General features: G+C 74.5%; 43 protein-coding genes and 1 riboswitch (2 of these 44 cut by a window edge). Of the genes, 28 read left to right on the plus strand and 15 right to left on the minus strand.

Going from position 1 to position 57,671, the window contains the following annotated elements:
- From ACFVXH_RS03635 to ACFVXH_RS03650, 4 genes are all read left to right on the plus strand, one after another.
- A protein-coding gene (locus tag ACFVXH_RS03635) for an ABC transporter substrate-binding protein (RefSeq protein ID WP_375876308.1) crosses the window boundary here: on the plus strand, positions 1-760 show its 3' portion. It extends 998 nt beyond the left edge of the window; 760 of the gene's 1,758 nt are visible here — the last part of the coding sequence; its start codon lies off the left edge, out of view; its stop codon occupies positions 758-760.
- A gap of 173 nt (positions 761-933) precedes the next feature.
- Complete coding sequence (locus ACFVXH_RS03640) at positions 934-1,926, plus strand: ABC transporter permease (protein ID WP_049649815.1); 993 nt, start codon at positions 934-936, stop codon at positions 1,924-1,926.
- 14 nt (positions 1,927-1,940) lie between these two features.
- Positions 1,941-3,656, plus strand: coding sequence for a dipeptide ABC transporter ATP-binding protein (locus ACFVXH_RS03645; RefSeq protein ID WP_387819963.1), 1,716 nt, complete (start codon positions 1,941-1,943; stop codon positions 3,654-3,656).
- Positions 3,657-3,792: 136 nt separating this feature from the next.
- On the plus strand, positions 3,793-4,356 hold the full coding sequence (locus ACFVXH_RS03650; protein WP_049649817.1) for an EF-hand domain-containing protein: 564 nt from the start codon (positions 3,793-3,795) through the stop codon (positions 4,354-4,356).
- An 87-nt stretch (positions 4,357-4,443) separates the two neighbouring features.
- Here the strand turns inward: ACFVXH_RS03650 and ACFVXH_RS03655 are convergent, their stop codons facing one another.
- Positions 4,444-5,580, minus strand: a complete 1,137-nt coding sequence (locus tag ACFVXH_RS03655) for an EamA family transporter (RefSeq protein WP_387819965.1) — start codon at positions 5,578-5,580, stop codon at positions 4,444-4,446.
- Between the two features lie 132 nt (positions 5,581-5,712).
- Between ACFVXH_RS03655 and ACFVXH_RS03660 the strand changes: the two genes are divergently transcribed.
- From ACFVXH_RS03660 to ACFVXH_RS03685, 6 genes are all read left to right on the plus strand, one after another.
- The gene (locus tag ACFVXH_RS03660) at positions 5,713-6,156 is read left to right on the plus strand and encodes a gamma-glutamylcyclotransferase family protein (protein ID WP_079272471.1); all 444 of its coding nucleotides are present in this window, start codon (positions 5,713-5,715) and stop codon (positions 6,154-6,156) included.
- 61 nt (positions 6,157-6,217) lie between these two features.
- Positions 6,218-7,504 (plus strand): precorrin-6y C5,15-methyltransferase (decarboxylating) subunit CbiE, encoded by a 1,287-nt coding sequence (cbiE, locus tag ACFVXH_RS03665; RefSeq protein WP_387819967.1) that lies wholly within the window; start codon positions 6,218-6,220, stop codon positions 7,502-7,504.
- Complete coding sequence (cobM, locus tag ACFVXH_RS03670) at positions 7,501-8,262, plus strand: precorrin-4 C(11)-methyltransferase (protein ID WP_387819969.1); 762 nt, start codon at positions 7,501-7,503, stop codon at positions 8,260-8,262. Before cbiE ends, cobM begins: the two co-directional genes overlap by 4 nt.
- A complete protein-coding gene (locus ACFVXH_RS03675) occupies positions 8,262-8,999 on the plus strand; it encodes a cobalt-precorrin-6A reductase (RefSeq protein WP_074004353.1) in 738 nt (245 codons plus the stop codon). The genes cobM and ACFVXH_RS03675 overlap by 1 nt, the downstream gene beginning before the upstream one ends.
- A gap of 51 nt (positions 9,000-9,050) precedes the next feature.
- Positions 9,051-9,554 carry a DinB family protein gene (locus ACFVXH_RS03680; protein ID WP_375873490.1) on the plus strand — a complete coding sequence of 168 codons (504 nt, stop codon included), beginning with the start codon at positions 9,051-9,053 and terminating at the stop codon, positions 9,552-9,554.
- 44 nt (positions 9,555-9,598) lie between these two features.
- Entirely contained in the window at positions 9,599-10,105 is a 507-nt protein-coding gene (locus tag ACFVXH_RS03685) for a protein phosphatase (RefSeq protein WP_387819971.1), read from the plus strand.
- Positions 10,106-10,130: 25 nt separating this feature from the next.
- Here the strand turns inward: ACFVXH_RS03685 and ACFVXH_RS03690 are convergent, their stop codons facing one another.
- Together ACFVXH_RS03690 and ACFVXH_RS03695 are read right to left on the minus strand one after the other, a co-directional pair.
- Complete coding sequence (locus ACFVXH_RS03690) at positions 10,131-11,660, minus strand: UDP-N-acetylglucosamine 1-carboxyvinyltransferase (protein ID WP_049649821.1); 1,530 nt, start codon at positions 11,658-11,660, stop codon at positions 10,131-10,133.
- Positions 11,661-11,807: 147 nt separating this feature from the next.
- Positions 11,808-13,028, minus strand: coding sequence for a cobalt-precorrin-5B (C(1))-methyltransferase (locus tag ACFVXH_RS03695; RefSeq protein ID WP_387819973.1), 1,221 nt, complete (start codon positions 13,026-13,028; stop codon positions 11,808-11,810).
- 334 nt (positions 13,029-13,362) lie between these two features.
- Between ACFVXH_RS03695 and ACFVXH_RS03700 the strand changes: the two genes are divergently transcribed.
- Positions 13,363-15,102 carry a TIGR03767 family metallophosphoesterase gene (locus ACFVXH_RS03700; protein ID WP_387819975.1) on the plus strand — a complete coding sequence of 580 codons (1,740 nt, stop codon included), beginning with the start codon at positions 13,363-13,365 and terminating at the stop codon, positions 15,100-15,102.
- A 98-nt stretch (positions 15,103-15,200) separates the two neighbouring features.
- On the opposite strand, the gene ACFVXH_RS03705 is transcribed toward ACFVXH_RS03700, so the two are convergent.
- From ACFVXH_RS03705 to ACFVXH_RS03715, 3 genes are read right to left on the minus strand one after another with little or no spacing between them, the layout of a single operon-like run.
- Positions 15,201-16,718: a precorrin-2 C(20)-methyltransferase gene (locus ACFVXH_RS03705; protein ID WP_387819977.1), complete on the minus strand. Its 1,518-nt coding sequence runs from the start codon at positions 16,716-16,718 to the stop codon at positions 15,201-15,203.
- Positions 16,715-17,341, minus strand: coding sequence for a precorrin-8X methylmutase (locus ACFVXH_RS03710; RefSeq protein WP_049649824.1), 627 nt, complete (start codon positions 17,339-17,341; stop codon positions 16,715-16,717). Before ACFVXH_RS03710 ends, ACFVXH_RS03705 begins: the two co-directional genes overlap by 4 nt.
- The gene (locus ACFVXH_RS03715; protein WP_387819978.1) at positions 17,338-18,705 is read right to left on the minus strand and encodes a hypothetical protein; all 1,368 of its coding nucleotides are present in this window, start codon (positions 18,703-18,705) and stop codon (positions 17,338-17,340) included. The genes ACFVXH_RS03710 and ACFVXH_RS03715 overlap by 4 nt, the downstream gene beginning before the upstream one ends.
- Before the next feature lie 213 nt (positions 18,706-18,918).
- A riboswitch (cobalamin riboswitch) is annotated at positions 18,919-19,004 on the plus strand.
- A gap of 47 nt (positions 19,005-19,051) precedes the next feature.
- Here ACFVXH_RS03715 and ACFVXH_RS03720 point away from each other — a divergent pair.
- From ACFVXH_RS03720 to lnt, 3 genes are all read left to right on the plus strand, one after another.
- Complete coding sequence (locus ACFVXH_RS03720) at positions 19,052-19,291, plus strand: hypothetical protein (protein ID WP_387819980.1); 240 nt, start codon at positions 19,052-19,054, stop codon at positions 19,289-19,291.
- The gene (cobN, locus tag ACFVXH_RS03725; protein ID WP_387819982.1) at positions 19,288-22,911 is read left to right on the plus strand and encodes a cobaltochelatase subunit CobN; all 3,624 of its coding nucleotides are present in this window, start codon (positions 19,288-19,290) and stop codon (positions 22,909-22,911) included. The genes ACFVXH_RS03720 and cobN overlap by 4 nt, the downstream gene beginning before the upstream one ends.
- 221 nt (positions 22,912-23,132) lie before the next feature.
- On the plus strand, positions 23,133-24,731 hold the full coding sequence (lnt, locus tag ACFVXH_RS03730) for an apolipoprotein N-acyltransferase (protein WP_387819984.1): 1,599 nt from the start codon (positions 23,133-23,135) through the stop codon (positions 24,729-24,731).
- Here lnt and ACFVXH_RS03735 read toward each other — a convergent pair.
- From ACFVXH_RS03735 to gdhA, 3 genes are all read right to left on the minus strand, one after another.
- Complete coding sequence (locus ACFVXH_RS03735; protein ID WP_375873484.1) at positions 24,707-25,471, minus strand: VOC family protein; 765 nt, start codon at positions 25,469-25,471, stop codon at positions 24,707-24,709. The genes lnt and ACFVXH_RS03735 overlap by 25 nt on opposite strands.
- A gap of 246 nt (positions 25,472-25,717) precedes the next feature.
- Positions 25,718-26,593, minus strand: coding sequence for a GyrI-like domain-containing protein (locus ACFVXH_RS03740; protein ID WP_387819986.1), 876 nt, complete (start codon positions 26,591-26,593; stop codon positions 25,718-25,720).
- A gap of 164 nt (positions 26,594-26,757) precedes the next feature.
- Positions 26,758-28,152: an NADP-specific glutamate dehydrogenase gene (gdhA, locus tag ACFVXH_RS03745; protein WP_049659022.1), complete on the minus strand. Its 1,395-nt coding sequence runs from the start codon at positions 28,150-28,152 to the stop codon at positions 26,758-26,760.
- Positions 28,153-28,483: 331 nt separating this feature from the next.
- Here gdhA and ribA point away from each other — a divergent pair, with 331 nt between their 5' ends.
- Positions 28,484-29,113: a GTP cyclohydrolase II gene (gene ribA, locus ACFVXH_RS03750; protein WP_049659023.1), complete on the plus strand. Its 630-nt coding sequence runs from the start codon at positions 28,484-28,486 to the stop codon at positions 29,111-29,113.
- 123 nt (positions 29,114-29,236) lie between these two features.
- On the opposite strand, the gene ACFVXH_RS03755 is transcribed toward ribA, so the two are convergent.
- The 3 genes from ACFVXH_RS03755 to ACFVXH_RS03765 all read right to left on the minus strand — a co-directional run bounded on the left by ACFVXH_RS03755 (position 29,237) and on the right by ACFVXH_RS03765 (position 36,209).
- Entirely contained in the window at positions 29,237-32,827 is a 3,591-nt protein-coding gene (locus ACFVXH_RS03755) for a hypothetical protein (RefSeq protein WP_387819989.1), read from the minus strand.
- Between the two features lie 318 nt (positions 32,828-33,145).
- On the minus strand, positions 33,146-35,263 hold the full coding sequence (locus tag ACFVXH_RS03760) for a bifunctional diguanylate cyclase/phosphodiesterase (protein ID WP_079272470.1): 2,118 nt from the start codon (positions 35,261-35,263) through the stop codon (positions 33,146-33,148).
- A 139-nt stretch (positions 35,264-35,402) separates the two neighbouring features.
- Positions 35,403-36,209: an SAM-dependent methyltransferase gene (locus ACFVXH_RS03765; RefSeq protein WP_074004343.1), complete on the minus strand. Its 807-nt coding sequence runs from the start codon at positions 36,207-36,209 to the stop codon at positions 35,403-35,405.
- A 248-nt stretch (positions 36,210-36,457) separates the two neighbouring features.
- Between ACFVXH_RS03765 and ACFVXH_RS03770 the strand changes: the two genes are divergently transcribed.
- The 7 genes from ACFVXH_RS03770 to ACFVXH_RS03800 all read left to right on the plus strand — a co-directional run bounded on the left by ACFVXH_RS03770 (position 36,458) and on the right by ACFVXH_RS03800 (position 44,547).
- The gene (locus ACFVXH_RS03770) at positions 36,458-36,958 is read left to right on the plus strand and encodes an SRPBCC family protein (RefSeq protein ID WP_387819991.1); all 501 of its coding nucleotides are present in this window, start codon (positions 36,458-36,460) and stop codon (positions 36,956-36,958) included.
- Positions 36,959-37,008: 50 nt separating this feature from the next.
- Positions 37,009-38,256: an aminotransferase class I/II-fold pyridoxal phosphate-dependent enzyme gene (locus ACFVXH_RS03775; RefSeq protein ID WP_387819993.1), complete on the plus strand. Its 1,248-nt coding sequence runs from the start codon at positions 37,009-37,011 to the stop codon at positions 38,254-38,256.
- 273 nt (positions 38,257-38,529) lie between these two features.
- The gene (egtA, locus tag ACFVXH_RS03780) at positions 38,530-39,810 is read left to right on the plus strand and encodes an ergothioneine biosynthesis glutamate--cysteine ligase EgtA (protein WP_241853032.1); all 1,281 of its coding nucleotides are present in this window, start codon (positions 38,530-38,532) and stop codon (positions 39,808-39,810) included.
- Positions 39,807-41,213 carry an ergothioneine biosynthesis protein EgtB gene (egtB, locus tag ACFVXH_RS03785; RefSeq protein WP_387819996.1) on the plus strand — a complete coding sequence of 469 codons (1,407 nt, stop codon included), beginning with the start codon at positions 39,807-39,809 and terminating at the stop codon, positions 41,211-41,213. The genes egtA and egtB overlap by 4 nt, the downstream gene beginning before the upstream one ends.
- Positions 41,213-41,962: an ergothioneine biosynthesis protein EgtC gene (egtC, locus tag ACFVXH_RS03790; protein WP_387819998.1), complete on the plus strand. Its 750-nt coding sequence runs from the start codon at positions 41,213-41,215 to the stop codon at positions 41,960-41,962. Before egtB ends, egtC begins: the two co-directional genes overlap by 1 nt.
- A gap of 44 nt (positions 41,963-42,006) precedes the next feature.
- Positions 42,007-42,978, plus strand: a complete 972-nt coding sequence (gene egtD, locus ACFVXH_RS03795; protein WP_074004338.1) for an L-histidine N(alpha)-methyltransferase — start codon at positions 42,007-42,009, stop codon at positions 42,976-42,978.
- A 141-nt stretch (positions 42,979-43,119) separates the two neighbouring features.
- On the plus strand, positions 43,120-44,547 hold the full coding sequence (locus tag ACFVXH_RS03800; RefSeq protein ID WP_117492743.1) for a sugar porter family MFS transporter: 1,428 nt from the start codon (positions 43,120-43,122) through the stop codon (positions 44,545-44,547).
- Positions 44,548-44,654: 107 nt separating this feature from the next.
- Here ACFVXH_RS03800 and ACFVXH_RS03805 read toward each other — a convergent pair whose 3' ends face one another.
- Positions 44,655-45,326 carry a TetR/AcrR family transcriptional regulator gene (locus ACFVXH_RS03805; RefSeq protein WP_387820000.1) on the minus strand — a complete coding sequence of 224 codons (672 nt, stop codon included), beginning with the start codon at positions 45,324-45,326 and terminating at the stop codon, positions 44,655-44,657.
- 173 nt (positions 45,327-45,499) lie between these two features.
- On the opposite strand from ACFVXH_RS03805, the gene ACFVXH_RS03810 reads away from it, so the two are divergent.
- The 4 genes from ACFVXH_RS03810 to ACFVXH_RS03825 all read left to right on the plus strand — a co-directional run bounded on the left by ACFVXH_RS03810 (position 45,500) and on the right by ACFVXH_RS03825 (position 50,434).
- The gene (locus tag ACFVXH_RS03810; RefSeq protein WP_117492588.1) at positions 45,500-46,663 is read left to right on the plus strand and encodes an acyl-CoA dehydrogenase family protein; all 1,164 of its coding nucleotides are present in this window, start codon (positions 45,500-45,502) and stop codon (positions 46,661-46,663) included.
- Between the two features lie 71 nt (positions 46,664-46,734).
- Entirely contained in the window at positions 46,735-47,934 is a 1,200-nt protein-coding gene (locus ACFVXH_RS03815; RefSeq protein ID WP_387820002.1) for a thiolase family protein, read from the plus strand.
- A 161-nt stretch (positions 47,935-48,095) separates the two neighbouring features.
- The gene (gene fabG, locus ACFVXH_RS03820) at positions 48,096-48,854 is read left to right on the plus strand and encodes a 3-oxoacyl-ACP reductase FabG (RefSeq protein WP_049655523.1); all 759 of its coding nucleotides are present in this window, start codon (positions 48,096-48,098) and stop codon (positions 48,852-48,854) included.
- A 209-nt stretch (positions 48,855-49,063) separates the two neighbouring features.
- On the plus strand, positions 49,064-50,434 hold the full coding sequence (locus ACFVXH_RS03825) for a S8 family serine peptidase (RefSeq protein ID WP_049655521.1): 1,371 nt from the start codon (positions 49,064-49,066) through the stop codon (positions 50,432-50,434).
- A 127-nt stretch (positions 50,435-50,561) separates the two neighbouring features.
- On the opposite strand, the gene ACFVXH_RS03830 is transcribed toward ACFVXH_RS03825, so the two are convergent.
- A complete protein-coding gene (locus ACFVXH_RS03830; RefSeq protein WP_387820005.1) occupies positions 50,562-52,853 on the minus strand; it encodes a hypothetical protein in 2,292 nt (763 codons plus the stop codon).
- A 172-nt stretch (positions 52,854-53,025) separates the two neighbouring features.
- Between ACFVXH_RS03830 and ACFVXH_RS03835 the strand changes: the two genes are divergently transcribed.
- A complete protein-coding gene (locus ACFVXH_RS03835; RefSeq protein ID WP_387820007.1) occupies positions 53,026-53,574 on the plus strand; it encodes an HAD domain-containing protein in 549 nt (182 codons plus the stop codon).
- A 15-nt stretch (positions 53,575-53,589) separates the two neighbouring features.
- A complete protein-coding gene (locus ACFVXH_RS03840) occupies positions 53,590-53,892 on the plus strand; it encodes a hypothetical protein (RefSeq protein WP_063780422.1) in 303 nt (100 codons plus the stop codon).
- Positions 53,893-53,955: 63 nt separating this feature from the next.
- Here the strand turns inward: ACFVXH_RS03840 and ACFVXH_RS03845 are convergent, their stop codons facing one another.
- Positions 53,956-57,671: the 3' portion of a LysM peptidoglycan-binding domain-containing protein gene (locus tag ACFVXH_RS03845; RefSeq protein WP_387820009.1), read on the minus strand. Its footprint extends 340 nt past the window's final position; the window shows 3,716 of its 4,056 coding nt (coding positions 341-4,056); the start codon falls outside the window, past its right edge; the stop codon is at positions 53,956-53,958.

Here is a 57,671-nt window from a genome sequence, read left to right on the forward strand (position 1 = left end):
GGTGGTCTCCGGCCGGCAGGGCGCCTTCGTCACCCAGCTGATGATCAACAACCAGCGGGTGTCGGACGTCGAGGTCCGCAAGGCGCTGCACCTGGCCTACCCGCGCCAGCAGGCCCGCCAGGTCCAGGGCGGCGCCCGGACCGGCGAACTGGCCACCACGCTCAGCTCGCCCGCGCTGATCGACTGGCAGAAGTACGACCTCTACCCGGTCAAGCCCGAGGGCGACCCGGAGGCCGCCAAGGCCCAGCTCGCCAAGGCCAAGCAGGCGCCCGGCAGCCTGACCTACGCGTACCGGAACACCCCGACCGGGCAGCGCGTCGCCCAGGTGCTGGTCGAGGGCTTCGGCAAGGCGGGCATCACCGTCGTGCCCAAGCCGATCGACCCCAAGGCCTTCCTGGACGAGGTGCACCGCGACGGCGCCCCGTACGACCTGTTCGAGGAGACCAGCTCGGTCGACTGGCCGACCCCGTCCACCCTGATCCCGTTCTCCTTCGACGGCCGGGCCGGCAGCGACATCAACTCCGCGCTCTACCGCAACCCGGAGGTCGACAAGGAGATCGACCGGATCAACCAGATCGGCGAGCCGCGCGCCAAGGCCAAGGAGCTGTACGCGCTGGAGCAGACCGTGATGAAGGACGTGCCGGTGCTGCCGTTCGCCTACCCGACGGTCAACCAGCTGCGCGGCAGCAACGTCGGCGGGGCGTTCATCCACCCGATCTACGGGACCGTCTCGCTGGCCTGGCTGTACCTGAAGTCCTGAGCCGACCGGGGCCCGCTCCCGCCGCCCGTGCGCGGTGGCGGGGGCGGGCCCCGGTTCCGCCTCCGGTTCCGGCCCCCGGTCCTGTCTCTTTGGCTCCGGCCCCCGGTTCCGCCTCAGCCCCACACGTGTCCGTTTCGCACGCCTCCCCCCGTCACGTCGACCCCGGATCGGCCATGCTCTCCTTCGTCCTGCGGCGGACCGCCCAGGCCCTCGCGGTCCTGGTCGCGGTCTCCGCCGCCGCCTTCGCCCTCTTCTACGCCGCGCCCGCCGACCCGGCCCGCGCCGCCTGCGGCCCGCGCTGCGACAGCGGGCAGGTCGCGGCGGTGCGCCAGAGCATGGGCCTGGACCAGCCGCTGCTCACCCAGTACACCGACTACCTGGCCGGGGTCGTCGCCGGGCGGGACATCGGCGACGTGGACGGCTCGACCATCCACTGCGACGCCCCCTGCCTCGGCTACTCCTACCGGCTGCACCAGCCGGTCAGCGAGGCCCTCGCCGACCACCTGCCGGTCACCCTCTCGCTGACCGCCGGGGCGCTCGCCGTCCTGCTGGTGTTCGGCCTCGGCACCGGCTTCGTCTCCGCGCTGCGGCACGGTCGGCGGACCGACCGGCTGCTGTCCGGCTTCACCCTGGTCGGCGCCAGCCTGCAGATCTACTTCCTCGGGTACGTCGCGCAGTGGCTGCTGGTCTACTCCACCGGGCTGCTGCCGCTGCCCTCCTACACCCCGCCGGCCGACGACCTGGCCGCCTGGGCGGGCGGGATGCTGCTCCCCTGGTTCGTCCTCGGCTTCGTCAACTCCGCGGTGTTCGCCCGGCTTTCGCGCTCGCAGCTGCTGGAGACGATGAACGAGGAGTACGTCCGCACGGCCCGCGGCAAGGGCCTGGGACGACTGCGCGCCCACCTCAAGTACACCTCGCGCGGCGCCGCCGGACCGCTGGTGCAGCTGATCGGGCTGGAGGCCGGGGTGCTGCTCGGCGGAGCCGTGATCACCGAGACGGTGTTCGGGCTGAACGGGGTCGGGCGATTCGCCGCCGAGGCCGTCGCCGGGCAGGACCTGCCCGCCGTGGTCGGCGCGGTGCTGCTGGCCGCCTGCTTCATGGTGCTGTTCGTCGCGCTGGCCGACCTCGCGGTCGCCTGGCTCGACCCGCGTGTCCGGCTGAACTGATGGGGAGCCCTTCGATGAATTCCACTGTTCCGGGGGCCGGCGTGCGGACGGCAGAGGTGGAGAGCACGGCGGCGGAGACCGTCGAGCCGGTGCTGAGCGTCCGCGATCTGACCGTCTCCTTCGCCGACCCGCGCGGCGGTGCGCCGGTGACCGCCGTCCAGGGCCTCTCCTTCGACCTCGCCCCGGGTGAAGTCCTGGGCCTGGTCGGCGAGTCGGGCTCCGGCAAGTCGACCGTCGGGCTCGCCGTCCTCGGCCTGCACGACCCGCGCACCACGACCGTCACCGGCTCGATCCGGCTCGACGGGCAGGAGGTCGTCGGCACCGGGGAGTCCGCGCTGCGCGGGGTGCGGGGCGGAAGGGCGGCGCTGGTCTTCCAGGACGCGCTCACCTCGCTCAGCCCCTTCCACGGCGTGGGCGCCCAGCTCGCCGAGATGTACCGGCTGCACCACCCGGGCACGGGCCGGGCCGAGGCGGGCCGGCGGGCGGCCGAGATGCTCGACCGGGTCGGCATCCCGACGGCCCGGACGCGCGACTACCCGCACCAGTTCTCCGGCGGCATGCGCCAGCGCGTGATGATCGCGATGGCGCTGATGAACGACCCCCGGCTGCTCATCGCGGACGAGCCGACCACCGCCCTGGACGCCCGCGTCCAGCGGCAGGTCCTCGACCTGCTCGGCGAGTTGCAGCGCGAGCACGGGACGGCGGTGCTGCTGGTCAGCCACGACCTGGGCGTGGTCGCCGGGACGACGGACCGCACGCTGGTGCTGCGCGGCGGGGTCGAGGTCGAGTCCGCGCCGACCGCCGAACTGCTGGCCGCACCGCGCGAGCCGTACACCCGGGCGCTGGTGGGCGCGGCGCTCCGGCTGGACTCGGTGCCGGGCACCGCCCTGCCGACGGTCGACGAGCCGGCCCCGTCGCGGACGTTCCGGCCGCGGACCGTCGAGCGCCCCGAGCGGTGGCTGGTCGAGGTGGACGACCTGTCCGTGCGCTTCCCCGGACGCCGGCGCTTCCCCGGCCAGCGGGCCGAACCGGTCCGGGCGGTCGACGGCGTCGGCCTGCGGATCGCGCCCGGCGAGACGCTCGGGCTGGTCGGCGAGTCCGGCTCCGGCAAGTCCACCACCTCACGGGTCCTGGCCGGGCTGCAACGCCCCACCGGCGGCAGGGTGCTGTACGACGGCCAGGACGTCACCCGGCCGGACCGGGAGCTGCGGAAACGGCTCAGCCGGGAGATCCAGCTGGTCTTCCAGGACCCGTACGCCTCGCTCAACCCGCGCCGGACCGTCGCCCAGACCCTGGACACCCCGCTGCGCCTGCACACCCCGCTGGACCGGGCCGAACGGCGGGAGCGCTCCGCCGAGTTGCTGGAGCAGGTCGGCCTGGAGGCCCGGCACCTGGACCGCTACCCGCACGAGTTCTCCGGCGGGCAGCGCCAGCGGATCGGCATCGCCCGCGCGCTGGCCCCGCAGCCGCGCCTGATCATCGCCGACGAGCCGGTCTCCGCGCTCGACGTGTCCGTGCAGGCCCAGGTGCTCAACCTGCTGATGGAGCTGCGCGAACGGCTCGGTGTCGCCTTCCTGTTCGTCTCCCACGACCTCGCGGTGGTCCGGCACTTCTGCGACCGGGTGGCGGTGATGCACCGGGGACGGCTGGTCGAGTCCACCGACCGGGACCAGCTGTTCGCGGCGCCGCACACCGAGTACACGAGGGAACTGCTGGCGGCGGTGCACTGAGGTGACCGATGATCACCGAGGCCCGGCGGGTGAAGCAGCAGGTCGTTCGGCTGCGCCGGTCCGGTTCGAGGCGCTAGCGTGCAGGCGATGTGACGTAGGAGACCCGGGCAAGGAATCACCAATCGAGGGGGCACTTTTGTCGGACGACCTGCTCATCGCAAAGATCAATCACGGCTTCGATCACCTCGACGCCGACGGCGACGGGCTGCTCACCGAGCGGGACCACGTCCTGATGGGCCTCTCGGTGGCCCGCTCGCTCGGCCACCAGGAGGGCTCCGAGGCGGAGGCCGTGATAGTCCGGGCCTACCTGACGACCTGGCACGACCTGCACCTCGCCCGGCTGCCCGCCGGCACCGAGGCGATCACCCGGCAGCAGTTCGTCGCCTCGACCGGCTCGCTCGCCGACGACCCGGAGGCCGCCCAGGAGATCCTCGGCGCGCTCGCCGGGGCCTTCCTCTCCGTCGCCGACGCCGACCGCAGCGGGACGGTGGACGCCGGCGAGTTCTTCGTCTTCCAGCGCGGCCACTTCGCCGGCCTGTCCCGCGACGACGCCGACGAGGCCTTCCGCCACCTCGACACCGACGGCGACGGCGTGCTCTCCGCGGCCGAGTTCACCAACGCGATCGTCGAGTTCTGGACCAGCCGAGACCCGGACGCGCCCGGCAACTGGTGGACGGGCAAGCCGCCGTACGCCTTCTGAGCCGTACGTCCTCGGTGGTCCGCCCCCGCGAGCCGGAAGCGCGGGGGCGGACCACCGAGGACGTCTTCGAACGTGCGGACGTCGTGCTCAGCTACGGGCGGACGGCCCCTTCACCGACCTGGACGGATCGACCGGATCGGCCGTTTCCGCCGGACGGGCTCGGCTCCCGGCGCTCGATGAGCGGCCCGGACGCCGGCTGACGCTCACCACCAGGCAGACGCCCGCCACCACGATCGCGCCGCCCGCGAGGGTCGGGCCGGTCAGCGGCTCGGCCAGGATCAGCCAGCCCAGCAGCACCGCGACCACCGGGTTCACGTACGCGTACGTGGCCACCAGGGTCAGCGGGGCGGAGCGCAGCAGCCAGGCGTACGCGGTGAAGGCGAGCAGCGAGCCGAACACCACCAGGTAGGCGAGGGCCAGCCAGGACCGGCCGGAGACCGCCCCGAGGTCCACTCCGTGCTGCTCGCCGCGGCCCACTCCGACCAGCAGGTCGCCGAGGCCGCCGGCCAGCATCTGGTAGGCGCTCGCGGCGAGCACGTTGCCGGGCATCGGGATCTTCTTGCTCACGAAGGAGCCGGTCGCCCAGAGCAGGGTGGCGCCGATGATCAGGATCACGCCGCCCGGCTCGATCGACCCGCCGATCGCGGGGGCCGACAGGACGCCGAGGCCGACCAGTCCGAGCAGCACCCCGGCCAGCTCGGCCGGTTTCGGGCGATCGCCGCCGAACGCCGTCAGCACCACCATCCACAGCGGGACCGCGGCCACCAGCAGGGCCGCCAGGCCGGAGGGGACGGAGGTCTCGCCCAGGACCACCAGCCCGTTGCCGCCGGTCAGCAGCAGCAGCCCGACCAGGACGGAGGAGGCCAGCTGGCGCCGGGTCACCTTCAGACCGGCCGGGCCCTGGCGCACCAGGAGGTAGCCGGCCAGCAGCAGGCCTGCGGTGAGGAAGCGGGCGCTGGCGGAGAGGAAGGAGGGCATCGTCTCGACCGCGACCCGGATCGCCAGGTAGGTCGATCCCCAGACGATGTAGACCACGAGGAGGGCCAGCCAGACCGCGCCTCCGAGGCGGGGGACGGGGCTCGCCCCGGCCTTGGCTCCGGTCTCGGTCCTGGCTTCGGTCTTGGCTTCGGTCTTGGCTTCGGCTCCGGCCTTGGTGGTGGCGGGGGTGTCGGGGGCTGAGCCGGGGGTCGCGGCCGGTTGGGAGGGTGAAGCGGGCGGTGTCATGTGTGTCCCCCTTGGACGGTACTGGCCGAACATCCGACATGACAGCGCATGGACGGCCCGGTGCGCCAGTCGGTATCAGGAATCGGACCGCGGGACGTACCGTGAACGCTCCCCAGCGAGGAGGTCGAACCCGTGTCCGCATCCGAGGAGGCCCTGCCGTTCTTCGTGTACGGCACCCTGCGCAGCGGCGGCCGCAATCATGCCGTCCACCTGGCCGGGCGCTGCGCCGACGTCCGCCCGGCCGTGCTGGAGGGCGCCGCACTGCACGAGGGCCCCGGCTTCCCGTACGCGGTGCCGGACCCGGCGCCCGGGCGTCGGATCGTGGGTGAGCTCGTCACCGTACGCCCTGGCGCGTACGCCGGAGCCCTGGAGGCCCTGGACCGGCTGGAGGAGTGCCGGGCCGACGGGACCGGGCTGTACGTCCGGCGGCGGATGACGGTGCGGACCGCGACGGGCGAGCCGCGGGCGGCCTGGGTCTACCTCGCCGGGCCGAGGGCCGAGGCGCGCTTGCGGGAGCGGCCGGCGCTGATCGAGTCGGGGGACTGGGGAGCGGGTGGGGGACAGACCGCCAGGTAGGCTGCCCCGGCCAGTCAGATTTCCCACTCATTGGCCCATTCGAACGACGAGGAGCCACCCGGTGCCCGAGCTGCCACCCCCGATCACCGTCGTCGGGATCGGGGCCGACGGCTGGCCCGGCCTCGCCGTCGGCTCACGGGCCGTGCTGCGGGAGGCCGAGGTCGTCGTCGGCGGCCCCCGCCAGCTGGACCTGCTCCCCCGCGACGAGGTCGCCGCCGAGCGCGTCCCCTGGCCGTCCCCGCTGCGCCCCGCCGTCCCCGGGCTGCTCGCCGCCCACGCCGGCCGCCGCACCGCCGTCCTGGCCAGCGGCGACCCGATGTTCTACGGCATCGGCCGCACCCTCGCCGAGACCGTCGGCGCCGAGCGCCTGCGCGTCCTGCCGCACCCCTCCTCCGTCTCCTACGCCTGCGCCCGGCTCGGCTGGCCGCTGGAGGCCACCGAGGTCGTCAGCCTGGTCGGCCGACCGCTGGACACCCTCTCGCTCGCCCTCCACCCCGGCCGCCGCCTGCTGGTGCTCAGCGCCGACTCCGCCGCCCCGGCCGCCGTCGCCGGACTGCTCACCGCCCGCGGCTACGGCACCGCCCGCCTGCGGGTCCTCGAACAGCTCGGCGCCCCGGCCGAACGCCACCTGGACGGCCCCGCCGACGGCTGGCCGCACCCGCCCGGCGACCCGCTGAACGTCATCGCCGTCGACCTCGGCGACGGCCCCCGCACCTCCCTCGTCCCCGGCCTGCCCGACGCCGCGTACGAGAGCGACGGCCAGCTCACCAAGCGCCACGTCCGCGCCGCGACCCTCGCCACGCTCGCCCCCTCCCCCGGCGAACTGCTCTGGGACGTCGGCGGCGGCTCCGGCTCGATCGCCATCGAGTGGCTGCGCGCCCACCGCGACTGCCGGGCCGTCAGCGTCGAACGCGACCCGGTGCGGGCCGAGCGGATCACCCGCAACGCCGCCGCACTCGGCGTGCCCCGGCTCCGGGTGGCGACCGGACCCGCCCCCGCCGCGCTCGCCGGACTCCCCTCCCCCGACGCCGTGTTCATCGGCGGCGGCCTCACCGCGCCCGGCCTGCTGGAGAGTTGCTGGGCCGCGCTGCGCCCCGGCGGCCGGATCGTCGCCAACACCGTGACGCTGGAGTCCGAGGCGCTGCTCACCGAGTGGTACCGGCGCCACGGCGGGGAGCTCGTCAAGCTCGCCGTCGCCCACGCCGTCCCCGTGGGCGGCTTCACCGGCTGGCGGCAGGCCATGCCGGTCACCCAGTGGTCCGCCGTCAAGCCCGACGCCCGTGCCGCCGAGGCCCGCGCCGCCGAAGCCCGCACGTCCGACAACCCCCTTCAGGAGAACGCCTCGTGACCGTCCACTTCATCGGAGCCGGCCCGGGCGCCGCCGACCTGATCACCCTGCGCGGCCAGCGCATCCTGGCCCGCGCCGAGGTCTGCCTGTACGCGGGCAGCCTCGTCCCGCGCGAACTGCTGGACGAGTGCCCGCCCGGCGCCCGGCTGATCGACACCGCGCAGCTCAACCTGGACCAGATCACCGCCGAGCTGGTCGCCGCGCACGAGGCCGGCCAGGACGTGGCCCGGCTGCACTCCGGCGACCCGTCCGTCTTCTCCGCCGTCGCCGAGCAGATGCGCCGCCTGGACGCGGCCGGCGTGCCCTACGAGGTGGTCCCCGGCGTGCCCGCCTTCGCCGCCGCCGCGGCCGCGCTGAAGCGGGAGCTGACCGTCCCGACCGTCGGCCAGACCGTCATCCTCACCCGGATCGCCAAGCGCGCCACCCCGATGCCCGAGGGCGAGGACCTCGCCACCCTCGGCCGCAGCGGCGCCCTGCTGGTGCTGCACCTGGCCGCCGGGTACGTGGACGACGTGGTCGAGCAGCTGCTCCCGCACTACGGCGCCGACTGCCCGGTCGCCGTCGTCGCGATGGCCAGCCGCCCCGACGAGCTGGTGCTGCGCGGCACCGTCGGCGACATCGCCGAGCAGGTCAAGACCGCGGGCGTGGTCCGCACCGCCGTCATCATCGTCGGCCGCACCCTGGCCGCCGAGCAGTTCCGCGACAGCCACCTCTACTCGGCGGACCGCGAGCGCCCGCACGAGCCCTGCGGGGCGTGATGCGACACGTCCTGGTCCTCGGCGGGACCACCGAGGGGCGGACGCTGGCCGCCGAACTCGCCCCCACCGCCCTCCGGGTCACCAGCTCGCTGGCCGGCCGGGTCGCCCGACCCCGGCTGCCCGCCGGGGAGGTGCGGATCGGCGGCTTCGGCGGACCGGAGGGCCTGGCCGACTGGCTGCGCACGGAACGCGTGGACGCGGTGGTGGACGCCACCCACCCGTTCGCCGCCGGCATCTCGCACAACGCCGCCCTCGCGGCCGCCGCCACCGGCGTCCCCCTGCTGGTGCTGCGCCGCCCCGGCTTCACCCGCGTCGACGGGGACCACTGGCTCCCCGCCCCCTCGCTCGCCGCGGCCGCCGAACTGCTGCCCCGACGCGGGGAACGGGTCTTCCTCACCATCGGCCGGCAGGGCGTCGCCGCCTTCGCCCACCTCGACGGCGTCCACTTCCTCGCCCGCTCGGTGGACCCGCCCGAGCCCCCGCTGCCGCCTTCGTTCGAAGTCCTGCTGGACCGCGGCCCGTTCACGATCGAGGGCGAGGAGGCGCTGCTACGCAGGCACGACATCGACGTCCTGGTCACCAAGGACAGCGGCGGCGCCGCGACCGCCCCCAAACTGACCGCCGCCCGCGGACTGGGCCTGCCCGTCATCATCGTGGAGCGCCCGCCCGTACCGGAAGGCGTCCCCGTCGCACCCGACGTCCCGGGCGCACTGCGCTGGCTGGAGCACCTGGGCTAGGAGCGGGGAAATTGGGCGGCGGGCCCGTCGGATGGCGGGCAGGATGGCCCGATGACCGATGATCAGCGCACGCAGACCCCCCGCACCGCCGACGAACGCGCCACACTGGCAGGCTTCCTGGACTACCAGCGCGACACCCTCGCGATGAAGTGCGAGGGCCTCACCACGGAGCAGCTCCGCGCCCGCGTGCTGGAGCCGTCCGGGCTCTCCCTGCTCGGGCTGGTCCGCCACCTCGCCGAGGTGGAGCGCAGCTGGTTCCGCAACGTCCTCAACAAGGAGGACGCGCGCGGCTTCTGGGCGCACCCCGACGGCTCCTTCGCCGAGTTCGACGCCGAGACCGCCGACCCCGACGAGGCCTTCGCGATCTGGCGCCGCGAGTGCGACCACGCCAGGGAACTCGTGGCCGCCGCGGAGTCGTTGGACGTCCTGGGCCACTACGGCGAGGAGGTCTTCTCGCTGCGCTGGATCCTCACCCACATGATCGAGGAGTACGCCCGCCACAACGGCCACGCCGACCTCCTCCGCGAACACCTCGACGGCACCACCGGCGAGTAGCACGAGCGGATTCACCAGCCGGACCGGCCGAGAGGGAGCAGGCAGTGCGGACCCGCCAGAAGGAACGTGGGACGCCCGGGCCGTCCGAGCCCTGGAACGAGATCGTTCCCGGGCTCTGGATGGGCGGGCACTACTTCACCCCGCCCGGCGGCGAGCTGGAACCCGCCATCGTACGGACCGAGTTCGACCTGGTGGTCAGCCTGTTCACGCGCCCCGGGCACGGCCCGGCACCGGGGGTGGAGCACGTCGTCCGGGAGATGCCCGACGCCCCGCTCGCCCCCGGTCAGCTGCTCGCCGTCGAGGAGGCGGCCGAGCTCACCGCGGCCGCCGTCCGCCGGGGCCGTCGGACGCTGGTGCGCTGCCACTCCGGGTACAACCGCTCGGGCCTGGTGGTGGCACAGGCCCTGATCGGCCTCGGCCACGAGTGCGGCGAGGCGGTCCGACTGATCCGGGAACGGCGCTCGCCCTGGGCACTGGACAACCCGGTGTTCGTGGAGTACCTGAACACCGGGTTGGAGGTTTCCGTGCTGCTGGCCGGGCTCAACGGGTGAGGCCGGCCAGCGGTGTGACGGTCGGTCAGATGTCGCGGAAGGTCTCGATCCGGGCGCCGATGGAGTTGAGGCGCTCGGCGAGGTCCTCGTAGCCGCGGTTGATGACGTAGACGTTGCGCAGGACGGAGGTGCCCTGGGCGGCGAGCATGGCGAGCAGGATGACCACGGCGGGGCGCAGGGCCGGCGGGCACATCATCTCGGCGGCGCGCCAGCGGGTGGGGCCCTGGACCAGTACGCGGTGCGGGTCGAGGAGCTTGACGTCGGCGCCGAGGCGGGTCAGCTCGGTCAGGTAGATCGCGCGGTTGTCGTACACCCAGTCGTGGATCATCGTGGTGCCGTGCGCGGCCGCGGCGATGGCGGCGAAGAACGGCACGTTGTCGATGTTGATGCCGGGGAACGGCATCGGGTGGATGGTGTCGATCGGCGCGGTGAGCTTGGAGGGGCGCACGGTGAGGTCGACCAGTCGGGTCTGACCGTTGTGGGCCCGGTACTCGGGGGTGCGGTCGTAGTCGAGGCCCATGCCCTCCAGCACCGCGAGCTCGATCTCCAGGAACTCGATCGGCACCCGGCGGATGGTCAGCTCGGAGGAGGTGACGACGGCGGCGGCCAGCAGGCTCATCGCCTCCACCGGGTCCTCGGCCGGGGTGTAGTCGACGTCGCAGGTGATCTCCGGGACGCCGTGCACGGTGAGGGTGGTGGTGCCGATGCCCTCGATCCGCACGCCCAGCTTCTCCAGGAAGAAGCAGAGGTCCTGGACCATGTAGTTGGGCGAGGCGTTGCGGATGACACTGACGCCGTCGTGCCGGGCGGCGGCCAGCAGGGCGTTCTCGGTGACGGTGTCCCCGCGCTCGGTCAGGACGATCGGGCGGTCCTGCGGGGTGCCCGGCTCGACCGAGGCGTGGTAGGCGCCGCCGGTGGTGGCGACCTCCAGGCCGAAGCGGCGCAGCGCGGTCAGGTGCGGCTGCACGGTGCGGGTGCCGAGGTCGCAGCCGCCGGCGTACGGGATGGCGAAGCGCTGGGCGCGGTGCATCAGCGGGCCGAGGAACATCAGCACGCTGCGGGTGCGGCGGGCCGCCTCGACGTCCATCGCCGCGAGGTCGAGCTCGGCGGGCGGGGTGAGTTCGAGGTCGCGGCCCTCGTTGATCCAGCGGCTCTTGACGCCGATGCTGGTGAGCACCTCGAGGATGCGGTAGACCTCTTCGATCCGGGCGACGCTGCGGATCGTGGTGCGGCCGGTGGTCAGCAGCGAGGCGCAGAGGATCGCCACGCAGGCGTTCTTGCTGCTGCGGACGTCGATCGCGCCGGAGAGCCGGGTGCCGCCGGCGACGCGCAGGTGCATCGGGCCGGAGTAGCCGAGGGAGACGATCTCGCTGTCGAGGGCTTCGCCGATGCGGGCGATCATCTCAAGGCTGACGTTCTGCTTGCCCTGTTCGATGCGGTTGACCGCGCTCTGGCTGGTTCCGAGGGCTTCGCCGAGCTGCGCCTGGGACCAGCCGCGGTGCTGGCGCGCGGTACGGATGAGGGTGCCGATGCGGGTGAGGTAGTCGCCTGTCACTCGCCAGACGATATCTCATGGTTGAGATGGCGACAGAACCGGGGGGCCGCCCTACTGCTCCGTTTGTCCGATTCTTGCCCTGTTTGGGCGTCAGTTCTTCACGTCACCGGGCGATGTTGTCGCGCCGTCGTGACACCCGTGACATTGTCACGGCCCGAGCGGCTCCGCCCGGCCGACGACGGTGCCCGCGCGGTCGATGCAGATGACGTCCACCGCGACCGGCGAGCCCACCAGCACGCCGAGCGCCGTCGCCCGGGCCGCCTCGGCGACCAGGTCCCCGAGCGGCACCCCGGCCGCACGGCACAACTGCACGGCCTCCAGCGCGGTGTTGGCGCCCGCGACCGCCTCGGCCAGCGCCTCGTCCGCGCCGCCCCGGCGGGCCAGTCCGGCCAGGTAGCCCTTGTCCACCTGGGAGCGCGCCGAGTGCAGGTCGAGGTGGCCGACCGCGAGCTTGGACAGCTTGGCGAAGCCGCCCGCGATGGTCAGCCGGGGCACCGGGTGGCGCTTGAGGTACTTGAGCACCGCACCGGCGAAGTCGCCCATGTCCAGCAGCGCGTCCTCGGGCAGCCCGTGCTCCGCGACCGCGACCTTCTCCGAGGTCGAGCCGGTGCAGCCGGCCACGTGGGTGCGCCCCGCCGCGCGGGCCACGTCCACGCCGCGGCGGATCGAGTCGATCCAGGCCGAGCAGGAGTAGGGGACGACCACCCCGGTCGTACCGAGGATGGACAGGCCGCCGAGGATGCCGAGCCGGGGGTTCCAGGTGGAGCGGGCGATCTCCTCGCCGTGGTCGACCGCGATCTCGACCACCACGTCCCCGCTGCCGCCGTGCGCGGCGGCCACCTCGGCGACGGCGTCCCGGATCATCTGCCGGGGCACCGGGTTGATCGCGGGTTCGCCGACGGGCAGCGGCAGGCCGGCCTTGGTGACCGTCCCCACCCCGGGGCCGGCCCGGAACACCACCCCGGTACCGGGCTCGCCGGACCGTACGGTCGAGCGGATCAGCGCGCCGTGGGTGACGTCGGGGTCGTCGCCCGCGTCCTTGACCACCCCGGCCATGGCGGCGGTGCGCCCGCCGGGGCCGGTCGGCTGCTCGGCTGCGGTCGGCTCCTCAGTACCGGTCGGCTGCTCGGCGACGGTCAGCTGCTCGGCCGCGAGGGCGAAGGCGGGCTGCTGCCCCTTGGGGAGGGTGATGACCACCGGGTCCGGGAACTCGCCGGTGAGCAGCGCGGTGTACGCGGCCCTGGTGGCGGCGGTGGCGCAGGCGCCCGTCGTCCAGCCGGGCCGCAGGCCGCTGCTCTTCAGCTGGCCGGCCCGGCCGCCCGCTCCGGCGCCGACCCCGGCTCCCGCCTCGGATCCCGCTGCGGCCACCTGCGCCCCGTTTCCGACGGCGCCCGCGCCGTCCTGCTCCGCTCCGGCGGCCGCACCGGACGCCGTCGCCGATTTTCCCCCACCGGCCCTGGTGGGGCCCGACCGGGGTGGCGGCGGCCGCGCCTCGCCCCGCTCGATGGAACCCCTCGTGCACGAGTTGCGGAGGGTCGCGCCGTCCCGCGTTCCCGAAGAGTTCTCCGCACGGGCCTCGCCCGCCGCGGCTACCAGTGAGTAATCTGGCGGTCCGCCAGAAGCGGGTTCATGACAGACGTGGGCCCGGCCGGGGTCGACTGCCCCGCCGGGCCACCAGCATGTGGGGGTTTTTGTGGCAGGGATGAGTCGGCGTACGTTCCTCACCGGTACGTCGGTGGCCGCCGCCTGGTCGGCCTTGTCGTTGGGCGGCGCGCAGTTCGCCTCGGCCGCGGCGCGCGACCAGGCCCTGGCGACGACGGCCGCACGGGCGGTCAGGGTCACCGGGACCACGCTGGAGCAGGTGGCCACGCCGGTCGGCACCGGCGGCTACAAGCGGCTGACGGCCGGGCCGGGCTGGCCGCTGGTGGTGCGCGGCGACCTGGCGTCGGCGACCACCGGACGGGACGACCGCCGGACCGGGCTGGCCAGCTTCGTCCAGTTCAGCGACCTGCACCTGGTGGACACCGAGTCCCCGGTGCGCTTCGAGTACCTGGCCAAGCTCAACGGCAGCGCGTACCGGCCGCAGGAGGCCCTGAACGCCCGCGGTGTCTCGGCCCTCGTCGAGCGGGTCAACTCGCTCGCCGGCGGCCCCTACACCGGGATGCCGTTCAGCATGGTGATGGCCACCGGTGACAACACCGACAACCACGAGCTCGCCGAACTCGACTGGTACCTCAAGGTCATGGGCGGTGGACGGCTGGCCCAGAACACCGGTGACCTCAGCCGCTACGAGGGTGTGCAGAACTCCGGCAACGCCGCCTACTGGAACCCCGAACTCTCCTACAACGACGGCTACAAGGCGAAGGGCTTCCCGCAGATAGCCGGCTTCCTGTCCGCCGCCGGCCGCCCCTTCGACGCGCCGGGCCTGCGCACGCCCTGGTACACCACGGTCGGCAACCACGACGACAGCATCGAGGGCTCACTGCCGGACCTCGGACTGCTGAACGACCTGTACACCGGCCAGTACAAGCTGGAGGGCTGCGACGACGCCACGGCCGCCCAGCTGACGGACTCGCTGCGCCGCGACCCGGCGGGCGCCGTGCTGCTGCTGGCGAAGCTGATCGCCAGTGGCGACCTGGTCCGCAAGGTCACCCCGGACGAGCGCCGCCGGCCGTTCACGCTCAAGGAGTTCGCCAAGGCCCACCTGAACCCGGCGGTCACCGGCGCCGGCCCGTACGGGCACGGCTTCACCTCGGACATGGCGAACAGCGGCAAGCTCTACTACACCTTCCGCATCTCGGAGAAGGTGGTCGGCATCAGCCTGGACACCACCAACCAGGCCGGGTTCGCCGACGGTTCGCTGGGCACCGCGCAACTGCGCTGGCTGGAGCAGCAGTTGCAGGCGCACAGCGGGCACTGGTACGACGCCGACGGGCGCAAGGTGACCGGCGGGAGCACGGACGAGCTGATCCTGCTCTTCAGCCACCACACCAGCGGCACGATGGGCAACCTGCTGCCGGACCCGCGCAACATCTTCGAGGGACGGCACGACGGCAACGAGCTGGTGGCGCTGCTCCAGCGCTACCCGAACGTGGTCGCGTGGGTGAACGGGCACACCCACATGAACAAGATCACGCCGCACGGCCACGCGGTGCCGGAGCGGGCGTTCTGGGAGATCAACACCGCCTCGCACATCGACTACCCGCAGCACGGGCGGATCATCGAGATCGCGGACAACGGGGACGGCACGCTCTCGCTGTTCACCACGCTGATCGAGTCCTCCGCGCCGTACGAGACGGACTTCGGCGGCACCTCGGACGCCAACCTCGCGGCGCTCTACCGCGAGCTGTCGTACAACGACCCGAACGGCCGCCCGGCGGCGCTGCTGGGCGCGGGCGGGGACCACAACACGGAGCTGCTGATCACCAAGCCGACCCGGTAGCGATCCGGCAGCCGGAGAACAGGGAACGGATACCAGCGAACAGAGAACAGATGACAGCGAACAGATGATGAAATCTGTTCGCTGTCATCTGTCACCCGTCACTCCTCCGGGTACCGCCGCGGCGTCCAGACGACCTCCACGCCGCCGCCCCGCTCGACCGCCCGGGTCTGCGAGGAGCCGATCAGCAGGATGGTCCGCATGTCGACCAGCGCCGGGTCCAGCTCGCCCAGTCGGACGATCCGCACCCGCTCGGTCGGGCCGCCGACGTCGCGGGCCATCACCACCGGGGTCTCCGGCGCCCGGTACTCCAGCAGCAGGTCCCGGGCGAGCCCGACCTGGGTGGTCCGGGACTTCGAGCCCGGGTTGTACAGCGCGAGCACCAGGTCCGCCTCGGCCGCGGCCCGCAGCCGCTTCGCCACCACGTCCCACGGCTTGAGCCGGTCCGAGAGCGACACCGTCGCGTAGTCGTGCCCGAGCGGGGCGCCGGCCCGGGAGGCGGCCGCGTGGGCGGCGGTCATCCCGGGAAGCACCCGCACCGGGACGTCCCGGTAGGCCTCCTCGCAGGCGACCTCCAGCACGGCGGTGGCCATCGCGAACACCCCCGGGTCACCCGAGGACACCACCGCGACGCGGTGCCCGCGCCGGGCGAGCTCCAGGGCGAACTCGGCGCGCTCCGACTCCACCTTGTTGTCCGAGCCGTGCCGCCGCTGCCCCGGCCGCTCCGGCACCCGGTCCAGGTAGGTGGTGTAGCCGACCAGGTCGGTGGCCTCGGAGAGCGCGCCGCGCGCCTCGGCGGTCAGCCAGAGCGGCCCGGCCGGCCCGGTGCCGACCACGGTCACGCTGCCGACGCCGTCCGACAGCCGGACCTCCGGCTCCAGCGGCGCGACCTTGCTCGGCAGCACCGCGACCGAGAAGTACGGCACCGTGTCGCCGTCGACCTCGGCGAGCGGCGCGATCCGCTCCCCCGCCATGAAGGCCCGCTCCACGTACTGCGCGTCCGCCAGCCGCCCGGCCCGCTCCAGGGCCCGGCGGACGGTCGGGAAGGTGCGCCCCAGCTTCATGATCACGGCCGAGTCGGCGGCCGCGATCCGCGCCGTCAGCTCCTCCTCGGGCAGCGTGCCGGGGATGACGGTGAGCGTCTCCTCGGCCTCGGTCAGCGGCTGCCCGAGCCGGGCCGCGGCCGCGCTGAGCGAGGTCACGCCCGGCACCACCTCGGTCGGGTAGCGGTGCGCGAGCCGCTTGTGCATGTGCTGGTAGGAGCCGTAGAAGAGCGGGTCGCCCTCGGCGAGGACGACCACGTCGCGCCCGGCGTCCAGGTGGGCGGCCAGCCGGGCGGCGGCCTCCTCGTAGAAGTCGTCCAACGCGCCGCGGTAGCCGCCCGGGTGGTCGGTGGTCTCGACGGTGAGCGGGTAGACCAGCTTCTCCTCGATCTGACTGTCCGTCAGATACCGTTCGGCGATCGACCGTGCGATGGACCGGCCGTGCCGGGCGCTGTGGTAGGCCACCACGTCGGCCTTGCCGATGAGTTCGGCGGCGCGGACGGTCACCAGCGACGGGTCGCCCGGGCCGAGCCCGACGCCGTACAGCCGACCCGTGGTGCTCTGACGGTCCGTCACTCTTCTTCGCTCGCAATCGCGTTGATGGCGGCGGCGGCCATCGCACTGCCGCCGCGCCGACCGCGCACCACCAGGTGCTCCAGGCCGGACGGGTGCTCGGCCAGCGCCTGCTTGGACTCGGCGGCGCCGATGAAGCCGACCGGGACGCCGATCACCGCGGCCGGTCGCGGTGCGCCCGCCTCGATCATCTCCAGCAGCCGGAACAGCGAGGTCGGGGCGTTGCCGACGGCGACCACCGCGCCCTCCAGCCGGGGCAGCCACAGCTCCATGGCCGCGGCGCTGCGGGTGTTGCCCATCGTGCGGGCGAGTTCGGGCACCGAGGGGTCGGTGAGGGTGCAGATCACCTCGTTGTCGGCCGGCAGCCGCCGACGGGTGACGCCGCTCGCGACCATGTTGACGTCGCAGAGGATGGGCGCACCCGCGTGCAGCGCGGCGCGCGCGGAGGCGACCACACCGGGCGAGTACACCAGGTCCTCGACCAGGTCGACCATCCCGCAGGCGTGGATCATCCGCACCGCGACCTGGGAGACGTCCGCCGGGAGGGCGGCCAGATCGGCCTCCGCGCGGATGGTGGCAAAGGACTGGCGGTAGATGGACGCGCCGTCCTTCTCGTACTCGATCACTTCGTGGTCCTCCTGGCCTCGGCGACCGCCTCGGCCATCTCCTCGTTCGTCACAACGGCGTTCGTCACAACGGCGTTCATCTCATGGGCCTTCGCCGCATCGGGCTCCGGCACGTCGGCGTTCGCCCCGTTCACCGTCACCCGGTAGCCGCGCCCCGTGGCGAGCACGTCCACCCACCGCCCGGCCGGATGGCCGCAGCGCCGTTCACAGCCCGACCAGTGGACGGGCAGCAGACCATCGGGGCCGGCACCGGTCCTCACGACGGCACCGGCCCTCACCGTGGCACCAGTCCTCACGGCGGCACCGGAGTCCAGCGCCCGGGCCGCGTCCGTACGAACGTCGGCCAGCGACTTGGCGCAGCCCGGCAGCCCGGTGCAGGCGGTGGCCCGCTCCCAGGCCGAGCCGGGCTCGGTGCGGAAGCCGGCCGCGGCGAGCCCGGGCAGCCGGTCGGCCGGGGCACCGGGCAGCACCGCCCCGCGCCAGGGGGTCAGCCGCAGCTCACCGGCCGAGGCGGCGACCAGCGTCCGCCACTGCCCGGCGCTCGCCCGGCCGAACCGCAGCCCCACCGAGAGCCCGCCGGGCAGCGCGCCGACGGCCGGCGCGGTGCCGGCGAAGGCGGGCAGCGGCACCGTGCCGGCCGGCAGCAGTTCGGGGACCTCGCGCAGGTGCCAGGCCTTGCGCCCGTGCGTCCGCAGCGCCGCCAGGAAGGAGCGGGCCGCGTCCAGCACGGCCGTGACCTCCCGCCCGGCCTCGACCGGGTGTCCGCGTCCGTCGCGTCCGAGGCGCAGCAGCCGGGTGCCGTCCGGGCCTGCGACCAATGTCACATCGGCGTCGAGCGCGGCGACGTCGCCCCGCCCGTCGTCCAGTGCGAACAGGAACTTGCCGGACAGCCCGGCCGCCCAGTCGGCGGCGCACAGCCGCGCGTCCAACTCCCGTACCCAGGACTGCACATCGGCGTTGCCGACGGCTCCCTCGGCGGCGGTGTCCAGTCCGGCCGTCGGCGAGGCGACGATGTTGCGGACCCGCTCGTGGGTGTCCGAGGGCAGCAGCCCGACGGCGCGCAGCCGGTCGGCGAGCTCGGCCGCGCAGTGCGGGGCCAGGCCGCGCAGCTGGACGTTGCCGCGCGAGGTGGTCTCCAACTCGCCGTCGCCGAGGGCCTCGGCGGCCTCGGCCAGCGCGATGGCCTGACGGTCCGTCAGCAGGCCGCCGGGCAGGCGGATCCGGGCGAGGGCGCCGTCGTCGGCCGTATGCAGACGAAGTGCTCCGGGACAGGCGTCCGCACGCCCCCGGTCGGGCACCTCCCGGTCGGGTCCTGCGGCGCCCGGCGCGGTGGCGTCGGGTGTCGGTGGCATGGCGGCGAGCATACAGATGATCCGATCGCTTGCCTCCGTCCGCTGCATCACACCCCGGCCCCGCCCCCGCCGCACCTGCCGGACATCCGAGCCCCCGTCCGCCGGACATCCGAGCCCCGTCGGCCGGACGTCCGAAAGCTCACCCTCCCCCAGGTCAGCAGCACCCCGTACGATGCTGGCGGGCGGTCCCTCACGGACCGTCCGCACGCCAGCGACGGCGCAGGGGAGGAAACCGGTGCGAACCCGGTGCGGTCCCGCCACTGTGACCGCGGTTCACCGGTAGACCGGTCGGCCGCGGAAGCCAGGAACTCCTGCCGTCCTCCACCGGCCCGGGGCGCGGACCCCGAGGAAGGCAGAAATGTTCCAGCGCTGTCGCATGCCCGCGCCCGCGTCCCCGGCCGCCACCGCGGCTGTCCCGACCGCCGTCATGCCCATTCCGGCCGCCGCCACGACCACCCCGGTCGACCGTGCGACCGCCCCGGCCCGCGCCGCGACCACCCCGGTCGACCGCGCGGCCGTCCCTGCCACCCCAGCGGCCGCCCCGGCCCAGATCCCGGCCACCCCGGCCACCGACGAGGCCGGGAGGGCCTTCACATGATCCTGCTGCTGTCGACGTCCGACACCGACCTGCTCAGCGCCCGCGCCTCCGAGGGGCCGGTGCGCTACCGCCTCGGCAACCCGGCCCGGCTCACCCCCGAGGACCTGCCCGCGCTGCTGGAGGGCACCGAGCTCGTCGTGGTCCGCCTGCTCGGCGGGCGCCGCGCCTGGCAGGAGGGCCTGGACGCGCTGCTGGCCGGCCCCCGCCCGGTGGTGGTGCTGACGGGCGAGCAGGCCCCCGACGCCCAGCTGATGGAGCTGTCCACCGTCCCGGCCGGCATCGCCGCCGAGGCGCACGCCTACCTGGCCCACGGCGGCGCCGCCAACCTGGCCGAGCTGGGCGCCTTCCTCTCCGACACCGTGCTGCTGACCGGCCACGGCTTCGCCCCGCCCGCCTCCGCCCCGGCCTGGGGCCCGCTGGAGCGCGAGGCCCGTACGTCCGAGGGTCCGACGGTGGCGGTGCTCTACTACCGCGCCCACCACATGAGCGGCAACACCGCCTTCGTGGAGACGCTCTGCCGGGCCGTCGAGGACCAGGGCGCCCGGGCCAGGGCCTACTACTGCGCCTCGCTGCGCGGCGCCGAGCCCGAGCTGCTGGCCGCGCTCGGCGAGGCGGACGCGATCGTCACCACCGTGCTCGCCGCCGGCGGCACCCGCCCGGCCGACGCCCAGGCCGGCGGGGACGAGGAGGCCTGGGACGCGGGCGCGCTGGCCGCGCTCGACCGCCCGATCCTCCAGGCGCTCTGCCTCACCTGGTCGCGCGCCCAGTGGGAGGCCAGCGACGACGGCCTGTCCCCGCTGGACACCGCCACCCAGATCGCCGTCCCGGAGTTCGACGGCCGCCTGATCACCGTCCCGTTCTCCTTCAAGGAGCTGGACGAGGACGGCCTGACCGTCTACGCCGCCGACCCGGAGCGCGCCGCCCGCGTCGCCGGCACCGCCGTCAAGCACGCCCGGCTGCGGCACGTCCCGGCCGCCGAGCGCCGCCTCGCCCTGGTGCTGTCCGCGTACCCGACCAAGCACGCCCGGGTCGGCAACGCCGTCGGCCTGGACACCCCGGCCAGCGCGGTGCGGCTGCTGGAGCGGCTGCGCGCGGAGGGCATGGACCTCGGGGACGACCTCCCCGCGTTCGACGACGGCGAGGGCGGCCACGAGGGCGACCCGCTGATCCACGCCCTGATCGCGGCCGGCGGCTACGACCAGGACTGGCTCACCGAGGAGCAGCTGGCCCGCAACCCGGTCCGCATCCCCGCCGCCGACTACCGCCGCTGGTACGCCACCCTCCCGCAGGGCCTGCGCGAGCAGGTCGAGGAGCACTGGGGCCCGGCCCCCGGCGAGCTGTACGTCGACCGCTCGCAGAACCCGGACGGCGACATCGTGCTGGCCGCGATCCGCTCCGGGAACCTGCTCGTGCTGATCCAGCCGCCGCGCGGCTTCGGCGAGAACCCGGTCGCCATCTACCACGACCCCGACCTGCCGCCGAGCCACCACTACCTGGCCGCCTACCGCTGGATCCAGGCCGCCCAGGAGGACGGCGGCTTCGGCGCCCACGCGGTGATCCACCTCGGCAAGCACGGCAACCTGGAGTGGCTGCCGGGCAAGACCGCCGCGCTGTCCGCGGAGTGCGGCCCGGACGCCGTCATCGGCGACCTGCCGCTGGTCTACCCCTTCCTGGTCAACGACCCGGGCGAGGGCACCCAGGCCAAGCGCCGCGCCCACGCCACGCTCGTCGACCACCTCGTCCCGCCGATGGCCCGCGCCGACTCCTACGGCGACATCGCGCGCCTGGAGCAGCTGCTGGACGAGCACTCCAACATCGCCGCGATGGACCCGGCCAAGCTGCCGGCGATCCGCGCCCAGATCTGGACCCTGATCCAGGCCGCCCGGCTCGACCACGACCTCGGCCTGGACGAGCGCCCCGAGGACGACGGCTTCGACGACTTCCTGCTGCACGTCGACGGCTGGCTCTGCGAGGTCAAGGACGCCCAGATCCGCGACGGTCTGCACGTCCTCGGCCAGGCGCCGACCGGCACCGACCGGGTCAACATCGTGCTCGCCATCCTGCGCGCCCGGCAGATCTGGGGCGGCGTCAGCGCCCTGCCCGGCCTGCGCGAGGCGCTCGGCCTGGACGAGGCGGCGCTGACCCTGGGCGCCACCGACGCGGCCGAGGCCCGGGCCCGCGCCCTGGTCGAGGCGATGGAGGCGGAGGACTGGGCGCCCGAGGCGGTCGAGAAGGTGACCGCCGAACTGCCGGAGGCCGTCCAGGAGGCCGTCCGCGCCGTGCTGGACTTCGCCGCCGCCCAGGTGGTGCCGCGGCTCGCGGCCACCACCGACGAGCTGGACGCCGTGCTGCACGCGCTCCAGGGCGGCTTCGTCCCGGCCGGCCCGTCCGGCTCGCCGCTGCGCGGCCTGGTCAACGTGCTGCCCACCGGCCGCAACTTCTACTCCGTCGACCCGAAGGCCGTCCCCAGCAAGCTCGCCTGGGAGACCGGCCAGGCACTCGCCTCCTCCCTGGTCGAGCGCTACCGCTCGGACAACGACGGCGCCTACCCGCCCTCGGTCGGGCTCTCGCTCTGGGGCACCAGCGCGATGCGCACCGCCGGCGACGACATCGCCGAGGCCTTCGCCCTGCTCGGCGTCCGCCCGGTCTGGGACGACGCCTCGCGCCGGGTCACCGGCCTGGAGCCGATCCCGCTGGACGAGCTGGGCCGCCCGCGCATCGACGTCACGCTGCGCATCTCCGGCTTCTTCCGGGACGCCTTCCCGCACGTGGTCGCCCTGCTGGACGACGCGGTGCGCCTGGCCGCCGCCCAGGAGGAGGCCCCGGAGTCGAACTACGTGCGCGCCCACGTCCAGGCCGACCTCGCCGTGCACGGCGACGAGCGCAAGGCCACCGTCCGCGTCTTCGGCTCCCGCCCGGGCACCTACGGCGCGGGCCTGCTCCAGCTGATCGACAGCCGGGACTGGCGCACCGACGCCGACCTGGCCGAGGTGTACACGGTCTGGGGCGGCTACGCGTACGGCCGCGGGCTGGACGGCCGCCCGGCCCGCGAGGAGATGGAGACCGCGTACAAGCGGATCACCGTCGCCGCGAAGAACACCGACACCCGCGAGCACGACATCGCCGACTCGGACGACTACTTCCAGTACCACGGCGGCATGGTGGCCACCGTACGGGCCCTCACCGGCAAGGCGCCGACCGCCTACATCGGCGACTCGACCCGACCGGAGACGGTCCGCACCCGCACCCTGACCGAGGAGGCCGCCCGGGTCTTCCGCGCCCGGGTGGTCAACCCGCGCTGGATCGAGGCGATGCGCCGCCACGGCTACAAGGGCGCCTTCGAGATGGCCGCGACGGTGGACTACCTGTTCGGCTACGACGCCACCACGGGCGTGGTCGCGGACTGGATGTACGAGAAGCTGACCCAGGAGTACGTCCTCGACCCGGTCAACCGGGAGTTCCTCGCGGGCGCCAACCCGTGGGCGCTGCACGGGATCAGCGAGCGGCTGCTGGAGGCGGCGAGCCGCGGGCTGTGGGAGCAGCCGGACCCGGAGCTGATCGAGCAGCTGCAGGCCGCGTTCCTGGAGACCGAGGGGGACCTGGAGGGCGGCGAGGAGTAGGCCGCGCACGGTGATCGGAGGGGCGGGCCCCCTCGGGGCCGCACTTCCTTGGGGCAGCCCTCCTCGGGGCCGCGCTTCCTTGGGGCCACCCCTCCGATCGCCCGTTCTGGCAAGGCCACTGGTACGGCCGGGACCACTGGTTCCGAACATGGGGCTCTTGTCACCCGTTCGGCTGAACGGCGTACTGGTGGTGTACGCCCGTCAAGCGGACAATACGGGTCATGTCGCGTCGCTCCGCTCCCGCCAGCCCGACCCTGAGCACGACCGCCGCCGAGGAACGGGAGCCGCACGCGCCGCACCGGTACCGCGCGCGGACCGGTGCGCTGGCGGCCGGCGCGGTTCCGGTGCTCGCCTTCCCCGCGCCCGGGCAGGCCTGGCTGGCCTGGGTCGCGCTCGTCCCCGGACTGCTGCTGATGCAGCGGGCGCCGTCGGGCCGGGAGGCGGCGGTGCGCGGCTGGTGGTTCGGCGCGGGGTTCATCCTGACCGCGATGTACTGGCTGGTCCCGTCCGTCGGGCCGGGGCTGCCGGTGATCGCGGTGCTGTTCGGGGCGCTCCAGAGCGCCGTCGGGTACACCGTGCACCGGCTGCTGCACCCCCGGCTGACCGCCCGTCGGGCCCTGCTCGCGCTGCTGGTCGTACCCGCCGTCTGGGTGACGACCGAGTACGCGCGGTCCTGGCCCGCGCTCGGCGGGCCGTGGGCGCTGCTCGGCGCCACCCAGTGGCAGCACCCGGCGGTCCTCGGGCTGGCCTCGGCCGGCGGGATCTGGCTGGTCAGCGCGGCGGTGGCGGCGGTGAACACCGGGGCGCTGATCGCGCTGACCGCGGTGCACCGGCGGCCGCGGGCCGTCGCGGCCGGGACCGTCGTGCTGGTCCTGGCCTCCGGTCCGCTGCTGTTCGCGCTGCGCGAGGCACCCGCCGCGGACGGGGCCGTGACCGTGGCACTGGTCCAGCCCGGCATCGTGGAAGACCCCCAGGCCCGCTTCGAGGCGAGCGCGCGGATCACGGCCGGACTGGTCGGACAGCCGGTGGACCTGGTCGTGTGGGGCGAGAGCAGCACCACCGCCGACCTGGACCGCGACCCGGCCGCACTGGACACCCTGCGCCGGCTCGCCGCGACCACCGGCGCCGAGGTCGTCGCCGGGGAGGACGCGCGCAAGGCGGACGGGCGGATCTCCAAGGACGCGGTGCTGGTCTCCCCCGCCGGCGTGGTGGACCGCTACCGCAAGATCCGGCTGGTGCCGTTCGGCGAGTACATCCCGCTGCGGCCGGTGCTCGGCTGGATCGCCGGGGTCAGCCGGGCCGCGGGCGAGAACCGGGCCCCCGGAACGGCCTTCCACGTCCTGCCCGCCACCGACCGGGCGGGCGCGCCGCTGCCGGTCGGGGCGCTGATCTGCTTCGAGTCGGCCTTCCCCGACATGGCCCGCACCGCCGCCCGGGACGGCGCCCGGGTGCTGGTCTACCAGTCCTCGACCTCGACCTTCCAGCGCACCTGGGCGCCCGAGCAGCACGTCTCGCTGGCCGCGATCCGGGCCGCCGAGACCGGCCGGCCGGCCGTCCAGGCCTCGCTGACCGGGGTCTCGGCCGCCTTCGACGCCCAGGGCCGGGAGCTCGCCCGGCTCGGCACCGACGGCACCGGCGTGCTGACCGTCCGACTGCCGCTCACCGCGCCCGGGACGCTGACCTGGTACGACCGGATCGGCGACGTGGTGCCGCTGGGGGCGCTGCTGGTCACGGCGGGGGCGGCGGGCGCGGGCGTCGCCGGGTGGCGGCGCTCGCGCGCCCTGCGGCGTGCCGGTCAGCCCTCGGTGCCGGCGGTGTAGACGCCGAACGCGGCGCCCTGGGGGTCGCGCAGCACGGCGATCCGCCGGCCGCCCGGCATGCCGGTGGCGGGCGTCAGCACGTCCCCGCCGAGCGCCACCGCCCGGCCGACGGTGCCGTCCACGTCGGCGGCCGCGAAGTACGGCAGCCAGTGTGGCGGCGCCTCGGGCGGGAAGCGGTCGTCCATCGTCAGCATGCCGCCGAAGTCCCGTCCGTCCAGGCCCCACTGGGGGTAGTGCTCGGACGGGGCGACGGACCAGCCGAAGACCTCCGGGTAGAAGGCGAGCGCGCCGGACGGGTCGCGGGTGAGCAGTTCCACCCAGCCGAGCGCACCGGGCTCGTTGAACACCCCGGCGCCCCGGAAGGCGCGGGCCTGCCAGAGGATGAACACCGCGCCGGACGGGTCGGCGGCCACCGAGAACCGGCCGAAGTCGAAGACGTCGCCGGGGTCCTTCCGGACCAGGCCGCCGCACTCCTTGATCCTCGCGGCGGTGGCGTCGGCGTCGGCGACCGCGATGCAGACCGTCCAGGCGATCGGCTGCTGCGGGGCGTAGCGCGGGGTGATGGCGGCGGCCGGGACGCCCCGGACCAGCATCTGGGTGTAGTCGCCCTCCCCGGGGCGGGCCGTGTCGTCCGCCTGCCAGCCGAAGAGCTCGGTGTAGAAGGCCCGGGCGGCGGCCGGATCGGAGGTGCCCAACTCGGTCCAGCAGGGGGCGTTGGTGGTCACGGAGGTCTGCTTCATGGCGTCTGTCCTCGCAGCTTGCTCGGGAACTCCCGGGTTTTCGGCGCCTCGGCCCCCGCACCTCCAGGCCCAGCATGCGGGGCGGGGCGGAGCTTGGCGGGCGGGGTGGGCCGAACGGGCGGCGAGGCGGGCGGGCGAACAGATGACAGATGACAGCTGACAGATTTCGAAATCTGTCAGCTGTCATCTGTTCGCTGTTATCCGTTAGCTGTTATCCGTTAGCTGTCGGCTGTCAGCCTTCGCCCGTCAGCCGCGCACGGCCCTCGCCACCGGGATCCACAGCTCCGCCTCGGCGTCGGCCGTGCCCGGGACCGGGCTGACCCGCAGGATCTCCGGACCCGGCCGGGCCTCGTACGGGTTGGACGGGAACCACTGGCTGGCCACGTCCCCCCACATCTCCTGCAGGGCCTGCGGGAACGGCCCGGTGTTGGTGAACACCGCCCAGGTGCCGGCCGGGACGTCGAGCACGTCCAGGTCCGCCGGGACGGCGGCCCCCTCGCGCGCCACCACCGCGTGCCAGTAGTCGAGTTCGGAGCCCTCCTCGCGGTTCGGCGAGAAGTCGTCGCTCACCGACAGGATCCCGGCCGGGTCGTCCCCGGACAGCGCCGCGATCCGTTCGACCGTCTCCTTGCCGAGGCCCTTGATGAACTCGGCGATCCCCGGGTTGATCCCCAGGTAGATCAGGGTGACCCGGGCCTTCCTGCCGACGATCCGGAAGTCCGGCTTCTCGACGATCCGGTATTCCATACTGCTGCTTCCCTCCACGATGAGTCGGAAGGACATCCGGGGCTGGGAGACGAGCACCGCGCCGTCGCGCCGGGCCTCGCCCGGCCCGACTCCGTGCATGGCCCGGAACGCCCGGGCGAACGCCTCCCCCGAGGAGTACCCGTACCGGACCGCGATGTCGAGCAACGTCCGCTCGCCGCCCAGGACTTCGGCCCCGGCGACGGTGAGCCGCCGACGCCGGACGTACTCCGACAGCGGCATCCCGGCGAGCATCGAGAACAGCCGCCGGAAGTGGTACTCCGACGTCATCGCGATCCGCGCCAGCGCGGCCACGTCGACCTCGCGGTCCAGGTCGTCTTCGATCCGGTCCATCGCCCGGTTCAGGTGCTCCAGCACGCCAACCCCGTCCTTCCCTTGCTGACCTTCACCGTAGGAAGGACCCACCCTGCCGCACCCGACAATCGGTGCCCGCTCCGGTCGGGTGCCGGGCTCCGATCGCCGGGTGCCTGGTGCCTGGTGCCTGGTGCCTGACCGATCGCCGGGTGACGGCCGTCAGCGGCTCAGATCAGGCCCTGGGCCAGCATCGCGTCCGCGACCAGCTCGAAGCCGGCGATGTTCGCGCCGACCACGTAGTTGCCCGGGTGGCCGTAGCGCTCGGCGGTGGTGAAGCAGGAGTCGTGGACGTGCTTCATGATCCCGGCCAGCCGCTCCTCGGTGTGCTCGAAGGTCCAGGAGTCGCGCGAGGCGTTCTGCTGCATCTCCAGGGCGCTGGTCGCGACGCCGCCCGCGTTCGCCGCCTTGCCCGGACCGAAGGCCACCCCGGCCTCCTGGAACACCCGCACCGCCTCCGGGGTGGTGGGCATGTTCGCGCCCTCGGCGACGGCCAGCACCCCGTTGCGCACCAGCGCCAGCGCGTCGGCCTCGACCAGCTCGTTCTGGGTGGCGCAGGGCAGCGCGACGTCACAGGGCACGCCCCACACGCCCGGGCCCTCGACGAACCGGACGTGGCCGCCGCGCAGTCGGGCGTAGTCGGAGACCCGGCCGCGCCGGACCTCCTTGACCTCCTTGAGCAGGTCGAGGTCGATGCCCTTCTCGTCCACCACGTAGCCGGAGGAGTCGGAGCAGGTGAGCACGGTCGCGCCGAGCTGCTGCGCCTTCTCGATGGCGTAGACGGCGACGTTGCCGGACCCGGAGACGACCACCCGGCGCCCGTCCAGGCTCTCGCCGCGGCTGTGCAGCATCTCGGAGGTGAACATGACGCAGCCGTAGCCGGTGGCCTCGGTACGGACCTGCGCGCCGCCCCAGCCGAGGCCCTTCCCGGTGAGCACGCCGCTCTCGTACCGGTTGGTGATCCGCTTGTACTGGCCGAAGAGGTAGCCGATCTCCCGGCCGCCGACGCCGATGTCCCCGGCCGGCACGTCCGTGTACTCGCCGAGGTGACGGTACAGCTCGGTCATGAAGGACTGACAGAACCGCATGATCTCGGCGTCCGAACGGCCCTTGGGGTCGAAGTCGGAGCCGCCCTTGCCGCCGCCGATGGGCAGGCCGGTGAGCGCGTTCTTGAAGATCTGCTCGAAACCGAGGAACTTGACGATCCCGAGGTTCACCGAGGGGTGGAAGCGCAGCCCGCCCTTGTACGGGCCGAGGGCGCTGCTGAACTCCACCCGGAAGCCGCGGTTGACGTGGATGTCACCGGAGTCGTCCGTCCACGGCACCCGGAACATGAGCTGCCGCTCGGGCTCGCAGATCCGCTCGATGATCCGGGCGTCGAGGAGTTCGGGGCGGTGGGCGAGCACCGGCGCCAGGGTCTCCAGCACCTCGTGGACGGCCTGGTGGAACTCGTCCTCGCCCCGGTTGCGGCGGACCACGTCCGCGTAGAGCGCCTCTATCGCGCGCTGCTCGGCTTCGAAGGAGCCGGGAGCGGAGGTGTGGGGGGTGGCAGGGGTCGTCGACATCTTCAGGACCCTTCCGTGGTCGTCGATGGGCGTGCGCAGTGTCCCGACGGGCCTGAGGGACGTGCCCAGGAAACGGCGCCAGTCTCGCAGTGTCCACACCGCGGGTCCCGCACCATCCACATGCTGGAAGCCCTGGTGGGAACAGCCGGGGCTGATGGGGTGTTGTGCGCCCCGGTGGTCGAGCCGGGCCCCGGCGGCCCCTAGTTGTTCAAATTGGAACTACCTAGTACGGTCGACCTCCGACGCACCACGACCCGTCCGGGTCCGACCGCGTCCACCCCGGTCCGCGCCGAACCGGCCCGGCCCACCCCCGATCCACGGAGGCCCACCCATGCCGCAGCCCGGCGCCGCCACGGTGCGCTCGCGTGTGCGCATCCCGCTGACCTTCCCCGACGGCTACCGCGCCGACGCGGAGGTCTCCACCTTCCACGGCCTCACCGACGGCGCCGAGCACCTGGCGCTCGCGCTCGGCACGGTCCCCGAGGGCGGCACGCCCCTGGTGCGACTGCACTCCGAGTGCCTGACCGGCGACGTCTTCGGCTCGGACCGCTGCGACTGCGGGCCGCAGCTGCGCGAGTCGGTGGAGCGGATCAGCGAGGCCGGCGGGTACCTGCTCTACCTGCGGCAGGAGGGCCGCGGCATCGGGCTCTACAACAAACTGGACGCCTACGCCCTCCAGGACTCCGGCCTGGACACGTACGACGCCAACACCGCGCTCGGCCTGCCCGAGGACGGCCGCGACTACACCGCGGCCGCCCAGATGCTCGCCGCGCTCGACGCCACGGGCATCGACCTGCTGAGCAACAACCCGGACAAGGCGGCGCAGCTGGCCGACCTGGGGATCGTCGTGCGGCACCGGGTGCCGACGGGGGTGCACCTGTCGGCCAGCAACGTCCGCTACCTGCGGGCGAAGGTGGAGCGGACGGGGCACTCGATCGAGCTGTCCCGGCTGGTCGGCTGAACTGCCGCACGGGCGGCTGGTGACAGATGGCAGCTGACAGATTTCAAAATCTGTCAGCTGTCATCTGTTATCTGTTCGCTGTTATCTGTTCGCCGTGATCTGTCAGCCGTCAGCCGTTCGCTGTCACCCGCGCCCCGCGCGCCCCCGGACCGTCCGCAGCACCCCGTACGCCGCCAACGGCAGCGCCACCAGCAGCGCGGCCCAGAAGGCCCCGTGCCCCCACAGCCCGGCGATCGCCCGGAACAGCCCCTCGAACACCGGGATCCGCAGCGCCTCGACCGGGCCCAGCGGCCCCGGCCAGGCGCCCAGGAACAGCGTGGCCGGGACCCAGAGCACGAACAGCCCCTTGGCGGTGGCCGGCGTCCCGAGGGTGCTGACCAGCGACACCACCGCCAGCAGCAGGACGAACCCGGCCTGGTAGTCCGCACCGCCCTGCCCCGTCCCCCAGGAGTCGGGCGTCGGGTGCGCCCCGGTGGCCGCCAGCCGGACCTCGACCGCCGCCCACAGCAGCAGCACCAGCACCGCCGTCGTCCCGAGCGCGAACCGCAGCCGGTCGCGCGCACCGGCGCCGCCCGTCCGCCACCGCCCGGACGGCGCGCCCCCCGCCCGCTCGGCGGTGGCTGCCCCGGACGGCCCCGCGCCCCGCACGCCCCGCACACCCCGCACGCCCCGCTCCCGCCAGGCCTCCCGGGCCTGCCGTCGGGCCTCCTGAGCCGGCTTCAGCAGCCGGTTGGCGGCCCGCTCGATCAGGACGAGCGAGACGACGGTCGCCACCACGGCCGCGATGCCGGCCCAACTCCCCATCCCGCCCTCGAACACCACGACCCGGTCGGCCACCGACGGCGGCGTCTCCAGCACCGTCATCGGCGGTCCGAGCCGCAGGTAGCCGATGGCGAGGGCTCCGGCGCCGGTCAGCAGCGCCGTGCCGATGCCCACCCGGGCGGGGAAGAAGGCGATCACGGCGGCCGCGACGAGCCCCGCGCCGAGCTGTCCGGCCACCTGCCGGGCCGCGTGCTCGCCGGCGTTCCGCAGGGGGCCGCCGAAGGCGCCGGCGGGCGAGAGGTCGAGCTTCTCCCCCGCCTCGACCGGGTAGCGGAGCACCGCACCCGCCCACAGCAGCAGCCCGAAGGCGAGGAGCAGCAGCAGGACCGCCCCGGCCCGGCGCGGCAGCGCGGTACGGGCGTGCGGCCACCAGGCCGCCAGCTGCTCCCGCCGGTCCTCCCAGCCCGTCGGCGGCCGGCGGCGCCGGTTGAGCCAGAGCCGGGCCACCCGTCCCTCCTGTCGCACCCCGGCCTCCGGTTCGGGCCGCTCGGGCCGTCCCCGGCCGCGCCGCCGCAGTGCCTCCGCCGCGACCAGGGCCGCCCGTCCGGCCGGCTGCGCCGGGTCGGCGCTCACCGCCCGACGGCGCAGCGCGGACCAGTGGCGCCGCACCACGTCCCGGGGAGTGGCCGCCGCCGGATCGGGCGCCGGTCTGCGGGCCACGGTCCGTACGGCGGTGCGGGCGCCCGCGCCCACGGCCAGCGCGCCGTCCACCACCGAGGCGGCCACCGCGGCGGCGAGCTCCGAGACCCGCTCGGGCAGCGGCAGTCGGTGCAGTGCGGCGGGCAGCGGCGAGAGCCGGCCGAGCAGCCGCGCGCGTTCCTCGGGCCGGATGCTCAGCCAGACCGCCTGCCGGTGCGCCTCCTCGCGTTCCTCCGGGCTGAGCCCGTCGCCGCCGCGTCGGCCGCCGCCGACGGTGCGGGCCAGCCGGTCCACCTCGGCCAGCACCTCCGGCAGTGCGGCCAGCGCTAGCAGCCGCGAGCAGTGCTCGCCGGCGCACTCGGGGTGGAAGCAGTCGTAGCGGGCGACCACGGCCGGCACCCCGCCCCGGACGAGTTCGTCGATCAGCTCGGCGCCGTCCGGTGCGGTGACGACGCGTTCCAGCCCGGTGGTGTCGATCGGCCGGTCGCGGTAGTGGGGGACGGCGCCCGGGACGAAGGCGGCCCCCAGGGCGAGCACCGCCACCGCGGCCACGGACTCGCGCCGGGAGCCGGGCGCCTTGGCCACGTCGGAGAGGTAGTGCAGGTCGAAGACGGTGTCCTCGACCTCGTCCCGCAGCCAGTCGCGCACCCGTTCCGCTCCCCCGGTGGCCAGCCAGCGGGCCGCCGCGCCGGAGTTCTTGAGCAGCGCCTCGGTGAGCCGGACCGGGTCGGTGAACGGGTTGCCGAGGAAGGTGACCGGCCGGTGGGCCCTGGCCTGCGCCTGCGGTCGGCGGCGGATCACCTCGGGGGTACCGCCGGCCAGCCAGCTGCGGACCTGCGGGGCGGTCCAACGGTCCTCCGGCATCTTCGTGAACAGCCCCTGGAGGAGCAGCAGTTGGCGCGGGTCGCGGACGGCGCTGAGGTCGACCTCCTCGCCCATGACCAGTTCCAGCTCCAGCTCCTGGTCGTCCGGGCGCTCGCCGTCCGCGCCGACGAAGCGGGGGCGGCCGACGAACAGTTCGTACAGCACGTTGCCGAGCCCCCACCAGGGCCCGGCCTGGTGGTTCTTGCCGGCCAGCTGCTCGGGGGCCATGTAGGCGACGGTGACCATCATCGCGGAGGTGAACCGGCGGCTGTCGGTGAGCCGGTCGACGCCGCCGAAGTCGGCGATCACGAACTCCCCGGACCCGCTGCCGGGGCGCACCAGGATGTTGGCGGGCTTGAAGTCCAGCGGGTTGCGCTGGATCCGCTGCTGCCAGAAGTCGAGCAGGGCGACCAGCTCGTAGACGATCTGCTCGGTGGTCCGCCGGTCGCCGTGCCCGCCCGACCGCCACAGCCCGGCGACGTGGGCGGCGAGGGTGACCGGCAGGTACTCCATGGCCACCCAGTCGACCTGGGCGCCGTGGTGGCGGACCCGGCCGAAGTCGATCAGCTGCGGGACGTGCCGGCGGAAGCCGTCGTGGCCCAGGTGGGAGAGCAGGTCGTGGTCCATCGGCTGGCCCGCGACGGCCACCTTGACGGCCGCGTCACCGCCGCCGTCGGTGCGCCGGACGTACCAGACGGTGCCCTCGGAACCGGCTCCGGCCCGACCCAGCGGGATGAAGCGGCTCCGCAGGGCGTCCGGGAAGACGCCCTCGAACGGACCGCCGGTGTCCGGGGCCCCGCCGAACCCGTCCTCGGGGCCGGCCGGGCTCCCGCCCGCACTCCCGCCGCCGCCTCCCCCGGCCGGGGCGGGGCCGCCGGGCCCGATGCCGTCCTGCCAGGAGGACGAGCCGGCCCCCGAGCCCGACCGGGGCCGGACGACCTCGGTCACCGCCTCCGAATCGGCACCAGGCGCACGTCCCGAGTGCCCCGAGTCCCCCGAACTGCCCGAGCCCTTCGGCCGGTTCGGCCGGAGCTCGGTCGGGGCGTGCGGGTCGAACCTCGGCCCGGTGTCCGGCCTGCGGCGGGTGGCCGCCTCCGGGTCGTACCGCGGCTCGTTGCCGGACACCCGACGCGTCGCGGCCTCCGGATCGAAGCGCGGCGGGGCGGCGGGCACCCGACGGGTCGCGGCCTGCGGGTCCACCCGGGCCCGCGGGGTCGCGCCGAGCCGGGACGACCGGTCCGGGGCGTCCTCGGAGGCACGCCAGCGCCCCCGCGACCACCGCTCCACCCTGCTCCCCGGCGGATTCCCCGGCTCGGCTCCGGCGGCCGACCGGGGCCTCGGCCCGCGCCGACCGCCCTCGGCCGGGTCCGCGTCCTCCGTCGTGCCCATGCGACGCTCCCCTCCCCCGCAGCCCGGACCGGCGCGGGGCCGTGACCATGGGCGCACCGGTTCCGGGGTGGATTGTGACGCGTCATCATCCCTCATGGCGGGCGCGGGTGTCGGCCGCTTTCGCGGATCAGGACCGACCCATCGCAGGACCGGTACGCAAGCGCGATCCCCGACGGGGAACCGGCCGCTGTCGACGCCTCGGCCGGCACTGCCCGTACGGCGGTCGGGCCGGCACCGCGACCGCCGGAGCGGAGCAGGACCGGGCGGGAACGGACCGGCCCCCGAGCGGAACTCGAGCCGGCGTCCAGCCGGCCCGCCTCAGCGCTCCTCGACCGGGCGCCCCAGCGGTTCCTCCACGATCCGCCGGGCGATCTCCTCGGGCCGCACCGGGCGCCCGAAGTGCCAGCCCTGCGCCCAGTCGCAGCCCATGGTCCGCAGCCGTTCGGCGTCCCGGTGGGTCTCCACGCCCTCGGCGGTGACGTTCAGCCCGAGCGCGTGCGCCATCGACACCAGTCCGCTGACGATCCGCCACCCGGTGGACTCGTCCTTCCCCGGTTCGTGCAGGTCGCCGACGAAGGAGCCGGCGATCTTCAGCCCGGAGACCGGCAGGTCGCGCAGGTAGGCGAGGTTGGACCAGCCGGTGCCGAAGTCGTCCACGGCCAGCGACACCCCGAGGTCGACCAGCCCGTGCAGGGTGCGCAGCGCCTCGTCCTCGGGCCCGACCACGGTCGACTCGGTGATCTCCAGCTGCAACCGGGCCGGGTCCAGGCCGGTGCTGTCGAGGATCCGGGCGAGGTCGGTGACCAGGGCGGCACTGCGGGCCTGCCGGACCGCCAGGTTGACGTTGAGCTGCGGGGCGGCGTCGCCGTACCGCTTGATCCAGTCCGCGGCCTGGCCGCAGGCCTGCTCCAGCACCCAGCGGCCGAGCGGCATGATCAGCCCGGTCTCCTCGGCGGTGGTGACGAACTCGTCCGGGCCGAGCACGCCGAGCTGCGGGTGGCGCCAGCGCACCAGCGCCTCCACGGCGGCCAGCCGGCCGTCCGCGAGGCGGTAGAGCGGCTGGTAGTCGATGAAGAACTCGCCGCGGTCGAGGGCCGCCGGCATCCGCACCGACACCGCGTAGCGGCTGACCGCCCGGGCGTTCTCCTTGGGGTCGAAGAGCGTCCAGCGGCCGCGGCCGGCCTCCTTGGCGCGGTACAGGGTGAGGTCGGCGGCCCGGACGGCGGCGCCCGGGGTGGTGGTGGACACCCGCCGCTCCAGCACGCCGACGCTGGCGCCGACGGCGAGCTTGTGGTCGCCGATCAGCACCGGCCCGGCCAGCGCCTTGAGCACGGTCTTCGCGGCGGCCACCGCCTCCTGCTCGCCCCGGCACTTCTCCAGCAGGACGACGAACTCGTCGCCACCGAGCCGGGCCACCAGGTGGCCGAGCGGGGTGAGGGCGGCCTTCAGCCGGGCGGCGACGGCGGCCAGCAGCTGGTCGCCCATGTCGTGGCCGAGGCTGTCGTTGACCACCTTGAAACCGTCGAGGTCGACGTAGCAGAGGCCGAAGCGGGCGCCCGGCTCGGGCTCCTCGAACAGCTTCTCCAGCCGCTCGAAGAAGGCCGCGCGGTTGGGCAGGCCGGTGAGCGGGTCGTGGGTGGCCTGGTGGCGCAGCCGCTCCTGGAGCCGGTAGCGGTCGGTGACGTCCTCCAGCATCGCGACCTGGTACTGCGGGATGCCGTCGTCGTCGCGGATCAGCGAGACGGTCAGGTGGGTCCAGATCACCTCGCCGTCCTGGCGGTAGTACGGCTTGTCGAACTGGAAGTAGTCCCGCTTGCCGCTGATCAGCTCCTCGTACGCCTCCCACACGCCGGGGGTGTCCTCGGGGTGCACCAGGTCGCCGACCCGGCGGCCGATCATGTCCTCCGGGCCCGCGCCGAACAGCTCCTGGAGGGCCTTATTGACCGCCATGATGTTGCCGTCGGTGTCACCGATGCCGATGCCGATGGCGGCGCTCTCGAACAGCGCCCGGAACCGGGCCTCGGAGGCGCGCAGCGCCCGCTCGGCCTCCTTGCGGGCGCTGTCGGCGGCGGTGCGGATCGCCTCCTGCTCGGTCAGCGTGCGCTCGCGCAGGGCGGCCGCCCAGCCGGCCGCGAAGGCGCCGGTCAGGGCCGGGCCGCGGTCGTCCTGGACGGGCTGCGCCTGGAGCAGCTCGACCGCCCGCGCCAGCAGCACCGGGTCGGTGAAGTGCGCGTCGACCAGGTCGGCGCCGGCCTGCGCGGCCAGCCGCGGCTCGAACGGCTCGTCCTCCTGGGCGCGGTGCAGCAGCGCGGCGGTGCGCGCGACCAGCCGGCCGAGCAGGCCGGGGTGGACGGCGGTGCCGTGGTCGGCGGAGAGCAGCCGGGCCCACTCCTCGTGGAACCGCTCCGCGTTGCCGCGCACCGGGGTGGTACTCATCTGCTGAACCTGGTTCCTCTGGTGTACGCGCCGGTTCCGGCGGGCCCGGCAGGCCTTGCGGGCCGAGCGGGCCGGGCAGGCCTCGCGACGGCCGCCGCGCGGGGCGTGCGGCCGTCGGTGCCTCGTCCGTCGCGTCCGCTCAAGGGCGGATCCCCACGCCCGCCACCCCGGCGATCCGCTCGGGGTGCTCACCGACCGTACCCGGCTGGTCCGGACGCCACAGCGGCAGGTGCACCACGCCCGGCTCGACCAGCTCGAAGCCGGAGAACATCGCGGTGATCTGCTCGTGGGTGCGCATGGTCAGCGGGGTCGGCGTCCGCTGGTAGAGCTTCTGGTGGTCCTCGGCCTGGTCGGGGCGGCTCTCCAGGGCGGCGTGCGAGAGCACCAGCGCGCTGCCGGGCGGGAGGGCGTCGCGGATCGTTCCGATCAGCCGCCACGGGTCGTCCTCGTCGCCGACGAAGTGCGCGACGGCGACCAGCAGCACGGCCACGGGCTCGCCGGCCGCCAGCAGCTCGGTGACCTCGGGGCGGGCCAGCAGGTCGTCGACGTCGCGCAGGTCGGCCTGGGCGACGGCGCAGTCGTGGTCGTCCTCCAGCAGCAGGCGGCTGTGCGCGACGGCGACCGGGTCGCGGTCCACGTAGACGACCTTGGCCTCGGGGCGGATCGCCCGGGCGATCTCGTGCACGGCGCCGAAGGTCGGGATGCCGGAGCCGATGTCCAGGAAGCGGGTGACGCCCTGCTCGGCGAGGAAGGTCACGGCGCGGCGCAGGAAGGCGCGGTTGGAGCGCATGATCTGCGGCAGCTCCGGCCACATGGCGATCGCCTTGCGGGCCATCTCCCGGTCGACCTCGAAGTTGTGCGAGCCCCCCAGGTAGTAGTCGTAGACCCGCGCGGCGTTCGGTTTGTCCAGGTCCGTACCCTCCGGTACCCAGCTCGGTCGCCGCATGCCTGTGACTCCTTCACTCCGGTTTCTGGGGTCGCAGCGCCCAAGGGATGCTGCCGTGACTGATGAGACTACAAGCACAGAAGATCCTCCCCCGCACCCCGAACGGGTGCAAGCGGAGTGCCTCCTTCCTCCCGGACGGGCGCTTCCGGAAGATTCACCTCCGGTTACCGGCCGTGCCACGGACCAACTCGGCAACGGTCCAACGGCGTTCACCCCTCGGAGCGACCGGCCCGGACTAGGGTGGGGCCGTGGACCCCAACCACTACCGATTCCGGGGCGTCTGGCGGCTCGCGGCTCCGGCGACCGCCGTGTACGCGGCCCTCGAGGACGTGCGGAGCTATCCGCTGTGGTGGCCGGAGATCCGCGAGGTCCGAGCGACCGGCGAGGACTCCGGGGACGTGGTGGTGCGCGCGCTGCTGCCGTACCGGTTGGTGATCGGCCTGGCGGCGAGGCGGCGCGACCCGGCCGCCGGGGTGCTGGAGGTGGCCATGCGGGGCGACCTGGCCGGGTGGTCGCGGTTCACGGTGACGCCGGACCTGGCGGGCGGGGCGGGCGGACCGCGCGGGGCCCGCGGGCCGGGCGGTCCGGGCAGCCGGGTGCTGTTCGAGGAGGAGACCCGGCCCGGCAAGCCCCTGCTGCGCCGGCTCGCCCTGCCGCTGCACCCGCTGTTCCGGGCCAACCACGCGGTGATGATGCGCCGTGGGCGGCGGGGGCTCGCGGCGTACCTGGCGGGGGCGGCGGCGGGGTGACGGGCGTCGAGCGGGGTGCCGGGCGTCGGAGGACGGATGGCGGCGAACAGATGACAGACGACAACTTTCAGCGAACAGATGACAGCTTTCGAAATCTGTCATCTGTTCGCGACACCCTCGGCCCCGCGCCCACCGACGTCCCCGCCCCCGGCTTCGGCTTCGACGCCCCCTTCGACCGCACCGGCACCGGCAGCAGCAAGTGGGCCCGCGCGGACGCCCCGGGAACGATCGCGATGGGCCTCGCCGACATGGACCTGCCCGGACCGCCCGCCGTCGCCGAGGCGCTGGAGCGGCGCGCCCGGCACCGCGCGTACGGCTACACGGTCTGCGACCCGGCCGGCCGCGCGCTGGTGGCCGACTGGTACCGCACCCGGCACGGCGCCGCGGTCGACCCGGACTGGGTCCTGTTGCTGCCCTGCGGCCCGCGCACCGCGCTGCGCGTCCTCCTGGAGACCGTACGGCCGCAGGCCCCCGTCCTCTTCCCCACTCCCGAGTGGGGCGGCTTCGCCCAGCTCTGCCGCGCGGCCGGCCTCCCGTACCGCGAGCTGCCGCTGCACCCGGCGCACCCAGGGCCTCCGCACCCGGGCCCGAGCGGCTACCGGCTCCCGTCGGGCCCGCTCCCCCGCCCCGTCGGCGCCGTACTGCTGAGCAACCCGCACAACCCCTCCGGCACGGTGTGGCCGGCCGACGCCGTGCGCGCGCTCGCCGCCCGGGCGGCCGAGAGCGGTGCGCTGCTGGTCTCGGACGAGGTGCACGGCGACCTCACCCACCCCGACCGCACCCACCCCGTCGCCGTCACCACCGCCGACCCGGCGCACCGGCCCCTCGTCGTCACCCTCAACTCCGTCGGCAAGACCTTCAACTGCTCCGGCATCCCCAGCAGTTTCGCCCTCGTCCCCGACCCCGGGCTGCGCGCCCGGTTCACCGAGGCGCTGGCCGGCTACGGCCTCTGGGAGGGCGGCCTGCTGGAGCAGACCGTGCAGCAGGCGGCGCTGCGCGAGGGCGGGCCCTGGCTGGACGCGCTGCTCGCCCACCTGGCCGCCGCCCGCACCCGGCTGACCGACCGGCTCGGGCCCGCCGTCCGCTCCACCCCGCGGGCCTCCTACCTGCTCTGGCTGGACGCCGCCGCGCTCGGCCTGCCGCCCGCCGACGCCCGCCGGGCGCTGCTGGAGCGCTGCGGTCTGGAGGCCTCCGACGGCGCCGACTTCGGGCCCGGCGGCCGGGGTTCGCTGCGCCTGAACTACGCCCTGCCGGGGCCGGTGCTGGCGACAGTCCTGGAGCGGCTGGAGCGCCTGTGACCCCGGCACGTGCCCCGACCGGGTGCGGGCCGCTCCCTGCCCGCCGATCGGCCTGACAGCCCCGAACTCACCCGTTCGCCACAGCCCTGACCTGCGAAAAAGAACGTTCACACGATTTTTGCGGGGCATCCCCGCATGCTCCGTAGCAGACTGGGCAAGGTAGACCGGGCCGCAATCGTGATCCCGAGGATGGTGAGTCCGGTGATACCGGTATCCCGCACCACTCCGCCCGACCGGCAGAGCACGCCAACACCCCCGCCGGGGGTGACCCCGTTGACCGAATCGGGGGCGCGCAGCCACGTGTCGGGCGTCTGCTTCAAGATCGGACCGCCCCGTCTGGTGGGGGTGGAGGTCGAATGGTTCGTCCATGACGATCGATGTCCGTCCCGCCCCGTACGGCCGGAACTGCTCCACGCCGCACTGGAGTCGCTGCCACTCGGCGGACCGGACGGCGTCTCCCTCCCCTCCGGTTCGCGCCTCACGCTCGAACCCGGCGGACAGGTCGAGCTCAGCTCCCCGCCCGCCACCGGCCTCCTGGCCTGCGTCGAGGACACCCGACGCGATCTGACCGCCCTGCGGGCCGCCTTCGCGGCACAGGGCCTGCGACTCACCGGCACCGGGACGGACCCGTACGCCCGCCCCCGACGGATGGTGCTGGACCACCCCCGCTACCTCGCGATGGAGCGCTTCTTCGACTCCGCCGGGCCCTGGGGCCGCATCATGATGACCGGCACCGCGTCGGTGCAGGTCTGCCTGGACGCCGGCGAGGCGGACGGGCCGCACGCGGTGGAGCGCCGCTGGCGACTGGCCCACCGGCTGGGCCCGGTGCTGGTCGCCGCATTCGCCAACTCCCCTACACTGGACGGTAGTTCGACCGGCCATCGGTCCACCCGGCAGGCCGTGTGGTCCCGGATGGACCCGACCCGCACGCTCGCCCCGGAGCCGGACCACGGCGACCCGCGCGAGGCCTGGGCACAGTACGTGCTGGATGCCCAAGTCCTGTGCGTACGAAGGCCCGAGGGCCTGCCCTGGACGGCCCCGACCGGGCTGACCTTCCGCGACTGGATCCGCGGCGCGGGCGAACGCCCGCCCACGCTCGACGACTTGGACTACCACCGCACCACCCTCTTCCCACCGGTGCGCCCGCGCGGCCACCTGGAGCTGCGGATGATCGACGCCCAGCCCGGGGACGGCTGGGTGGTGGTCGCCGCACTGGTCACCGCCCTGCTGGACGACCCGGTGGCCGCCGATGCCGCGCTGGCCGCGCTGGAGCCGCTGGAACGCACCGACGGTCCGCGCCCGCCGCGCAGCGAGGTCTGGCGCCGGGCCGCCACCCTGGCCATGGCCGACCCGGAGCTGCGCCGGGCCACCCTCACCTGCTTCGCCGCCGCCGACGCCGCACTGGGCCGCCTGCCCGGCGCCGGTCAACTGCGCACCGTCGTCGCCGAGTTCGCCGAGCGCTACCCCGCGCGCGGCCGCTGCCCGGCCGACGACCAGCTGGACGCCCTGCGCTCCGGCACCCGACCCGCTCCCCCGGAGGAGGCCGCACCATGACCGACGTCCGACCCCACGGGGGCACCGAGGCGGCCGGCCCGGACCGCAGCACCGGCCCGACCGCCGCCACCGCCACCCCTGACGCCGCCGCCACCGGCACCGAGGCGCTGCGCGAGAGCATCGCCACCGAGCTGCTGGCCGCCCGCGCCCGCACCGCCGCGCTGACCGACTGCGTCGGGGACGGCGACCTCACCGCCCAGCACTCCCCGCTGATGTCCCCGCTGGTCTGGGACCTCGCGCACATCGGCAACCAGGAGGAACTCTGGCTGCTGCGCAACGTCGGCGGCCGCGACCCGATGCACCCCGAGATCGATCCGCTCTACGACGCCTTCCAGCACCCCCGCGCCGAGCGCCCCAGCCTGCCGCTGCTGCCGCCCGCCGAGGCCCGCGCCTACGCCCACGAGGTGCGCGGCCGGGTGCTGGACCTGCTGGCGGCGAGCCCGCTGGAGGGCGCGCCGCTGCTGGACGCCGGGTTCGCGTTCGGGATGATCGCCCAGCACGAGCAGCAGCACGACGAGACGATGCTGATCACCCACCAGCTCCGCCAGGGCGAGCCGGCCCTGGCCGCCCCACCGCCACCGCCCGCGCCCGCCGACGCGGCCGCCCTGCCCGCCGAAGTCCTGATCCCCGCGGGCCCGTTCACCATGGGGACGGACACCGAGCCGTGGGCGCTGGACAACGAGCGCCCGGCGCACACCGTCGACCTGCCGGCCTTCCTGCTGGACACCACCCCGGTCACCAACGCCGCCTACCAGCGGTTCATCGCGGACGGCGGCTACGACGACCCGCGCTGGTGGACGCCGGAGGGCTGGGAGCACCGCCGCCGCGCCGACCTGACCGCCCCGCTGTTCTGGCGCCACCAGGACGGCCAGTGGCTCCGCCGGCGCTTTGGCACGGTGGCGCCGGTCGAGCCGGACGAGCCCGTCCTGCACGTCAGTTGGTACGAGGCGGACGCGTACGCCCGGTGGGCCGGCCGGCGGCTGCCGACCGAGGCCGAGTGGGAGAAGGCGGCCCGGCACGACCCGGCCACCGGCCGCTCCCGCCGCTACCCCTGGGGCGACGGCCCGCCCGGCCCCGAGCACGCCAACCTCGGCCAGCGCCACCTACGCCCGGCCGGGGCGGGCAGCTACCCGAAGGGCCGGTCCCCGTACGGGGTGGGCCAGTTGATCGGCGACGTGTGGGAGTGGACGGCCAGCGACTTCCGCCCCTACCCGGGCTTCCGGGCCTGGCCGTACCGGGAGTACTCGGAGGTGTTCTTCGGCCCCGAGCACAAGGTGCTGCGCGGTGGCTGCTTCGCGGTGGCGCCGGTCGCCTGCCGGGGCACCTTCCGCAACTGGGACTACCCGGTCCGGCGGCAGATCTTCGCCGGGTTCCGCACCGCCCGCGACCTGGAGGCGGACTGATGTGCCGTCACATCGCCTACCTGGGCGAGCCGGTGGCACCCCGGGAGCTGCTGGTGCACCCGCCGTACGGGCTGTACCGGCAGTCCTGGGCGCCCCGGGTCCAGCAGTGCGGCACGGTCAACGCGGACGGCTTCGGCCTCGGCTGGTACGCGGCCGGCGACGAGGTGCCCGCCCGCTACCGCCGGACCGGGCCGATCTGGGCGGACGAGGCCTTCGCCGACCTCGCCCGGGTGGTCCGCACCCGGGCGCTGCTGGCCGCCGTCCGGTCCGCCACCGAGGGCTGCGCGCCGGGCGAGGGCGCGGCCGCGCCGTTCGCCGCCGAGCGCTGGCTGTTCAGCCACAACGGCGCGGTGGCCGGCTGGCCCGGCAAGCTGGACGCGCTGGCCGCCCTGCTGCCCCCGGCCGAACTGCTGGACCTGGAGGCGCGCACCGACTCGGCGCTGCTGTGGGCGCTCACCCTGCACCGGCTGCGGGACGGCGCCGGGCCGGGCGAGGCCCTGGCGGGCACCGTCGCGGACGTCACCGCGCACACCACCGGGCGGCTCAACCTGCTGCTCACCGACGGCGCCTCGATCGCCGCGACCACCTGGGGCGACACCCTGTACCACCGCACCCTGCCGGGCCTCGGCACGGTGGTGGCCTCCGAACCGTACGACGACGCGCCGGGCTGGACGTCCGTCCCCGACGGTTCGCTGCTGCTGGCGGACTCGCGCGGCGTCACCGTACGCCGCCTTCCCGGCCGCGACTGATCCCCACTCTTCCTTCACCTTCTGAACAGAGGAACCACCCTGTCATGGACACCTTCGAACTCACCCGACTGCTGCCCGCCGACCACTTCAGCACCGCGCTGCGCCACGACGTGCAGCACGGACTGACCGCGCGGCCCAAGTGGCTGCCGCCGAAGTGGTTCTACGACGCGCGGGGCAGCGAGCTGTTCGAGGAGATCACCCGGCTGCCCGAGTACTACCCGACCCGGGCGGAGCGGGCCATCCTGACCGCCCGGGCCGGCGAGATCGCCGCCGCCACCGGGGCCCGCACCCTGGTGGAGCTGGGCTCCGGCTCCTCCGAGAAGACCCGGCTGCTGCTGGACGCCCTGCGCGCGCTCGGCACCCTGGAGACGTACGTCCCGGTGGACGTCAGCGAGAGCGCGCTGACCGCGGCCGGCGCCGCCATCTCCGCCGAGTACCCCGGGCTCGCGGTGCACGGCGTGCTCGCCGACTTCACCGCCGGGCTCGGCCTGCCCCCGGAGGGCGGCCCGCGCCTGGTCGCCTTCCTCGGCGGCACCCTCGGCAACCTGCTGCCCCTTGAGCGCGCGGCCTTCCTGCACGGCCTGCGCACCGCCCTCGACCCGGGCGACTTCCTGCTGCTCGGCACCGACCTGGTCAAGGACCCGGCGGTGCTGGTCGCCGCCTACGACGACTCCGCCGGGGTGACCGCCGAGTTCAACCGGAACGTGCTCAACGTGCTCAACCGCGAGCTGGGCGCCGACTTCGACCCGGACGCCTTCGAGCACGTCGCGCTCTGGGACGCCGAGCAGGAGTGGATCGAGATGCGGCTGCGCTCGCTGCGCGCGCAGTCCGTGAAGATCCCGGCCCTGGACCTGCCGGTGCACTTCGCCCGGGGCGAGGAGCTGCGCACCGAGGTGTCGGCGAAGTTCCGCCGGGAGCGGGTGGCCGGGGAACTGGCGGCGGCCGGGCTGCGGCTGAGCCACTGGTGGACCGACCCAGAGGGCCGGTTCGGGCTCTCGCTCGCCTCGCCGGCCTGACCGCCACTCCCGGACGGCCCAATTTGCTTGTTCACCTTACGAATTCTCAGAGCGAAACTTGAGGTTCCCGGTGTACAAGACTTAAACGAATAGGGGTTACGATCTCGGCTACCGAGCTCAGCGTTGAGTACCAGGAGTCAGATCGTGAGCGTCACCCAGAAGCCCTCCGGGGCGGTCGAGGCCCCCGCGCCCGGCCGCCTCGGCTTCGTCGTCTTCATCACCGCGGCAGCGGCCCTCGGCGGCTTCCTGTTCGGCTACGACAGCTCCGTGATCAACGGCGCCGTCTCCGGCATCCAGGAGAAGTTCGGCGTCGGCAGCGGCGTGACCGGTCTGATCGTCTCCTCGGCGCTGCTGGGCTCGGCGGTCGGCGCCGCGGTCGCCGGACGGTTCGCCGACCGGTACGGCCGCATCAAGGTCATGAAGGCGGGCGCCCTGCTGTTCGCGATCAGCGCGGTCGGCTCGATGCTGCCGTTCTCCGCCTGGGACCTCGCCCTCTGGCGCGTCCTCGGCGGCGCGGCCATCGGCATCGCCTCGGTGATCGCCCCGACCTACATCGCCGAGGTCGCGCCGACCAAGTACCGGGGCCGGCTGGCCTCCTTCCAGCAGGCCGCGATCGTGCTCGGCATCGCGATATCCCAGCTGGTCAACTGGGTGCTGGCGCAGGCGGCCGGCGGCGACACCCGCGGCCAGCTGCTCGGCCTGGAGGCCTGGCAGTGGATGCTCGGCATCTGCGTCGTCCCGGCCGCGGTCTACTTCGTGCTCGCCTCGGTGATCCCCGAGTCCCCGCGCTACCTGATCCAGGCCGAGCGCCTGGACGACGCCCGCAAGGTGCTCGCCGAGGTCGAGGGCGAGGGCGTGGACACCGACGCCCGGATCGCCGAGGTCCAGGCGCTGATCGCCTCCGACCACCGCCCGCGCTTCCGCGACCTGCTCGGCGGCCGCTTCGGCCTGCTCCCGATCGTCTGGGTCGGCATCGGCCTGTCGGTCTTCCAGCAGCTGGTCGGCATCAACGTGATCTTCTACTACTCGTCGATCCTGTGGCAGTCGGTCGGCATCGACCAGGGCAACTCGCTGCTGATCAGCTTCGTCGGCTCGGTGATCAACATCCTCGGCACCGTGATCGCGATCGTGCTGGTCGACCGGGTCGGCCGCAAGCCGCTCGCCCTGATCGGCTCGGCCGGCATGGCGGTCGCGCTCGGCACCGCCGGCTGGGCCTTCTCCTCGGCCACCGGCAGCGGGGACAACCTCACCCTGCCCGACCTCCAGGGCACCGTCGCGCTGGTCGCCGCCAACGCCTTCGTGCTGTTCTTCGCGATGTCCTGGGGCGTCGTCGTCTGGGTGATGCTCGGCGAGATGTTCCCGAACCGGATCCGCGCCGCCGCGCTCTCCGTCGCCGCCTCCGCGCAGTGGATCGCGAACTGGGTGATCACCGTCTCGTTCCCGTCCATGTCGCGCTGGAACCTGTCGGCGACTTACCTGATCTACGCCGCCTTCGCGGCGCTCTCCATCCTCTTCGTGGCGAAGTTCATGAAGGAGACCAAGGGCGTCCGGCTGGAGGACATGGGCTGATCCGCCCGTCGGCCCGCCGACCTCTCGGCCCCCGTACCCCCGGCGCGATCAGCGCGGGGTGCGGGGGCCGAATCGTTTCCGCTCGACCGGGCCCCTCCAGCCTCGTCTCAGGGCCGCTCGGCGAGCCGGGCGTAGCGCAGGGCGAGCCCGTCGAGCAGCGCCTCCAACCCGGTCTCGAAGGCGCCCTCGTCCACCGTCCCGCGGTGCCCGGCCAGCCGGTGCGCCTCACCGAGGTGCGGGTAGTCGGCCGCGTCGTAGACCTCGGCGTCGGCGGGGAAGCCGGCCGCGAAGGAGGCGAGCGCCGAGCCGGTGACGAAGTAGCGCATCAACGCGCCGATCCTGGTCGCCTGGCCGCGCGGCCACCCGGACTCGACCAGGTGGCCGAAGACGGCGTCGGCCAGCCGCAGGGCGTTCGGCCGGCGCCCGGGGCCCTGGGCGAGCACCGGGACGATGTTGGGGTGGGCGGCCAGCGCGGCCCGGTAGGAGCGGGCCCAGTCGCGCAGCGCCTCCGGCCAGGAGCCCCCACCGGCCGCGACGACTCCGGCGGCCCCGGCGGTGCCGAACATCGACAGGTCGACCTCGCCGATGACGCTGTCCACCACCGCGTCCAGCAGCTCGTCCTTGGTGGCGAAGTGGTTGTAGAGCGAGGGCCCGCTGACCGACAGCTCGCTGGCGAGCCGGCGGGTGGAGAGGGCGTCCAGCCCCTCGTCGTCGATCAGCCGCAGGGCGGCGGCGACGATGCGCTCGCGGCTGAGCAGCGGGGTGCGTGGACGGGCCATCGCGGCGGGTGCCTCCGGTTCCTCCGGTCGGGTGTGCTGGGGACCGATTCTGGCAGGTGCCCCTTCCCAGCGCGGGCGGGGCGGGGCTACAGTCCCCCCATAAAACTTGCAGCGCTAGTTTAATGGGTCCGGCCCTGGGGTCGGGGCCCTGGACACCGGATTCGGGAGCCGCCGTGAACCTGGAGTTGTCCGAGGAGCAGAGCGCCGTCCGGGACCTCGCCGCCTCCTTCACCGACCGCGAGGTCGTGCCGCACGCCGCCGAGTGGGACCGCGCCGAGTCCGTCGACCGCGCGATCATCGGCAAGCTGGCGAAGGTCGGCTTCCTCGGGCTGACCATCCCGGAGGAGTACGGCGGCAGCGGCGGCGACCACCTGGCGTACTGCCTGGTCCTGGAGGAACTCGGGCGCGGCGACTCGGCCGTGCGCGGGATCGTCTCGGTCTCGCTCGGCCTGGTCGGCAAGTCGGTCAACGCCTTCGGCACCGAGGAGCAGAAGCGGCACTGGCTGCCCCGGCTCACCTCGGGCGAGGCGCTCGCCTGCTTCGCGCTCACCGAGCCGGGCACCGGATCGGACGCCGCCAACCTCACCACCCGCGCCGTCCGGGACGGCGGGGACTGGCTGATCAGCGGCGCCAAGACCTTCATCACCAACGGCACCTGGGCCGACGTCGCCCTGGTCTTCGCCCGCACCGGCGGCGACGCGCCCGAACAGCGGGGCCACCGGGGCATCACCGCCTTCCTGGTCCCCACCGACCTGCCCGGCTTCACCCGCACCGAGATCCACGGCAAGCTCGGCCTGCGCGGCCAGGCCACCGCCGGCCTCTCCTTCGAGGACGTCCGGGTGCCGGACAGCGCCCGGCTCGGCGAGGTCGGCAAGGGGTTCACGGTGGCGATGGCCGCGCTGGCCAAGGGCCGGATGTCGGTGGCGGCCGGCTGCGTCGGCATCGCCCGGGCCTGCCTGGAGACCGCCGTCCGCTACGCGGGCGAGCGCGAACAGTTCGGCAAGCCGATCGCCTCGCACCAGCTCGTCCAGGAGCTGCTGGCCGGCATCGCCGTCGACGTCGAGGCGGCCCGGCTGCTCACCTGGAAGGTCGCCGACCACATCGACCGCGGCCTGCCGTTCGCCACCGAGTCCTCCGTCGCCAAGCTGTACGCCAGCGAGGCCGCCGTCCGGGCCGCCAACAACGCGCTCCAGGTCTTCGGCGGCTACGGGTTCATCGACGAGTACCCCGTCGGCAAGTACCTGCGCGACGCGCGGGTGATGACGCTCTACGAGGGCACCAGCCAGATCCACCAGCTGCTCATCGGACGCGCCCTGACCGGCGTCAACGCCTTCTGACGCCGGCCCGCCGCCTGCCCCGCTCCCGTCCCGACCCCTGCCACCCGTTTCCCGACAAGGAGCCCGACGACGTGCGTCCCGTCTACTTCGCCGCCGCCCGCCGCACACCCATCGGCCGACTGCGCGGCGCGCTCGCCACGGTCCGCCCGGACGACCTCTCGGCCACCGTGCTGCGCGCCCTGCTCGCCGACGTCCCCGCGCTCGACCCGGCCCGGATCGACGACGTCTACTGGGGCGCCGCCAACCAGGCCGGCGAGGACAACCGCAACGCCGCCCGGATGGCCGTGCTGCTGGCCGGCCTGCCGGAGACCGTCCCCGGAGCCACCGTCAACCGGCTCTGCGCCTCCGGCCTGGAGGCCGTCACCCTCGCCGCCCGGGCCATCGGCTCCGGCGAGGCGGACGTGGTGCTGGCCGGCGGCTGCGAGTCGATGACCCGCGCCCCCTTCGTCCTCCCCCGCCCCGACGAGGCGCTGCCGCACCGGATGGAGACCTTCGACACCCGGCTCGGCTGGCGGCTCACCAACCCGCGGATGGCCGAACTGCACGGCGTGCTCAGCATGGGCGAGACCGCCGAGGAGGTGGCCGCCCGGTACGGCATCGGCCGGGAGCGCCAGGACGCCTTCGCGCTGCGCAGCCACCAGCGGGCCGGCGCCGCCCGCGAGGACGGGCACTTCGACGCGGAACTCGTCCCGGTCGAGCGGCCGGACGGGGTGACGGTGGGCCGCGACGAGGGCATCCGCGAGGACACCAGCCTGGCGAAGCTCGCCGGCCTCAAGCCGGTGTTCCGACCCGGGGGCACGGTCACCGCCGGGAACGCCTCGCCGATGAACGACGGCGCGGCCGGGCTGCTCCTGGTCGGCGAGGAGGCGCTGCACGACCTCGGGCTGCGGCCGCTCGGCCGGTACGTGGCCGGCGCCTCGGCCGGGGTGCACCCGGACGTCATGGGCATCGGCCCGGTCCCGGCCACGGCGAAGGTGCTCGCGCGGGCCGGCTGGTCGCTCGCCGACCTGGACACCGCCGAGCTGAACGAGGCCTTCGCGGCCCAGGCGCTCGCCTCCGCCGACGGCATCGGGTTCAGCCCGGAGCGGGCCGAGGAGGTGGTCAACCCCAGCGGCGGCGCGATCGCGCTCGGCCACCCCCTGGGCGGCTCCGGCGCCCGCATCCTCACCACCCTGCTGCACCGGATGCGCCGTACCGGTGCCCGGCGCGGTCTGGCCACCATGTGCGTGGGCGTGGGGCAGGGTACGGCCGTGCTCGTCGAGAACGTCTGACGACCGGCGCTCCCCGTCCGTCGATCCACACCTCTGTTGGTCCACAGCTCTGTTGGTCCACAACTCTGTCGATCCACACCTCTGTTGGTCCACACCTCCGTCGGTCCGAGCCTCCAGGGCCCGGATCAACCTTCAAACCTCCAGACTTCCGAGGAGTTCACATGACGCGGTTCGCGGGGAAGGTCGCCGTGGTGACCGGCGCGGCCCAGGGCATCGGGGCGGCCACCGCCCGTCTGCTGGCGGAGGAGGGCGCGGCGGTCGCCGTGGTCGACCTCACCGCCGAGCGGGCGGCCGGGACGGTCGCCGAGATCACCGCCAAGGGCGGCACCGCCCGGGCGTACGGCTGCGACGTGGCCGACTACGACGCCGTGGAGGCGGTGTTCGCGCAGGTCGCGGCGGACCTCGGCGGGGTGCACATCCTGGTCAACAACGCCGGGATCACCCGGGACAACCTGTTCTTCAAGATGCCGAAGGCCGACTGGGACGCGGTGCTGACGGTCAACCTGACCAGCGCGTACAACTGCAGCCACGTCGCGCAGAAGTACATGGTGGCGCAGAAGTACGGGAAGATCGTCTCGCTCAGCTCGCGCTCCGCCCTCGGCAACCGGGGCCAGGCCAACTACGCGGCCGCCAAGGCCGGCATCCAGGGCCTCACCGCGACCCTGGCGATCGAGCTCGGGCCGTTCAACGTCAACGTCAACGCCGTCGCGCCCGGGTACATCGCCACCGCGATGACCGCGGCCACCGCCGAGCGGGTCGGCAGCAGCGCCGAGGAGCACCAGACCGAGGTCGCCGCCCGGACGCCGCTGCGCCGGGTCGGGCAGCCGGAGGAGGTCGCCTCGGTCGTCGCCTTCCTGGCCAGCGAGGAGGCCTCCTACGTCAGCGGGCAGACGCTGTACGTCAACGGCGGAGCACGCTAGGCGGTCGCCTGACGTGTCGTCATATCGCCGTCCCGGCTGGGAGGTTACTTTCCCCTGGGACGGCCTTTACCTTTTCGCGTGGCCGAGTATGACCATGTCCTTGATCACATGGCCCCACCAAATGACTATGGCATGATCATGCAGCTCTCGATGGGATGGCCGCACCGACCCGACCGAACCAGGTCGGGCCCTGCGCCCCAAGGAGTCCCATGGGCAGCCCCGCCACCCTCCGCCGCGCCCTGGCCCTGCTCGCCGTGGGGGCCACCGCCCTCACGGCCGGTACCGTCGCCGTACCGGCCGCCGGCACCGCGATCGCCGCCCCCGCGCACGATCTCACGGGCGTCCACGTCCGCCCCGCCTCCTTCGGGCACCACAACGCCCAGGGCCGCCCCGCCCCGCTGAGCACCACCCAGTGCGTCAGCCAGGTCGGTATCCACTGCTACTCGCCGCTGCAGTACCGGACCGCCTACAACCTGGACCCGCTGTACCAGGAGGGCATCACCGGCAAGGGCCGCACCATCGTCATCGTCGACTCCTTCGGCTCGCCGACCATCCAGCACGACCTGGAGGTCTTCGACAAGCAGTGGGGCATCCCGGACACCAACGTCGAGGTGGTCAAGTGGGGCAACGTCCCCACCTGGGACCCGAAGAACCCCGACCACACCGGCTGGGCCGGCGAGACCACCCTGGACGTCGAGTACGCCCACGCGATCGCCCCCGACGCGCACATCATCCTGGTCGAGACCGGCGTCGCCGAGACCGAAGGCACCACCGGCCTGCCCGAGATGATGGACGCCGAGAAGGCCCTCATCAAGGCCGGCCGCGCCGACGTCATCTCGCAGAGCTTCGGCGCCACCGAGAACACCTTCCCGGGGTACGACAAGGGCGACTTCAAGTCGCTCACCGACCTGCGCTACGCCTTCCAGGCCGCGGCCGACCACAACGTGACGGTGCTCGCCGCCTCCGGCGACAACGGCGCCACCGACGCCCAGGAGAACGGCACCGACCTGTACCCGTACAAGGTCAACTCCTGGCCGTCCTCGGACCCGCTGGTCACCTCCATCGGCGGCACCCAGCTCACCCTGGACGACAAGGGCAACCGCACCGCGCCCGACAAGGTGTGGCACGACAAGTCCGGCGCCGGCGGCGGTGGCGTCTCGGGCATCTTCGAGCGTCCGTGGTACCAGGCCGGCGTCGCCAACGTCACCGGCAACCACCGCGGCACCCCGGACATCAGCATGAGCGCGGCCGTGGACGGCGCCGCCTGGACCTACGAGTCCTACGACCCGACCTCGGTCGGCTGGCACCTCACCGGCGGCACCAGCGAGGCCACCCCGCTGTTCTCGGGCGTCGTCGCGCTCGCCGACCAGCTCGCCGGCCACCGCCTCGGCCAGCTCAACTGGCGCCTGTACGGCATGAACCTGCTGCCGAGCAAGTGGAGCGGCATCGTGGACGTGAAGCAGGGCGACAACGGCTGGAACGGCGTCACCGGCTACAACGCGACCGAGGGCTACGACCTCGCCAGCGGCCTGGGCACCATCGACGGCGCGAAGTTCGTGCACGCGGTCGCCGGTCGGTGAACCGGCGGGTCACCGGGTGACGGGTGACAGGTAACAGACGACAGCGGACAGATTTTGAAATCTGTCCGCTGTTCGCTGTTTTCCGTCTGCTGTTATCCGTCAGCGGTTCTCCGCCGACCGCCGGTTGTCAGCCGGTCGCGGCCAACTGGGCGAGGTAGCGCTCGGCGGCGCGGAGCTTGCGGCCGTCGGGGCCCGGGAGGTAGGCGCGCAGCTCGATGATCTCCGGGGCGATCCGGATGGCCTCCGCACGGTCGGCGATCGCGCGCCAGCAGGCCTCGGCGTTGGTGGCCGCCCGCTGGGTCTCCACATGGTCCGGGCCCTGCGAACGGAGCAGGGTCAGCGCCACCTCGCGGTAGATGTCCGCGGCCTCGGCCGACCGGCCCGCGAGCCGGCAGACGTGCGCCCGGACCTGCCGGACCTGCAGCACCGGCTCGGAGACGGCACCGTGCTCGGCGATCGCCTCCAGTTCGAGGGCGAAGGCCAGGTCGGTGGCGGCGGCGTGGTCCCCGGCCTCGGCGCTACGGACGATCCGCCCGATAACCTCGCGGTAGTCCGCGCGGGGCGTAGCGGCCGCAGCGGCCGCAGCGGCCTCAGCGGCTTCGTCGGCCGGTGCGTCGGCAGGGACGTCACTCGGGGCGGGCGGCGCGTCGGCGGGAGCGTCCTCGGCCGGCGCTTCGCCCTGCGGCACGGCGTCGGCCGGCACCTCGTCAGAAGGTGTCCCGTCCACCGGAACGACGTCGGCGGGAGCCTGCTCGGCGGACTCCTGCTCGGCGGGCGCCTCGTCCGTCGGCACGGACTCCACCGGGACGGCCTCCCTGGGCTCCTCCGCGGCCTCGGGTGCCTCCTCGACGACCTCCCCGGCAGCGCCCTCGGCTGCCTCCTCGCTCGTCTCCTCCGCCGTCTCCTCCGCTGCCTCCTCGGCCACCGGCTCGACCACGGTCCCGACCGCCTCCGCCGCGGCTTCGGCGGCCACCGCGGCTTCCTCCTGCGGGAGTTCGGGCTCGGCGACGGCACCGTCCACCGGCTCCGGCCGGGACTTGAGGAGCGTGACGCCCGCCGGGGACGCGCCGTCCTCGGGCACGGTGTCGGCCGGGGCGGGCTTGCGCAGGGTCACGCCCGGTGCCTCGACGCTCCCGCCCGCCTTCTGCAGGCTGACCGGGCGGGCCGGCCGTGGCGGGGTGGGCGGTACGCCCGGCTTGACCAGGCTGACCGGACCGCCCGCGGCCACCGGAGACCCGGCGAACGCAGCGGACCCGACCGCCCCCGCCGACCCCGCCGACGACGCGGGCGCCCCGGCCGGGGCCGCTACCGGCCACTCGGGAGCGGCGTCCCGGGGCTCCGCCGGACGCGGCAGCGGCGCCACCGGGGGCGGCGGCGCGTCGGAGGGCGCCGTACCGGCGGTCGGCAGCGGCGCCACCTCGGCCGGCAGGCCCTCGCCGCGACGGGCGGTGTTGCGGAAGAACGGCCGGTCCGGGGCGTGCGTGGCCAGGATGACCACGTCCGGCCGCAGCACCGAGTACACCTGCTGACGCAGCTGCTCCGGCGCGAGCACCTCGCCCGCACCGGGCCGCCCGCCGTGCAGCGCCTCGATCAGGGCGCGGGTGAAGGTGCCGATCTGTTCCGGGTCCGGGCTGACCACCGCCCAGAGCGGGATCCCCTCGCTGAGCGGCGAGACGGTGCCCTGGAGGTACGGCCAGGCGTTCTGGTCGGCACTCAGGTCGGCGATGACGAGGGTCTGCCACTCGGCCGGACGGTGGCTCAGCTCGGCGGCGACGGCCTGCCAGGGGAGGCCGTCCTGCTTGGCATCGCGCAGGGTCAGCTGGAGCTGCCCGCCGCGCTTGTCGGCGACGACGTGGCCGCCCAGGTGGATCAGCAGCGGTCCGGGGTGCCGGGAGGCCGCGCGCAGGTGGGCGAGGACGGTGTGCGGGTCCCCGGCGCCGGGGAGGTGGACGGCGTCCACCGCGTCCGCGGCGAGCAGCACCTGCGGCGAGACGGCGGCGAGCATCGCCGAGAGTACGGGTGCCTGGGTCGGTCCGCCGCGGCCCCAGGTGCGGCGGCCGGACGTTCCGTACCCGCCCTCGATGACCAGGATCCGTCCGCGCGGCGCGGCTCCGAGCCCGCCCGCGCCGACGGCGGCGCTCGGCGCCGCGCTCTGGACCGGGAACGGCGGCGGGGTCGCCGTGGACGCGGCCCCGGCGGCGGGCAGCCCGGTGAGGGTCCATCCGGTGGGCGGGACGGGCGGTGCGGGCGGCGGCGCGACCGGTGGTGCGGCCGGGGGCGCCGGCGGCGGCTCGTACAGCGCGGCGGGGCCGGGCGGGTGCTCCTCGGCCGGGAGGCGCGGGGGCGGCGGTACGGCGTCCCAGGGACCCGAGCCCCCGGCCGGGTCGGGACCTCCGGAAACCGCTGTCGTCTCCGCCATCTCCTGGTCACCGCCCCGCCCCGCCGCTCCCGCGGCGTCTGATGCCCTCGACTGTGTGGTGCCTGCCACCACACTCCGTGCGCGCCACCCTACGAGATCCCGGCTCGCCCGTTCCAGGCCGGGTGGCCGATCGGCGCGCCACACCGCCCGCGCCGCCCGCTAAGGTGCCGTCATGATCGATACCGATCGCCCGTTGCTCTTCCTCGACGTGGACGGTCCGCTGATCCCCTTCGGGGGCCCGCCGCCGGGCGGCTACCCCGTCCACCGCAGCCCGCACGTCCCGGCCGGTACGACGCCGGGCGGGAACCCGCTGATCTCCCGCGTGGACCCGGAGTTGGGCCCTCGGCTGCTCCGCCTGCCGGCCGAGCCGGTGTGGGCCACCACCTGGCTGGAGGACGCCAACGAGTGCCTCGCACCCTGGCTCGGCCTGCCCCGACTGCCCGTCGTGGACTGGCCGGTGGACGACTCCGACGATGCGGAGGGCGCGGACACCGCGGACGCCACGTACCCGCCGGAGGGCCTGCACTGGAAGACCCGCACGCTGGTCGCCTGGGCGGGCGGGCGGCCGTTCGCCTGGGTGGACGACGAGATCACCGGGGCCGACCGCCGCTGGGTCGCCGCCCACTCCCCCGCCCGCGCCCTGCTCCACCGGGTCGATCCCCGACGCGGGCTCACCGAGGCGGACTTCGCCGCGCTGGACGCCTGGCTGCGGACGGCCTGACTACACTGCCCCGCCATGGAACCCGTCGCCGGAACACCGTCCCGCTGGCATCTGGCCCTGCACGGCGGGGCGTTGGTCGAGCTGTGGGCGGACGGGTACGGCGTCGAGGGCGGGACGTACGTGTTCAGCTCGCTCGTCCGGGCGACGGCGGAGGAGCAGGAGCAGGTCGAGGTGGTCGCGCGGACCCCGGCGGACGACCGGCGGGTGCTGGTGGCCGTGGCACGGGTTCCGGAGGCCGTCGTCCAGGACGTCCACTCGGCCGCCGAACCGGCGCGCGACGGCACCTGTGCCTGCCGGCCCTTCTCCTGGGAGGAGTGACCGCTCCCGGAAACCCGTCCGGCCACCCCTGGAACAGGAGTGGCCGGACGGGCGGTCGCGGCGTCAGGAGCCCGCGAGCAGGTCCCGCAGCAGGGCGACGGTGTCGGCGTCCAGGTCCCGGCCGGTCCGGCGGCTGAGGGCGTCCAACCGGTTGACGGCGCGCAGGAGTTGGTCCCGGGCGCCGGCCGAGGCGTAGGCGTAGAAGAGGTCCCGGTGCAGCAGTTCGACGTCCGGGGCGACGGCGAGGCCGCGGAAGACGGCGGCCTCGGCGCTGCGGTGGTCGCCGTACTGCAGGCGGCGGGCGGCCAGTTCGTGGGCCGTGTCGACGATCGCCGCGATCATGTCCTGCCGCTCGGCCTCGGCCCAGCCGTACGAGGCCGGCGGGGCCTCGGCGAACGGCGCGCCGCGGACCAGGGCCAGGGCGTGGGCGAGGGCCGCGTCGGCGGTGGCGCTGGTGCTGCGCATGCCGCGCCGGTAGAGGCCGCGGAACTCGTCCCAGTCGCAGGTGACCGCCGGGGCGAAGGAGTAGCCCTCGGTGCCCTCGGTGGGCAGGAAGACGCGGCCCTCCGGCGAGGTGCCGAACCAGGCCGCCAGGTCGGCGAGTTTGGCCGGCAGCGGGCTCTCGGAGCCGGCCGCGGTGGGGTGCGGGTCGAGGTGCGCCGCGCCGGGGTGCAGGTCGTGGTCGAGCGCGTGGCGGTCGGACCCGGGGCGCAGCGCCAGGTAGACGGCCAGTTCGGTGAGCCGGGGCAGCGCGCCGGGTGCGGCGGCGCCGAGGACTCCCGCGACGTCCACCGGGCCGAGCAGCCGGATCCGGGGGGCGTTGCGGGGGGCGTGCGCCTCCGGGGAGCGGAGGATGGCGAGCAGGTCGTCGCTGTCGCTGCGGCCGGGCATCGTCCGGGCGACCGGGGCGACGGCGGCGGGGCCGGGCTGCTCCGCACCGACGGCCTCGGCGGCTTCGACGGCCTCCGCGGTCTCCGCCGTCCCGGCCGGTCCGGTCCCGAGGGCGACGGCGGCCTCGGGAGCGGCAGCGGCAGCGGGAACGGGCTCGGTCGACGGCACAAGGCCCTCGGCCGTCTTCGACGCGGTCGGCTCCGCCACGACGGGCTGCGGCACGACCGGCTGGACGGCGAGCACGACCGTCGCCGTGGACTCCGAACCGGTGTCCCCCGGCCCGGCCGTCCCCTCGTCCTCCGCCAGGCCCGGCCGCCGCAGGTCGCGGGTGGTCTCGTCGGTCGCCGCCTGCCGTCCCTGCCCGTTGACGGCGAACCGCGCCGGGCCGGCCGGAGCCGGGGCAGGCGCCGGAGCCGGAGCCGGACTCGACGCCGCGGGCGGCAGCGCGGCAGGGGTCGGAGCGGGCGCCACCGGATCGGTGCCCGCGAACGGGCTGGCGCCGGTGCCGATGACCCGGGCGAGCAGCCGGGGACCGGCGGCCGCGCCCTCCTCCGCTCCGCCGGCCGAAGCCCCGCCGACGGAAGTCCTGCCGGCGGAAGCCCCACCGACGGAGGCCCCGCCGGTCGAAGCCCCACCGACCGGAGCCGCGGCAGCCGGACCTCCGCCGGTCGAAGCCCCGATGGCCGGGACCGCCACGGCGGCCGAGGCCCCGACGGCGGCCAGCACCGGTACGGCGGCGGGCAGTTCGGTGGTGTCGGTGTCGTCCTCCGGCCCGTCCAGCGTCCAGGCCGGGGCCGGGTGCTGGGTGGTGTCGTCGGCGACCCGGAGCAGCTCGGCGACCTGGTCGTACTGCCGGTCGCTGAGCCGCTGCAGCTCGACCGTGAGGTGCAGGCCCGGGATCGCGGCCTGGCCGGAGGCCGGCAGGGTCCAGCGGGCGACCGGGCCGGTGCCGCGTTCGGGGGCGCGGGTGATGACGGCGACGCAGGTGCGCGGACGGGCGTCGAGCAGGCGTCCGAGCTCGGCCGGGACGTCCCCGCCGGGCTGGTGGGCGCAGAGCACGATCTCGGGCGTCCAGGACTCGTCGGCCTGGCCCCGGCTGCGGGCCTCGCGCGGGCTGGTGGCCTCGGCGGCGACGAGGGTGGCGCGGGCCTTGGCGGTGCGCGGGCCGAGGGCGGCGAGCGCGGCCTCCAGGGTGGGGTGACGGTGCACGCGTTCGGCGGCCGGGCCGCTGATCGGCACCTCCTCGGCGAGGTCCACCAGGTGCAGGTGGAGCCGGTCGGCGAGCGGGCTGTGGGCCAGTTCGACGGCGAGGGTGCGCAGCACGTCGCGGGCGTCGTCCGGGTGGCCGGACAGGTGGAGCAGCCGGACGGCCTCCAGGTCGGCGAGGACCACCGAGCCGTCCGGCGAGGTGCCGAGGGTGACCAGCGCGGGGTAGGGTGCGGCGGTCTTCCGGGCCTGGCCGGGGCTGAGCAGGTCGCCCGAGTCGGCGCTGCACCACCACACGTTGGCGGCGTGCGCGGCGCGGAACGGCGCGATCGGGGTGGCCGGTCCGGACAGGTGCAGTTCGATGGTCCGGCCCGGGGTGATCCGGGCGGCGACGATGGCGGGCAGCCGCTTGCCGCCGCGCACGGTGTTGCGGGCCAGGGTGCGCAGGGAGCGGTCCAGCAGGTCCAGTCCGGCCTGGTCCTGCCGGGCCATCAGCTCGTTCTCGAAGGCGGCGGCCTCGGCCTCGGGCATCGCGATGCGGTGCCGGGGGCGGCGGGCGCGCTGCTGGGTGCCGCGCTTGTGGGCGACGGCGCCGACCATGACGGCCGCGAGCAGGACGCCGACGGTGGAGGCCGAGAGGGCGACGGTGTAGTCGTCGCTGGGGGCCGGGTCGGCGTGCGCGGCGGGGGCGGGCGCGTGGGCGGGCGCGTGCGTGGGCGCGGGCGCCGGGGCCGACTGCGGCGCGCCCGGCGCGGGAGCACCCGGCGCCGGAGCCTGGTCGGCGGGGGCCGGCGCGGGGGCCGGGGCCTGGTCGGCCGGGGCCTGATCAGCTGGAGCCGGTGCGGGCGCCGGGGCGGCACCCCCCGCCCCCGGAACGGTGAGCACCATCCCCGGCACCACCACGTCCGGGTCGGTCAGCTGCGTCCCGTCCGGGGCCTGCGCCCCCTTGTTCGCCTCGAACAGCTTCGGCCACTGCTCCCCGTCCCCCAGCTCCCGCTGGGCGATGGCCGACAGGCTCTCCCCGGTCTGGACGGTGACGGTCCGCTGGCCGCCGGAGCCGGCCGCACCGCCCGCGCCACCGGGCCCGCCGGCCTCCGTCCCGGACTGCGGAGCGCTCTGCGGCGTCTCCTGTGGCGCGCCCTGCGCCGGGTCGCCCGAGGGGGCCGGGGCGGGCGGCGCCGGTGTCCTCGCCTCGTCCGGCTTGGCGTCCGCCGGCATCAGCAGCTCCCAGCCGGGCTGGATCGGCCGGTCGGCGTCGAAGCGGATGCCCGAATCGCCCATCATCCGGCCGTCGTTGAGCTTGGCGATCTCCACCCAGCGTTCCCCCGAGCCCAGTTGGCGCTCGGCGATGGACCACAGGCTGTCGGCCGGCCGGGCGTCCCGGACGGTGTACGTGCTCTGCTGCTCGGCGGCCGGGGTCAGGGCCGGCGCGGCCTGCGCGGCGGGCAGTGCGGCGCGCTGCACGCCCGGCGTCAACTGCGCCTGGACGACCGGGCTGTGGTTCGGCTCGGGGACGGCCGCGAAGGCCGAGCCGGCCACCGGGAGCAGGGCGAGCACCGAGCCGACCAGCCCGGCGGCGAGCCGCTGGCTCCAGCCGAAGGCCGGGATGCGGCGGGCGATCCGGCCGCGCAGCTGGGCCGGGATCTCCAGTAGGACGGAGAGCGCGAAGCAGGCCCAGGCGA

Source organism: Kitasatospora sp. NPDC058184 (assembly GCF_042883725.1).
Classification (GTDB): domain Bacteria; phylum Actinomycetota; class Actinomycetes; order Streptomycetales; family Streptomycetaceae; genus Kitasatospora.

Bases quoted from the DNA above. Each gene is read 5' to 3' on its own strand.
- ACFVXH_RS03640 (WP_049649815.1), top strand. From the start codon at position 934: ATGCTCTCCTTCGTCCTGCGGCGGACCGCCCAGGCCCTCGCGGTCCTG.
- ACFVXH_RS03645 (WP_387819963.1), top strand. From the start codon at position 1,941: ATGAATTCCACTGTTCCGGGGGCCGGCGTGCGGACGGCAGAGGTGGAG.
- ACFVXH_RS03655 (WP_387819965.1), bottom strand. From the start codon at position 5,580: ATGACACCGCCCGCTTCACCCTCCCAACCGGCCGCGACCCCCGGCTCA.
- ACFVXH_RS03675 (WP_074004353.1), top strand. From the start codon at position 8,262: ATGCGACACGTCCTGGTCCTCGGCGGGACCACCGAGGGGCGGACGCTG.
- ACFVXH_RS03680 (WP_375873490.1), top strand. From the start codon at position 9,051: ATGACCGATGATCAGCGCACGCAGACCCCCCGCACCGCCGACGAACGC.
- ACFVXH_RS03700 (WP_387819975.1), top strand. From the start codon at position 13,363: ATGAGTCGGCGTACGTTCCTCACCGGTACGTCGGTGGCCGCCGCCTGG.
- ACFVXH_RS03715 (WP_387819978.1), bottom strand. From the start codon at position 18,705: ATGCTCGCCGCCATGCCACCGACACCCGACGCCACCGCGCCGGGCGCC.
- ACFVXH_RS03720 (WP_387819980.1), top strand. From the start codon at position 19,052: ATGTTCCAGCGCTGTCGCATGCCCGCGCCCGCGTCCCCGGCCGCCACC.
- cobN (WP_387819982.1), top strand. From the start codon at position 19,288: ATGATCCTGCTGCTGTCGACGTCCGACACCGACCTGCTCAGCGCCCGC.
- lnt (WP_387819984.1), top strand. From the start codon at position 23,133: ATGTCGCGTCGCTCCGCTCCCGCCAGCCCGACCCTGAGCACGACCGCC.
- ACFVXH_RS03735 (WP_375873484.1), bottom strand. From the start codon at position 25,471: ATGAAGCAGACCTCCGTGACCACCAACGCCCCCTGCTGGACCGAGTTG.
- gdhA (WP_049659022.1), bottom strand. From the start codon at position 28,152: ATGTCGACGACCCCTGCCACCCCCCACACCTCCGCTCCCGGCTCCTTC.
- ribA (WP_049659023.1), top strand. From the start codon at position 28,484: ATGCCGCAGCCCGGCGCCGCCACGGTGCGCTCGCGTGTGCGCATCCCG.
- ACFVXH_RS03755 (WP_387819989.1), bottom strand. From the start codon at position 32,827: ATGGGCACGACGGAGGACGCGGACCCGGCCGAGGGCGGTCGGCGCGGG.
- ACFVXH_RS03760 (WP_079272470.1), bottom strand. From the start codon at position 35,263: ATGAGTACCACCCCGGTGCGCGGCAACGCGGAGCGGTTCCACGAGGAG.
- ACFVXH_RS03765 (WP_074004343.1), bottom strand. From the start codon at position 36,209: ATGCGGCGACCGAGCTGGGTACCGGAGGGTACGGACCTGGACAAACCG.
- ACFVXH_RS03775 (WP_387819993.1), top strand. From the start codon at position 37,009: ATGACAGACGACAACTTTCAGCGAACAGATGACAGCTTTCGAAATCTG.
- egtB (WP_387819996.1), top strand. From the start codon at position 39,807: ATGACCGACGTCCGACCCCACGGGGGCACCGAGGCGGCCGGCCCGGAC.
- egtC (WP_387819998.1), top strand. From the start codon at position 41,213: ATGTGCCGTCACATCGCCTACCTGGGCGAGCCGGTGGCACCCCGGGAG.
- egtD (WP_074004338.1), top strand. From the start codon at position 42,007: ATGGACACCTTCGAACTCACCCGACTGCTGCCCGCCGACCACTTCAGC.
- ACFVXH_RS03805 (WP_387820000.1), bottom strand. From the start codon at position 45,326: ATGGCCCGTCCACGCACCCCGCTGCTCAGCCGCGAGCGCATCGTCGCC.
- fabG (WP_049655523.1), top strand. From the start codon at position 48,096: ATGACGCGGTTCGCGGGGAAGGTCGCCGTGGTGACCGGCGCGGCCCAG.
- ACFVXH_RS03825 (WP_049655521.1), top strand. From the start codon at position 49,064: ATGGGCAGCCCCGCCACCCTCCGCCGCGCCCTGGCCCTGCTCGCCGTG.
- ACFVXH_RS03830 (WP_387820005.1), bottom strand. From the start codon at position 52,853: ATGGCGGAGACGACAGCGGTTTCCGGAGGTCCCGACCCGGCCGGGGGC.
- ACFVXH_RS03835 (WP_387820007.1), top strand. From the start codon at position 53,026: ATGATCGATACCGATCGCCCGTTGCTCTTCCTCGACGTGGACGGTCCG.
- ACFVXH_RS03840 (WP_063780422.1), top strand. From the start codon at position 53,590: ATGGAACCCGTCGCCGGAACACCGTCCCGCTGGCATCTGGCCCTGCAC.